Consider the following 57671-nt stretch of genomic DNA (forward strand, 5'->3'; position numbering starts at 1 on the left):
GCCCCTCGTCATGCGGGGCGCTCCCCAGCGCGCGGACCGAGTGGTCTTCCCGCGCGTCCGGCGCCGCCTGGACAGAGGCGGCGCCGAACGGGTCTCATCAGCGGATGGCGGCCTCCTCCTCGTCGCGCTTGCGGCGCGCGATCACGAGGAACGCGCCTCCCGCCAGCAGCGCCAGCACGGCACCGCCGATCGCGAACCCGGCGATCGTGCCACCGGTGGCGTTCAGCCCCGGCTGCGGGGGAACGGCCGGCTGGGCCGGGGTCGACGGCGTCGGCTGACCCGGGTCCGAAGGCACCGGCTGCGCCGGCTCCGTCGGCGTCGGGGTCGGCTGCGCCGGCTCCGTCGGGCTCGGGGTCGGCTGCGCCGGCTCCGTCGGGCTCGGGGTCGGCTGCGCCGGCTCCGTCGGCGTCGGGGTGGGAGTCGGCTCGGGGTCGACCGGCGGGTTCACCGGATTCTCCGTGCACAGCGGGTTCTCCGCGTCGCACTCGGCCGGCGGCTCCACGCCCTCCGGAGCGAGGAAGTTCACCAGGTGGTGGTCTCCCTGCTCCTCGAAGTCGCCGACGATCACCGAGTACGTGACCGTGCCCGTCTCGCCCGGCTGCACCGTGCCCGTGATGGCGAGCACGCCATCCGTCGGACCCGACGCCTCCAGCCCCTCGCTCGCGACGACATCACCCGTCAGGGCTGCGTCATCGAGAACTCCCGTGAGGGTGTCGACGTAGTCGACCGTGGCCGGAGCCGCCCCCACGTTCTCGAACGAGAGAGTGTAGGTCAGCTCGTCGCCGGCCTCCACCGTCGTCCCCGACGCCGGATCGACCGTCTTCGACGGAACGAGGTGCGGCACGGGGTTGTAGGTGCAGTCCGCGTCGCCCGGCTCGCAGTCCCCCGGGTTCTCCGGAGTTTCGGCACCCGGCTCGAGGAGGAAGTTCGCCAGCGCGGCGTCACCGAGCTCGCCCTCCGCCTTCACCGTCACCGTGTACGTCACCGTCACCAGCTGTCCAGGCTCCAGCGAACCCATCACCGAGAACCGACCGTCCTCGATCTCCGACACCGACAGCGCCGGATCGGACGACGTCGGCTGCACCGTGACATCCGCATCATCGAGCACGTGCGTCAGATCATCGACCCGATCCACGACACCCGCCGCCTCGCCCACGTTCTCGAACGTCAGCGTGTACGTCAGCTCCTGACCCGGCACCGCCACCGAACCCGACTCCGGATCCACCGACTTGTGGTCGATGACGTCGGGAACGGGGTTGTAGGTGCAGTCCTCGTCGCCAGGCTCGCAGTCGCCCGGGTTCTCCGGGGTGTCCGTACCGGGATCGAGGAGGAAGTTGGCCAGCGCCCGGTCGCCCAGGCTGCCCGCCTCCTTCACGACGACCGTGTAGGTCACCTGCACGGCCTGGCCGGGGGCGAGCTCACCCGTGATCGAGAATCGCCCGCCCTCGATCGTCGACACCGCGAGAGCGGCGTCCGACGAGGTCGGCTGCACCGTGACATCCGCGTCGTCGAGCACGTGTGTCAGGTCATCGACCCGATCGACGGCCACGGGCGCGGCGCCGGTGTTCTCGAAGCGGAGCGTGTAAGTGAGGGCTTCACCGGGCTCCACCTGCGTTCCCGACTCCGGGTTGACTGTCTTCGAGTCCTCGAGGCGCGGCACCGGATTGGAGGTGCAGTCCTCATCGCCCGGCTCGCAGTCACCCGGGTTCTCCGGGGTGTCCGTACCGGGATCGAGGAGGAAGTTCGCCAGCGCGGCGTCACCGAGCTCGCCTTCCGCGTTCACGGTCACCGTGTACGTGACCGTGACCGTCTGCCCGGGTGCCAGCGTGCCCGTGATCGAGAACCTGCCTTCCTCGACATCCGAGACCGTCAGCGCCGGGTCGGACGACTCGGGCTGCGTGGTGATCTCGGCGTCATCGAGCACGTGGGTGAGGTCATCGACCCGGTCCACGTCGGCCGGCGCCTGGCCGGTGTTCGAGAACGTCAGGGTGTAGACGAGCTCCTGTCCCGGCTCGACGGCCGTACCCGACTCCGGTGCCACCGACTTCGCGTCGACGAGGTTCGGTACGGGGTTCGAGGTGCAGTCCTCATCGCCCGGCTCGCAGTCGCCCGGAGGCGGCGTGTCGGTACCGGGGTCGAGGAGGAAGTTCGCGAGCAGCTTGTCACCCAGATCAGCAGCGTCCTTCACGACGACCGTGTAGGTCACTGTGACCGTCTGTCCGGGAGCGAGCTCGCCGGCGATCGAGAATCGACCGTCCTCGATCTCCGACACCGACAGCGCCGGATCGGACGAAGTCGGCTGCACCGTGACGTCGGCGTCGTCGAGCACGTGGGTCAGGTCATCGACCCGATCCACTGCCACGGGTGCGGCACCCGTGCTCTCGAACGTCAACGTGTAGGTGAGGGCACGGCCCGGCTCGACCGTCGTCCCCGAGTCGGGGTTGACCGTCTTCGAGTCCTCGAGGCGGGGTACCGGGTTGTAGGTGCAGTCCGCGTCGCCAGGCTCGCAGTCCCCCGGGTTCTCCGGAGTTTCGGCACCCGGGTCGAGGAGGAAGTTCGCCAGCGCGGCGTCACCGAGCTCGCCCTCCGCCTTCACCGTCACCGTGTACGTCACCGTCACCAGCTGTCCAGGCTCCAGCGAACCCGTCACCGAGAAACGACCACCCTCGATGTCCGACACCGACAGCGCCGGATCGGACGACGTCGGCTGAACCGTGACATCCGCATCGTCGAGCACGTGCGTCAGGTCATCGACCCGATCCACGACACCCGCCGCCTCGCCCACGTTCTCGAACGTCAGCGTGTACGTCAGCTCCTGACCCGGCACCGCCACCGAACCCGACTCCGGATCCACCGACTTCGCGTCCTGGATGTTCGGAAGAGGTGTGACGGTGCACTGGTCGCTCTCGACGCACTCGGCCGGGGGCTCCTCGCCGGGAGCCACGAGGAAGTTGTCTGCAGAGTTGTTCCCTCGTGCATCCTCGTCGTTGACGGCCACCGTGTAGACCACGGTCGCCGTCTCGCCGGCTGCGAGCTCGCCGCCGATCTGGAAGCGCCCGTCCGCGATCTCCGTCACCGTGACCGATCCCGTGTCCGACACCGGCTGCTCCAGGACCGTGGCGTCATCGAGCACGTCCGTCAGGACGTCCTCACGCGAGACCGGGACCGTCGCCGTTCCCGTGCTCTCGATCGTCACCGTGTACGTCAGCACCGTTCCCGCGCCCACCGGCGTCTCCGACGCCTCGACGCTCTTGCTGTACTCCACGGCCGCGATCGGCGTCGTCGTGCAATCCGGGCGCTCGCTGTCGTCCGTGCACTCCGGTGTCGCCGGGGGCTCCTCCTCGGGAGCGAGCAGGAAGTTCGCCGCGATGTCGTCGCCGCGCTCACCATCGGGCTTCACGGTGAGTGTGTAGGTCACCGTCAGGGTCTCCCCCGCGGGCACCTCTCCGGTGATCGCGATCTCGTCACCCGAGCGCACCGCGGTCAGACCCGCGTCCGCCACCGGCTCCGAGGTCACGTCGGCATCATCGAGCACGTGCACGAGATGGTCGATCTCGCTGACCGTGGCCGCCGCCGTCCCGGTGTTCTCGAAGTGCAGCGTGTAGGTCAGCACCGAACCGGCCACCACGGGGTCGTCCGATGCTGCCACGCTCTTCCACGAGTCCAGACGCGCACCCGGGATGCTCACCGTGTCGCACGGTTCTGCACCCGCCGCGACCTCCGACGCCGGGACGCACGCGAGGTTGTTGAGCTCCGTGTTCCCCGCCGCCGTGTAGGTCACGGTGTACGTGATCGTTGCGGAGTCGTTCGCGTCGAGTGCGCCCGCCCACGACAGCTCGTCGCCATCGACCGTCGCCACGCCCGTCGAGGCGGTGACATTCGCCTCGTCGAGGGTCGCATCGTCGAGAACGTCCGACAGATCGTCTGTGAACGACGCCGGCTCGGCATCCGTGTATGCGCCCGGTCCCGGGTTCGTCACCGTGATCGAGTACGTCACCTGCTCACCCACCGCCGGCAGATCGGTTCGGTCGGCGGACTTCTCGATCACGAGCTTGGGCAGCAGGTACTCGTTCTCCGCGCACGGCTCGCCCGTGGCCGGATCCGTCCCCTCCTCGGACGCAGGATCGCACGCCGGCGTCACCGGGTTCTCCGGGTCCGCTGGGGACCATGCCACGTTGCGCACCTCGCCGTCGCCACCCGCCTTGAGCGTCACCGAGTACTGGATGACGACGACGTCGCCCACCGGCAGCTCGCCCGCCCACGACAGCAGCGGAGAAGCGAACGACGGAGCCGCCCCCTCGGACGCAGTCGCACCGCCGTTGTAGTCCGCATCGTCGAGCACACCCGACAGGTCGTCGAACACCACCGCGGGGTTCTCCGACGTGAAGTCGCCCGTGCCGACGTTCGTCGCCGTGACGGTGTAGTTCACCACATCACCCGGACGGGAGTCCGACGTCGCGTCCGACACCTTGGTGATCTCGAGTTCGGGCGTCGAGTAGAACTCCACCTGCGCCTCACCCGGCGGGTTCAGGCCCACGAGACTCGTGATGTTGTCGGCATTGTTCGTGTAGACCACCGGCGACGGCTCCGCACCCTGCGGGGTGTCCGACGTCACATCGACGGTGATCGTGCACGACACCTCGCCAGCGGCGAGATTGCCGTCGGTGATCACGATGTCGGTCGCGCCCGCGGCCGCCGTCGTCGTCGCATCGCACGACCCGCCGATGTTCGGCGTGTCAGCGACGACGAGGCCGGCAGGAAGGGAGTCTGTGAACGACCATCCCGACTTCGCCGCGAGCTCCGACGTGTTCGTGACCGTGAACGTCAGGGTCGACGACTGGTTGACCGGCACATCCGGGATGCCATTCGGAATCGCGTTGCCACCCGAGAACGACTTGTCCAGCTGCGGGGTCGCGTCGAGGATGCGGATGTTGTCAAACGCGGCGTCGTTTCCGACGCCGGAGCCGTTCGCGTTGCGCATGATCACGCCGAGCGAGGCACCGGAGAAGAGAACGGATCCATCCGACGACTTGCTCGTGACGTTCGCCGCGCCCGCCGGGATCTCGCCGACGGCCGGAGTGAGCACAGGAGTCCCGTCCGTGCAGGCGTTGATCGTGCCGCCGACGGGAATCTCGTTTCCGCCCGCTTCGACGAGGGCGAAGTTGTACAGGGGTGCGGACGCACCGCAGTTCAGCGCAGCCGTGTTCACGCTGAACGTGATGAAGCGGCCTGTCGCTGCGGGCAGCGCGATCGGGCTCTCCGTGGCGAACTCGATCTTGTTCGCACCGGGGTCGTCATTGTGCGTGTACGCGGTCACCGCGTTGTTCGTCTCGGGCGTGGCCTGACCGTTGAACGAGCCGAGCGCGTAGGCGAGCTGACGCATGTTGTTGTAAGCGGTCTGGTTACCGCCCGTACCCGTCACGTACGGCTGGCAGCTGTTCAGCGGTGGGTTCGTGAGGGCGCTGTTGGGACTCAGCGGGGTGAGCACGACGCCGTTGCAGTTGCGCAGCCAGGCCTCGTCGGCCACGTACGTGTTGCCCTCGGTGCTGGTGTAGTCCAGCAGGGAGATCGGGGTGCTGTCCGTGCCGTTGCCGAAGTTCTCGTCGTACAGAACCTCGGGATCCGACGGCGTCCCCGGCTGACCGGCCACCATGGGCGCGATGCCTCCGCCGATGAGCGTATTCGCCGCAGCCGACACGGGGGCCGCGGTCGCGGCTGCCGGCACGGATGCCGCGCCGACGCCCGTGACGAGACCCGCGACGAGGACGAGCGCCGTCGAGGCGGCGATGCCCCTCCCGGGCGTGAGGAGGCGGCGCGGACGTCGGCCATCCTCTCGTGATGCACTCCAGCGCGCGAACGCACCGGAACGTGATGGTCGAGACATGGTCCTCCCCTTGGATCCGTTCAGGTCACTCAGATACTTCTCAGGCCGATATCCCGGCGGGAGCTTTGGCGCTCTTCGCGGGAAGGCCCGTCCCGATCTGCGGTACGGGCTCGCCGCGATCGCCCCCCGCCGGACGGAGACCGGCGAGAGCTGCCGCCGCATCATCGGCTCGCTGCCCCGCCACCGCCTCGCCGAGCGCGTCGACGCCTTCGCCGCGCAGACCCGCTCGCAGGTGATGGCGGATCGTCAGATCGGCATCGCGCCAGAAGGCAAGGATCAGGGGGTTGTCGACGACCGCCGCCGCCTCGGCGACCAGTTGACGGGTGGCGGCAAAGCGGGCCACCTCATCCGCGGCATCGATCATCCGCTGCGCCGCGTCCTCGACGCGCGCCCGCCCGCCCGCGGAGAGCGACGGCATCCCCAGGCGGAGCATCGCGCCGTCGGCGAAAACGGAGAGCTCCGCCGCACGTGAGATCGAGAGCTCCGTCGGAGTCGCCACGACCGACCACCTACTCGGTTCGACATCTACCAGATGAAGCCTCTGGAGCCGCATGAGCGCTTCGCGCACCGGCTGACGCGAGACCCCCAGACGCGCGCTGATGTCGTCGAGGTGGAGCCGAGCACCCGGCGCAGGGTCGCCCCGGAGGATATCGTGCGCGATGCGCGTCAGCGCGGCATCCGCGAGCGTCGACTTGACGAGCGTGACGCGATCGGTGTGCATGGTGGTTCCGTTCCGCGCGACGGACGTCGCGCTCATCGGAGAGACCTCGGGACTTCCGCCGCGTGACGCGACGGTTGCGGTATGGCCGTGACTGCGGCAGAACCCGTCCGTCGTTGCGGGGTGCGAGCGCGCCGCGAGTTCGGCCGTCATATGCCGCAGTCCCCGCCGCAGTGCGTCGTCGCCTCGATGTTGCGGGGATCGTGTGGGTCGATAGCAGAAGGAGGCCGCCATGAGGAGATGGCTGAGTGCGACCTACCGTGCCGATCTCGAGTCGCTGGAAGGGCTCGTGAGCGCCGCCGATCATGCCGAGCTCGTCCGCCGCGCCGAGCAGGTACAGCAGGTGCGCGAATACGCCATCGCGACGGATGAGGAGCTGGATCGCGCGATCCAGCGCTACGTCGATTTCCGCGCGCGGGCTGTGCTCCGAGGTGCGTCGTCCTGATTCGGCACGCGGGTGCCGCGCTCTGCGCCACGTTCCGCCGCGATCGTCGCCGCCTCGTGAGATGTGGCACGAATGTGCGTCTCATCGCTAGAGGCCGCCCGACGAGCCGCCTCAGGGAGGAGCCAATCCGGATGGCCGCAGCACGACAGACCCTCACGATCCCCGCGGATGGCGACCTGCACGTCGCGACATCGGGCGTCGCGGGAAGCACGCTCATCCCGACGATGACAGGCGCCCGAACCGCCGCCGCTCTCACTTCGGACGACGCCGTCTTCGACGGTCGCGGGCGCGCCGTGCGCATCCGCCGCGTGCACGCGGCGGAAGAGGTCGATGGGCTCGAGATCGCCCTGTCGACGGGCGAGGAGATCGTGGTCGCCAGCGGCCAGCGGTGGACGACGGAGACGCTGCGCGACCGAGCGCACTCGCACGAGGGCCAGCCGATCGTGTCGAAGACCGCCCACGCGCGAGTCTGGAAGCCATCGGCGCACGCCCTGGCGCGCACGACCCGCGAGATCGCCGACACGCTCGCCGTGGAGGCGCTCCACAACCACACGATCGCGCTCGCGCCGCCGCTCGTGCTTCCGGACGCCGAAATCGAGGGCACGCCGTACGCGCTCGGTGCGCGCCTGGGGCGGGCCGCGCTCGACGCGCGCGTCGGATCCTCACGTGTGCCGCTCGCCATCCGCCGGGGCAGTGCGCGCCAGCGCGCCCGGCTGCTCGCGGGAGTGCTCGACACGCAGCCGCATTCGCTCGGGCCGGACGGCATGACCATCGCGACGGTCGACAAGACCCTCGCAGGCGACCTGCGCGAGCTCGTGGCCTCGCTCGGGTACCGCTCGACGCTCGAGCGTCGAAGCGTCCGGGGAACGAGGACGCCCGTATGGGCGGTCGCCTTCCTCACCGCCGACGACGTCTACGGCACGGGGGAGACCAGAGAAGCCCACCGTCGCTGGAAACGGGCGACCACGGCCCCCGTCCCGACGCACCGCTACATCGTCGCCGCGCGCCCCATAGGGCGGACGAGCGTCGTCCGTTTCGAGGTCGACGGGCCATCCGACACCGTGCTGCTGGGACGCACGTTCGTGCCCGCGCTCCTCTGACCGGAGTGAGGCGCCGTCCAGCCCGTGTTGGGGTTCGACGACCGGACGGCGCCTCCCGCGCCCCCCTGAAGACGCGGACCGCGAGCATCGCTCGAACGGACGACGCCACGCTAGTGCGACGCAGCCGCGGCACCGCCGGACGAGCGTGATGCGCGGCATGATTCGTCCGGAAGTGCGTCAGTGGCCCCTGTTGCCCGGACCTCCGTCGGCGTCATTCCCACGATCGCCCTGAGCGCGCGGTACGCCGCATCGGCGGAACCGAATCCGCACTCCGCCGCGAGCACCGGGAAGGGCTCGCGCGAACCGCGCAGCTCCGCCGCGAGCGCCGTCGTTCGACGTCGACGGATGCGCTGGGCGATCGTCTCCGGTTCCCCGTCGAACAGGCGCGCGAGGTGCCGCGGACTCACCGGCACACTTCTCGCGATCCCTTCCGCGGTGAGCCGGGGATCGCGATACCGGCGGTCGACGAACCCGCGCGCTCGCGCGCGGATCTCCTCCGCGGGGTCGACGGCCTCACGTCGCCGTCCCGATGCGTGCGCAAGCGCGCGGACGATGCCGACGACGGCGCGCGCGAGGTGCTCCGACTCGACGGTGTTGTCGTCCGGCGCCGTTTGAGCGAGCGCGGTGAGCATCGCCCGGAACATGCCGCCTGCCGCCGACGGCGCGAGCGGATTCGAGGCGGGCAGGATTCCGCCGCATTCCATCTGCAGCAGCCTCGTCGGAACCACCACCGTGAGGTGGCGCGACGGCCCGTCGAAGGCTGCCGCGAACGGCTCCGACATGCGGATCACGACGATCTGCCCCGCCTCGACATCGAGGCGGTGCGTCGCCGTCGACAGTTCGAGCGTGCCTTCGACGATGTACGACACCCGCACGACGTCGACGGGGAAGAGCGCGACGTGACCCGCGGTGCGCTCCACCCGGAACGCCGACGAGGCGCAGATCTCCTCGACGGCGATCTGCTCGAGGGGGACCGACAGCACCCGCGCACGGAAGAGATGCGGCTCAGGAGCATCCGCGGTCGTCGCGATGGACAGCTGGTCCAAGCCCGCCTGGCCGGCGAAGCGGAACACCGTGGGCCGGCCGCGTGCGCCGGCGAAGGTGATGCCGAGGTCATGCAGTGCGTGGACGGGGCGCTTCATGACACGGCCTCCCTCGCACGCGCGACTCTGTCGCAAGGAATTCGGAACCGAGCGCGGGACGGATGGGTCTCCACGTCGTGAGCCATCAGATCGCGTGACGTTGATTCCCCGGAAGCTGCTTCCCTCCGCCCGCGCCTAGCCAGGGAGGCGCCGCAACGCCGACCGCTTGTGCGCGGCTTTGGCGCCCGTGAGCTCGGACTTCACGATGTACGCCGGATCATCCCGCGATGCCCGGAACCGCTGACCGGCGAACGTGAAGTCGCTCACGCGGCGATGCACGACCTCTCCGCGCGTCCTCCCCTGCGAGGTGTCCCAGCTCACGCGATCGCCGGGAGCGAGCTCGTCGGCCACGTCGGTGCTCTCAGGCGTCCGCGGCGAAGGCGAGCGACGTGGCAGCCGCGAGCAGCGCCATCCCCGTCGCCGCGCCGGCCGCGATCAGCGCGCGGGGTGAGCGCCGAGCAGGACGCAGCCCCGTCTCCCCCGATCCCACGGCTTCGACGGCCGCCTTGGCCTCCGTGATGTCGTCGAAGTCGCCGACGTGCGTCGACCACCGGTCGAACGCGAGGTGACGCCCATCCGACGAGGTGTCGATGAATCCGACGAACTCGCCCTTGCGCCCCGCGACGTGGAACCCGCTGTCGACCGTGCTCCAGGTCGTGTGCCCGGGTTCGACCGGCGCCGGCGCGCTCACGCCGCCCTCGCCATCTCGACGCGGCTCTCGGCGATCGCGCGCTCCATGTCGGCGAGCGCCTCGGACGAGAGATCCATGCCGCGATTCGAGTTGGCCGCCTCGACGAGACGCACCAGGATGTCGCGATCGATCGAGCCGGCGTCCGCGTCGTCCAGGACGATCCGCAGCGGGATCGAGGAGTGCACCCAGATCGTCTCGCGAACGGGCTCGCCGTCGTGCTTCCACGAGATGGAGAACGACTCGCCGCGACGCAGCTTCGTCAGCACGACCGACTGCACGTGAGCGAGCAGCCGGTCCTCCATCTCGATGGCCTGCTCGGTCATCCCGTAGAACATCTTGCCCATGAGGTCCTCCTGCTGCCGATCGAAGGCGACCCGAGCGGGCCGTCCCTCACAACTTTACTAGTCAAACTAATCACTTTTCAACCTAGTAATCAGTTTGAGTAGCTTTCGGCTACGATGTGCTCCATGACCGATCCGCGCTCGCACGAGGTGTCGTCGTTCTGGTACGGCACCGGGGTCGACGAGCGCGCCGCCGCGAGCGTGCTGCAAGCGCTTCGCGCGTATCGAGCGGCGGAGATGGAGCTGCGCCGCAGGACCCGGGCGTCCATGGGGATGAGCGACAACGAGATGCTCGTCGTCGGGCTCGCCACGCGCAGGGCGCGGGCGGGTCGGGAGCTGCAACCGCGCGATGTCGCACGCGAGCTCGGACTGACGACCGCCTCGGTCACGGGGCTCCTCGACAAGCTGGAGCGCTCCGGGCACATCCGCCGGGAGCCGCACCCCACAGACCGACGGCGACTCTGCATCCTCCCCACCCCGCTGAGCGACACAGACGTCCGAGCGTCGCTCGGGACCATCCACGAGCGGATGATGAGCGTGGCCCGGACCCTGCCGCCCGCCGACGCCGCGGTCGTGACGGAGTTCCTGCGGCGCATGTCCTCCGCGATCGCCGACGCCTCCCCCTCAGCGGCCTGACAACTCCGGCTGCCACGCGGCGTCGACCTCGTCGACCACCCGGCGGAGGAATCGCGCGACGACCGCCCGCTCGCCATCCGTCAGCGCGCCGGCCGCGCGAGCGACGCCACCCGACACCGGATCGCCCGCTCCGCCCGCGCCGTCGAGGGGGACGACGAACTTCGACCGGCGATCCGCGGGGTTCGCACGGAGAGCGACCTGCCCGCCCGCCTCGAGGCGGCGCAAGAGGGCGGTGACGGATGCGCTGCTCACCTGCAGGCGCTCGGCGAGCTCGGTCGGCGTCAGATCCCGCCGCTCGACCGCCGCTTCCACGACCACACGGATGGCCGCGAGGTCGAGATCGCCGAGCGCCCGAGAGGCTTGACGACGGCGCGACAGCCGCGCCTCAGCCTGCCGCAGATCCTGGATGGCGCGCACGACGTCGTCGGTCATGTCGCCTCCTCCCGGTCCGCCTCCGGCTACCTTACTAGACGAACTTGCTACAAGCCTGTCGAAACACAACCCGATCGGGTCTTTCCTGCGGCCCGGGGATGAGAAGCTAGGAGGACGCTCCTGCGAGAGGAATGACATGTCGGACACCTTCGCCGCCCATCCGGCCGGCTATGTGCTGTATCACGACATGATCCAGCGCCTCTCCGCCAGATTCCCCGAGGTGCCGCTGTGGCGGATCGAAGCCATCGCGTACTCGGAGAACGAGGCTATGACAGGGGGGCTCCTCCACGTCGTACCCGAAGGCGTCGAGCACGGAACGGCAGAACGGCTGGGAGGCCCCGCCTCCCCTGTGCAGGAAGCGAACGCGCATGGCGCCGAAGACTGAATCGACCGCATCCGGCTACTGGTACCCCGACGGCGAAGGCGCCACCACCGTCGACGTGCTGAACCTCCTTCGCCGATACCGCTCCGCCGAGACCGCGATGCGTGCGCGCACGAGGGCGTCGATGCGGATGAACGAGACCGACCTCGTCGCCCTGCGGCATCTGCTGCGCGAGCAGCGTGCGGGCCGTGCCGTGCGCCCCGTCGACCTCGCCCGCGTGCTCGACATCTCGACGGCCTCGGTGACGGCGCTCATCGACCGCCTCGAGCGGGATGGCCATGCGCGCCGCGCTCCGCATCCCACCGACCGGCGTGCGGGAGTCGTCGTGCCGACTGCGGAGAGCGATGCCGAGGTGCGCCAGACCCTCGGCCCCATGCACCAGCGCATGCTCGCGCTCGTCGACGGCCTCACCGAGAAGGAGCGCGCGGTCGTCGCGCGCTTCCTCGCCGGGATGGCCGACGCCGTCGGCGAGGCCGCCGACGGCGACCAGGCGTCGTAGGGCGTCGGGGCGGGGACGTCGTCGCCGCGAATCGCGGCAAGGGCGCCTCGGGTCCGACCGCGAATCGCGGCACGAGCGCTGGCGTCGCCGCGAATCGCGGCAAAAGCGCCTCGCGTCGCCGCGAATCGCGGCAACAGTACCCCGCGTCCCCCGCGGATCGCGTCAGAAGCGAAGGCGCTCCGTGGGGGCGTCGCTCGGGTCCTGCCATGCCGGCTGCTCGAACACGCGCGTCGCGGTGTCGTACTCGCGGGCTGCGGGTGCCTGCTTTCCCGGGAGCGGATGCTGCCGGGCGCGGATGATCTCCGCGTCGCGCTCCCAGATGGCGCGCGCAATGACCCGGCGGTCGCGCGCGTAGATCATCGCCCGCATCGTCATCGCGAGCAGCAGGCCAAGGTATCCCCCGGTCGTGTTCGCGAACACGTCGAGGATGCTGGACACGCGCGATTCGAGGGCTGTGGCCTGCGTGAACTCGATGAAACCGGAGTAGCCCGGCACGAGGAACAGTGCGAGCCACCAGCCGCGGCGCGGGAGGGCCAGGCCGAGGAAGAACCCGAGCGGCACGAACATGCCGATGTTGGCGGTGAATTCGATCTCGTCGAAGCCGAAGCTCTCGGGGATGCCGAAGCGGTGGAGCACCGCGAGCACCCGGTCGGCGATGCCGCCGAACTCAAGGTCGCTCGGCGAGGGCCACAGCGTGACGACGGCGATGAACCCCGCATAGACGGCGAGGAGCAGCGTCGCGACCCACAGGCGGGCACGGCTGCGCGGCGGCTTGCGGCCGAGGACGTCGGTCATGCGGTTCCTCCTTCGAGCGGTGCATCGACCCTAGCCCGCCGACCCTGTGGATCCCCGGATGCCCCCGGCCATCCCGCCCGCCCCGCCGTCCCCACCGGCCCGATGACCGGCACGCACCACCCGCCATCCACCGTGCCGGGAATCGGACCAACGGTGCAGGTGTCGCCTCCCGGGACCGACACGCGCACACCGTCCCCATCGGCCCGAGGTCGACACGCACCGCCATCCACCCGCCCGTGCCGGGATTCGGTCCAGCGGTGCAGGTGCTGCCTCCCGAGGCCGACACGCGCACACTGTCCCCACCGTCCCGCCGGCCGGCACGCGCCGCCAGCCATCCGCCGTGCCGGGATTCGGTCCAGCGGTGCAGGTGCTGCCTCCCGAGGCCGACACGCGCACATCGCCCCCGCCGCTCCGACGACCGACACACCCGCCCCACCGTCCCGCCTGCAGGCACGCACCGCCATCCACCCGCCGTACCCGGAATCGGACCAGCGGCGCGCGTGTCGCCTCCCGAGGCCGACACGCGCACACCCGCCCCACCGGCCCGACGACCGGCACACACAGCGAGCCGACCCAGGGGCTGCCCGGTCGGCATCCCGCCGGCGGCCGCTCCCTAGAACTCCTCGTACTCGGACGGGTCCTGGTCGGCGAGGCGGCCATCCGCGCGCCCGAGCGCGGTGATCGCGCCGATCTCCGACTCATCCAGCTGCACGTCGAGCGCGCCGAGGTTCTCGACCTGGCGCTCGTCGCTCGCGGCCTTCGGGATGGGGATGGCGCCGCGCCCGATGGCCCACGCGAGAACCGTCTGCCCCGGTGTCGCGTCATGCGCCTGCGCGATCTCCGTGATCACAGGGTTCTCGAGCAGGTCGTTGCCGCGCCCGAGCGGGCTCCAGGCCTCCGTGAGGATGCCGTGCTCGGCATCGAAACGCAGCTGATCCTCCTGCGGGAAGTACGGATGCAGCTCGATCTGGTTGACCTCGGGCAGCACGCCGGTCTCGCGCTCGAGCCGCTCGAGGTGCTCCGGCAGGAAGTTGCACACGCCGATCGCGCCGACGAGTCCTCGCTCCTTCGCCTCGATGAGCGCACCCCACGCCTCGACGTAGCGGTCGGTCTTCGGATTCGGCCAGTGGATGAGCAGGAGGTCGATGCGTCCGAGCCGGTAGGCGCTCTCCTCGATGGTCTCGAGCGCCTCGTCCCTGGCGTGGTGCCGGCCGGGGAGCTTCGTGGTGACGACGAGGTCGTCGCGGCGCTCGGCCCTGCGGGCGACCGCCTCTCCGACGGTGCCCTCGTTCTCGTAGTTGAACGCCGAGTCGATGAGCGTGTACCCCTTGTCGACCGCTCGGACGATGGCATCCGCGCCCGCACTCCCCTTCAGCCGGTAGGTGCCGAAGCCGAGCACCGGGAGTTCGAGACCGTCGTGCGCTGTCCAGGTGGGAATCGTCATGCCCCCTTTCCTACGCGCTTCCTCCGACCATCCGCAAAGCCTTGACGGATGGGAGCGGATGGCACCGGACATGCGAAAGCGGGGCCGCCCCGAAGGGCGACCCCGCTTCTCAAGCAGGTTCGGAGAACTTACTTGATGATCTTCGTGACCGTGCCGGCGCCGACGGTGCGGCCACCCTCACGGATCGCGTAGCCGAGGCCCTCTTCCATGGCGATGGGCTGGATGAGCTCCACCGTCATGTCCGTGGTGTCACCGGGCATGACCATCTCGGTGCCCTCGGGCAGCGTGATGACGCCGGTCACGTCCGTGGTGCGGAAGTAGAACTGCGGGCGGTAGTTCGTGTAGAAGGGGTTGTGACGGCCACCCTCGTCCTTGGAGAGGATGTACGCGGTGCCCTCGAAGTTCGTGTGAGGGGTGACCGAGCCCGGCTTCACGACGACCTGGCCGCGCTCGACGTCCTCGCGCTTGAGGCCACGGAGCAGGAGACCGCAGTTCTCGCCGGCCCACGCCTCGTCGAGCTGCTTGTGGAACATCTCGATACCGGTGACCGTGGTCTTCTGCGTCGCGCGGATGCCGACGATCTCGACCTCGGAGTTGATCGCGAGCGTGCCACGCTCGGCGCGGCCCGTGACGACCGTTCCACGACCGGTGATCGTGAACACGTCCTCGATCGGCATGAGGAACGGCTTGTCCTTGTCGCGCACCGGGTCCGGGATGGACTCGTCGACGGCGTCCATGAGCTCGACGATCTTCTCGGTCCACTCGGCGTCGCCCTCGAGAGCCTTGAGGCCCGAGACGCGGACGACGGGCGCGTTGTCGCCGTCGAAGTCCTGCGACGAGAGGAGCTCGCGGACCTCGAGCTCGACGAGCTCCAGGATCTCCTCGTCGTCCACCATGTCGGACTTGTTCAGCGCGACGAGCAGGTAGGGCACGCCGACCTGCTTGGCGAGCAGCACGTGCTCACGCGTCTGAGCCATGGGACCGTCGGTCGCGGCGACCACGAGGATCGCGCCGTCCATCTGGGCGGCACCGGTGATCATGTTCTTGATGTAGTCGGCGTGACCCGGCGCGTCGACGTGAGCGTAGTGACGCTTGGGCGTCTCGTACTCGACGTGCGAGATGTTGATCGTGATGCCGCGCTGGCGCTCCTCAGGAGCCGAGTCGATCGACGAGAAGTCACGCTGCACGTTGGTCGCCGACGGGTACTTGTCGGCGAGCACCTTCGAGATCGCCGCGGTGAGCGTCGTCTTGCCGTGGTCGACGTGACCGATCGTTCCGATGTTCACGTGCGGCTTGGTCCGCTCGAACTTGGCCTTAGCCACTGGGTCCTCCTCAGGACGGTCGTGTAGCGATCACGGGCGCTGGATTGCGACCGGATCTCTACGGGGATGTTTCACAGTCTAGTAGAGACTCGTTATGAAGTTTTGGGGTGCCGGGGCCGGCTGCGCAGCCGGCCCCGGCGAGCCGTCGGGGCTCAGGCGGTGTTACTCGCCCTTGCCCTTCTGGATGATCTCGTCGGCCACGGCCTTGGGGACCTCGGCGTAGCTGTCGAACTCCATGGAGTAGACGGCGCGACCCGACGTCTTCGAGCGCAGGTCGCCGATGTAGCCGAACATGCTCGACAGCGGGACGAGGGCCTTGACGACCTTGACGCCCTGCGCGTCCTCCATCGACTGCACCTGGCCGCGACGCGAGTTCAGGTCGCCGATGACGTCGCCCATGTACTCCTCGGGCGTGCGCACCTCGACCGCCATGAGCGGCTCGAGGATGACGGGGTTCGCCTTGCGGACGGCCTCCTTGAAGCCCATGGAGCCCGCGATCTTGAACGCCATCTCGGACGAGTCGACGTCGTGCGACGCGCCGTCGATGAGGATGGCCTTCACGCCGACCATGGGGTAGCCGGCGACGACGCCCACGTTCATCGCGTCCTGGAAGCCCTGGTTGGTGGGCTCGATGTACTCGCGCGGGATGCGGCCACCGGTGACCTTGTTCTCGAACTCGTACGTCTTGTCCGCCGTGACCTCGAGCGGCTCGAGCGCGAACTGGATCTTCGCGAACTGGCCGGAGCCACCGGTCTGCTTCTTGTGCGTGTAGTCGTGGCGCTCGACCGTCTTGCGGATGGTCTCGCGGTACGCGACCTGGGGCTTGCCCACGTTCGCCTCGACCTTGAACTCGCGCTTCATGCGGTCCACGAGGATGTCGAGGTGCAGCTCGCCCATGCCCTTGACGACGGTCTGACCGGTCTCGGCGTTGTTCTCGACGCGGAACGTCGGGTCCTCTTCCGCGAGCTTCTGGATCGCGAGACCCAGCTTCTCCTGGTCGGCCTTCGTCTTGGGCTCGATCGCGACCTCGATGACGGGCTCGGGGAACGTCATCGACTCGAGCACGACCTGGTTGGCCGGGTCGCTGAGCGTGTCGCCCGTCGTCGTGTCCTTGAGGCCGATGACGGCGTAGATGTGACCGGCGGTGACCGAGTCGACCGGGTTCTCCTTGTTGGCGTGCATCTGGAAGATCTTCCCGATGCGCTCCTTCTTGCCCTTGGTCGAGTTGACGACCTGCGCACCCGAGTCGAGGTGACCCGAGTAGACGCGGATGTAGGTCAGACGGCCGAAGAACGGGTGCGAGACGACCTTGAACGCGAGCGCCGTGAAGGGCTCGTCGCGGTCGGCGTGACGGGGGATGACCGTCTCCTCGTTCTTCGGGTCGTGCGCCTCGATGGCGGGCACGTCGAGCGGCGAGGGGAGGTAGTCGACGACGGCGTCGAGCATGGGCTGCACGCCGCGGTTCTTGAACGCCGAGCCGCAGAGGACGGGGTAGACCTCGCTGGCGATCGTCATCTTGCGGATGGCGCCCTTGATCTCGTCGACCGTGAGCTCCTCACCGCCGAAGAACTTCTCGAGGAGCTCGTCGTCGCTCTCGGCGACGGTCTCGAGGAGCTGCTGGCGGTACTCCGCCGCCTTGTCGGCGAGGTCGGCCGGGATCTCCTGGATCTCGTACTTGGCGCCCATGGTCACGTCGCCCTTGGCGTCGCCGGGCCACACGAGGGCGCGCATCTCGACGAGGTCGATGACGCCGATGAAGTCGTTCTCCGCGCCGATCGGCAGCTGCAGCACGAGCGGCTTGGCCTTCAGGCGGTTGACGATGGTGTCGACCGTGAAGTAGAAGTCGGCGCCGAGCTTGTCCATCTTGTTGACGAAGCAGATGCGCGGGACGTCGTACTTGTCGGCCTGGCGCCACACCGTCTCGGACTGGGGCTCCACGCCCTCCTTGCCGTCGAACACGGCGACCGCGCCGTCGAGGACGCGGAGCGAACGCTCCACCTCGACCGTGAAGTCCACGTGGCCGGGGGTGTCGATGATGTTGATCTGGTTGTTGTCCCAGAAGCACGTCACGGCAGCAGACGTGATCGTGATGCCACGCTCCTGCTCCTGCTCCATCCAGTCGGTCGTCGCAGCACCGTCGTGCGTCTCGCCGATCTTGTGGTTGACGCCCGTGTAGAACAGGATGCGCTCGGTCGTCGTGGTCTTACCGGCATCGATGTGCGCCATGATGCCGATGTTGCGGACCTTCTTGAGGTCGGTGAGCACGTCTTGTGCCACTTGCGTTCTTCCTTACGTGTGGAGAGGGAGTCGAGCAGGAAGCCGGTCCCGGATGCCCGGGGCATCCGGGACCGGCTCGGGGCGCTACTTACCAGCGGTAGTGCGCGAAGGCACGGTTCGACTCGGCCATCTTGTGCGTGTCCTCGCGGCGCTTGACCGCGGCACCGAGGCCGTTCGAGGCGTCGAGGATCTCGTTCATGAGACGCTCGGTCATCGTCTTCTCACGACGACCCTTCGCGTAGCTCACGAGCCAGCGGAGGGCGAGCGTGTTGGCGCGGTGCGGCTTGACCTCGACCGGCACCTGGTAGGTCGAGCCACCGACGCGGCGGCTGCGGACCTCGAGCGTGGGGCGCACGTTGTCGAGCGCCTTCTTCAGCGTGGCGACAGCGTCCTGGCCGTTCTTCGCGGCCACGCCCTCGAGGGCGGTGTAGACGATGTTCTCGGCGATCGACTTCTTGCCGTCGACGAGGATCTTGTTGACCAGCTGCGTGACGATCGGGGCGCCGTAGACCGGGTCGTTGACGACGGGGCGCTTGGGGGCCGGACCCTTACGAGGCATCTAACTCAACCCTTCTTCGCGCCGTAGCGGCTGCGAGCCTGCTTACGGTTCTTGACGGCCTGGGTGTCGAGCGCACCGCGGACGATCTTGTAGCGCACACCGGGGAGGTCCTTCACACGACCGCCGCGGACGAGCACGAGCGAGTGCTCCTGCAGGTTGTGGCCCTCACCGGGGATGTAGGCCGTGACCTCGGTGCCGTTGCGCAGCTTGACACGGGCGACCTTGCGCATGGCCGAGTTCGGCTTCTTGGGCGTGGTCGTGTAGACGCGGGTGCAGACACCCGCCTGCTGCGGGTTCGCCTTCAGAGCGGGAGCCTTGGTCTTCGAGACCTTCGGCGAGCGCCCCTTGCGAACCAACTGCTGAATAGTTGGCACGATTCTCCTTGTTCGTTGCTGCACGGTGACAGCGCGTGATGTTTCACGTGAGCCCGCCCCCGCTCCGATTCGGAGCGGCACTGCGGCGGACATGCCGTGGGGGTGGCCTGTTCGCAGACCCGTCCCATGTGTGGATGCACGCACGCAGGCGCGTGCACGCACACCCGTCCCATGATACGTGCCGTAACACAACCGGTCAAACGCGACCGTCGCCACGCCGCACACGACGACGGGGCGCCCCTCGAGAGGGACGCCCCGTCGTGTCGCGTCAGTGCGCGAGCGGGATCAGCGCTGCGACCTCACCTGGCGCACGCGGGCGAGGACGACCACTCCGCCGGCGAGGAGCACGAAGCCGAAGCCGAGGGCGATCGGCGCCATGCCGCCGAAGTCGGCACCCGTGGGAGCGAGGCTGTCGTCACCCGGGTCGGCCGGCTGCTCGGGGGCACCGGGCGTCGTCGGGGTCGGGCTCGGCGTGGCCGAGGGCGACTCGGCCGGCTGCTCGGGCTGCTCGGGGGCGACGGGAGCCGCCGCGACCGAGATCGCGACCGACGCGTCGTCGCTCGCGACGCCGTCGACCGTCTGACGCGCCGTCAGCTGGTGCGTGCCGACCGGCAGCTGGCCGTCGAGCTGGATGGTCCAGACGCCCGCCTCCACCGTGGCCGTGCCGGCGGACTCGCCGTTCACGAACAGCTCGACCGACGCGCCGTCGATGCCGGAGCCGGTGATCGAGGTGATGGCCTCACCCTCCGTGTAGCTCGCGCCGTCGACCGGGTTGATGAACGCCGGGGCGGCGGGCTTGGGGGCGCCGACCGCGAACGTGATCTCGACCTTGTCGGACGTCTTGCCGTTGACCGTCTGCTGCGCGGCGACCGTGTAGCTCTTCGGCTCGGCGAGCTCGACCTCGTACGACCAGTTGCCGTCCGCGTCGGACTTGACCGCACCGGTCACGTCGCCCGACAGGGTGACCTCGGTGTTCGGGGCCGCCACGCCGGTGATGGCGGTGACGGGCTCGGAGAAGCTCTCGCCGGCCTTCGGCGACACGATCTCGGGAGCGGTCGGGAAGACCTGCACGTCGAACGAGGAGACCTCGGAGACGTTGTAGCCCTCGCCGTTCACGCGGAACCAGATCGTGTAGTCGCCGGGGGTGGCCGGGCCCTGGATGGTCCAGTTGCCCTCGCCGTCGATCGGCGCCGTCGCGCTCTGCGAGAAGTCGACCTCGCCGCCCTGCGGCACGAAGGCGTACTCGAGCTCCTGACCGGCCTGGCCGGTGCCGGAGATCTCGCCGTTCCACGCGATGTTCGCGCCGTTCTCCTGCGAGGTGACCTCGGCGGGGGCGACGAACAGCTTGACGGAGTAGCCGTCGGTGGCCGCGAGACCCGTCTGCAGGTCGTGCGCCCACATGAACTCCTCGACGACGCCGCCGCCGGACTCCGTGATCGTGACCGAGCCGGTCACGACGCCGACGGCCTTCTCGCCGCTGATGACGGTGCCGCCCGAGTCGCCGTGGTCGACCGTGTTGGTGGTCGCGAAGCCCTTGACGAGGTGGCCCTCGATCGAGACGTAGCCGCCGTAGACGATGGCCCCGGCCTCGACGCCGTACTGCGTCTCGGTCGCCTCGCCCGTGCTCACGCCCGTGGTGCGGCCGGAGCGGAGGATCGGGTCGCCGATCTCGGCGGTGCCCACGCTCGTCACGCGCGTCGCGAGCGACGCGGAGAGGTCCTCGGGGGTCGTCCAGTCGGTGACGCCGGGAAGCAGGTCGAGCTCGGTGTTCGTCACGTCGACGACCGCGATGTCGAGTGCGTCGTTCACGTCGCCGGCGGAGTTGCCCGCGCCGCCGAACTGGCCGAACGCGAGCGTGCCGAGCTCGGCGAGCAGCGACGGCTGCGTGCCGCCCGCGGCGTCGTCGTCGGCGGGGGTGGTCAGGTACACGTCGCTGAGCGTCGTGCCGTCGAGGTCGGTGCAGTGGCCGGCCGTGATGATCGCGGGGTCACCCGAGGGGGTGTAGCCCGTGAAGCCGATCGAGCACGTCGCGCCCTGGTCCGAGTTCGGAGCGAACAGGCCGATGCCGGCGCCGCCCACGACGTCGGTCGAGGCGAGCGCCTCGGGCAGCTGGTCCTCGGTCACCGGAACGATCGTGACGTTGCGGAACGTGTCGGCCAGCTCGGCCGCGTCGGTCGAGGCCGAGACGCTGAACGGCTTCGCCGTCGCCTCGGTCTCCGACGCGAGCTGCTGCACGATGATGTTGCCGCTCTCGTCGTAGAGCACCGCCTTGACGGTGTCGTCCTCGAAGAACTGCGACGCGAGCTCGTCGAACGCCGCGCCTTCCGTCGGCGCGACTGCGCCCTCTTCGGCGGCCGCCGACGTGACGGCGACGCCGCCGAATGCGAGCGCCGACGCGACGCCGATCGCACCGAGGCGCGCACCGCGCGTGATTGAAGACTTCACCTGTCCCCCAGATCTCGTAGGTCTTTTTCTCACCGAGGTCGCGCGGGCCTGGTGTGCCCGGGTCTCGGTCGGTCGATGGGCCTCTCGGGAGAGACACAGCGAACCCAGAGTAGCCGCACATCTACGATGGTCCGCAAGTCCACATTCACCGACATGGACGGGGGCACCATGCGAAAAGGACCGATCACGGCCGGAGCGGCCCTGCTCTTGACGGGGCTCGCCCTCACCGGATGCGCGACCTCGGCCGGCTCCTCTGCCAGCGCTGCCGCGCTTGTCGGCACCTGGCAGAGCAGCGAGCAGGCGAAGCCGTATCTGACGTTCGAAGAGGACGGCTCGTTCCGCGGAAACGACGGGTGCAACGGCCTGTCGGGCACCTACGACGTCGATGGCGACACCGTGACGCTGACCGCCGTCGCGAGCACGTTGAAGGGCTGCATCGGCGTCGACACCTGGCTCTCGAAGGCTGTCACCGTGAAGGTCGGGACGGCATCCCTCGAGGTCTTCGACCGTTCGGGCGACGCAATCGGCTCGCTCGCCAAGGACGCCTGAGCAGAGCAGCGCTCCGGGCAGTTCTGCCCACGTCGAGAAGCCGGATGAGGGCCTTCGCGCGCGACGGCTACCCTCCCGGCAGCAGGTCGTCGGGACCGAAAGGCGTGTCGAGCGCCTCGGTGAGCTCCGCGAGCATGGCCTCGACCTGCGGCTCGACATGCCGCGCGACGGCCTCCTGGATGCGGAGCCGATGCGCGAGGAGCAGCGAGCACAGCTCGCGGCCGACGAGGTTCGCGTACTCGTCGGCGAGGGCGATCTCGCGGCGGAGCGCCTCCTTGGCCTCGACGGAGAGCGGAGGGAGGCTCGGCACCTCCTCCTCGCCGGCCATCCCCTCGAGCGTGAACAGGAAGGGCGCCCCCGGCACGGGCTCGGGATCGAGGGGAAGACCCTCGTACTCCGGATCGAGGTTCTCGCGCGGGCGATAGGAGCGCGCACGGTTCCGCGCGGACTGCTGGTCGAGCTCGACCTGCAGCAGCGGAAGATTCCTCTCCGTGTAGGAGGCGACCGCTCGATCGACGATCGACTTCATCCGGGTCGAGAGGCCGTGCTGCACGCCGTGCGGGACATCCGCCCCCACTCCCGCGGCCGACAGCACGGGCGACCCGAGGCACCGCCGGCACGGAGCGCCCCTCCCCTTGTAGGTGGCCGGCGTCCACGTCGGCACCCAGCGCAGCCAGGCGTCGACCGCCTGCGTGACCTGGGTGTCGAGCGAACGCTCCATGGGAAAAGAGTACGGCCGCACGGGGTTTCCGCGAGGTGCGCCACGGAGCCGATATCACGGTCGACGGCGCCATCCTGCACTGCCCGGCCCGTGCCCGAGAGGCGTCCCCGGGCAAGCCCGCGGCGTCGCCGGTTGTTTACATGCTCGTCATCGCATGCCGGAATTCCCGTGCATACGATGGCCGCGTGAATCGGACGGCTACGCGGATCGGCGCAGGAGACGGAGGGGCATGAGACGTGCAATCGCAGGCCGCGCCGGAGCGGCGGCCCTGACCGCCGCCCTCGTCGGCACCGCGATCGCCGGGTGCTCGTCTCCGTCCGACCCGACGATTCCCGTCGACTTCGCCGAGCTCGCCGACGATGCCGGCTCCGGCATCGCGACCGAGAACGACATCGCCTATCGCGAGGTCGAGGGCGACCGCCTCCAGATGAACGCGTGCCTCCCGGCGCAGAGCGAGCAGACTGCGCCCGCCGTGCTCCTCCTCCACGGCGGAGGGTTCACGCAGGGCGCCCGCACCGACGAGAGCGTCGCCGGCCTGTGCGTCTGGCTCGCCGAGAGCGGCTACGCGGCCTTCTCCGCGAGCTACCGCCTCGCACCGGAGCACATCTTCCCGGCGCAGGTCGACGACGTCGCGGCCGCCGTCGCGTTCCTGCGCGACCCCGAGACGGCGGAGCGCTTCGCGATCGATCCCACGGCGATCGGCGTGCTCGGGTCGTCGGCCGGGGCCATCCTCGCCCTCGAGACCGCGACCACGGGAGAGGGGGCTCTCGACGCCGGATCGCGCGTGCGCGCCGCCGTCGCCCTCTCCGGGGTCGCCGACATGAGGCCGCAGGCCGCGTCGCTCGGCGAGCCGACCGAGCAGTCGGCGCAGATCATCCTCGACTACCTCGGCTGCACCGAGCTCGCGTCGTGCGACGGCACGGCCGCGTCCGCCATCGCGTCGGTCGACCCGAGCGACCCCGCGGTCTTCCTCGCGGGATCGACGAGGGAGATCGTGCCGGTCGAGCAGAGCCAGGCGATGGCCGACGCCCTCACGGCGGCCGACGTCCCCAACGAGCTGCACGTCGCGCCCGGCGAGGCGCACGGCGCCGCCCTCATGGACGGCGACATGCGCACCTCCGTGCTGTCCTTCCTCCGTTCCTTCCTCGGCGAGCCGACGACGCCTTCGCCGACCAGTTCCTCCCCCGAGTAGAACGGCCGGTGCCCATGCCCCTGAAGCAGATCCAGCGGATCCTCCGACGCAACCTGTGGATCATCGTCGTCGTCACCCTGCTGGGCGGGGCGGTCGGATACGCGCAGGCGAGCACGCAGCCCGACACCTACACGGCGACGTCGCAGACGCTCTTCACCCCCGTGACGTCGTCTGGCCAGGCCGCCGACATGGTCTCGACGAGCGGGCTCATCGGATCTCAGCTGGCGACGTTCGCGGCGCTCGTGGGCACGCCCCTCATCCTCGACCCCGTCATCGACGACCTCGGACTCGGCGCCGACGCCGCCGAGATCGCCGGAACCGTCACGGCGTCGGTCGCGAACACCAACAACATCCTCATCGTCACGGCGACGTCGACGCAGCCGCAGGCCGCGGCGCGACTGGCCGACGCCGTCTCGCAGAGCATCGTCGACGAGGTGCTCAGCGGCGGCGGCGAGACCGAGATGCTGCTGGGCGCGCAGATCCAGGCGGAGCTCGTCGCACCCGGCGAGACCGCCGTCGTCCCCGCAGGGTCGGTCGTCATCATCACGGTACTCGTCGGCGCGGCCGTCGGCTTCGCGATCGCCCTGCTCGTCAGCGGCCTCCGCGCGCAGACCGACCGCCGCGTGCGCACCCGCGACGACGTCCGCCGCGCCGTCGGCGCGGAGCTGCCCGTCGAGGGCGTCGTCCGCGACGGCAGGCTGCTCGTCCGAGAGGCACCGGACGGCCCCGTCGCCGAGGCGAACCGCCGTCTCGTGTCGGAGATCGTCGCCCGTGCCGATGGCGTTCCGTCGCTGCTCGTGACGAGCCCGCGCCCCACGTCGGGGACACCGGCGTCCGCGGCGAACATCGCCGCGGCCATCGCCGAGTCGGGCTCGCGCGTCGTGCTCGTCGACGCCGATCTGCGCACGGGCGAGACGGGCGCCCTGTTCGGGCTCGAGGCCGCGCGCGGACTCAGCACCGTGCTGCAGGGCGGCACCGCGCTGGACGAGGCCGTCGTCGACGGGCCCATCGCGGGGCTGCGCATCCTGCCATCGGGCCCCGCGGCGTCGAATGCATCGGCCCTCATCTCGTCGGGAGCACTCGACACCGTCATGCGCTCCCTCGACGACGCCGCGGATGTGCTCGTCATCGCCGCGCCCGCCGTGCTCGAGCACGCCGACGCGGCGCGCCTCGCCCGCTATGCCGACGGCTCCGTCGTGGTCGTGACGAGCGGGGACGCCGACCGCGGCGAGCTGGCCGAGGCCGCCGACCTGCTCGCGGAGGCGGGGGCAGCACCCGCCGCCGCCGTCATCGCCGACGTGCCGCGCCGCGGCGTGGACGCGGCCTGGCGCTGAGCGCATGGCCATCGCAGAGGCGACCGGCCGCGGGCGACCGCCGCGCCCGCCATCCGCCCGGCTCGCCCGCCGCGAGCGCAGCCGCCGCCGCAGGGACGACGCGGGATGGGCCATCGCCATCCTCGTCGCGGGCGTCGCGTCGGCCGCGGGCGTCGTCAGCGTCCCCGTCGTCGCGGTGCCCGTCATCGCCGGCGTCCTCGGCATCCTCGTCGCCATCCGGTGGCCCTTCGCCATCGCCTTCACGACCCTCGCCGTTCTCGCGATGTCGTCGATCCTCGAGATCACGCTGGGGGCGGCGGGAAGCGCCGTCGACGACGTGCTCGTGCTCGTCTGCGCCGTCGTCTTCACGGCGCGGCGGATGGTCACGGACCGCGCCGTCGTGTTCCCTCCCGGCATCCCCTGGTTCGCGGGATTCGCGCTCGCGGGGGCGGCGTCGGCCGTGATCCTCGCCGTGCCGGCCTCGATCTGGACGCAGCAGGCGTTCCTCAGCATCAAGGGCGTCATCCTGGCCCTCGCCTTCGCGCAGCTGGAGTGGACGCGTCGTCACCTGCACGGGCTCATCGTGGCGGGTGCGCTGCTCACGGCCTTCCTCGCCCTGTGCGGCTTCCTCAATCTCGTCGCGACCGAGGCGTGGGTCGGCTTCACGAGGATCCGCGCCCCCATCACCGTGTTCGGCATCCCCGCGCTCAACGGCCCCTATGCCCAGCCGGCGGCGTTCGGGCGCATCACGGCCGTCATCGGCGTGGGCGCGCTGTGCCTCATGCTCGTCTCGCGCCGGCGCCTGGCACCGGGCATCGTGTTCGTGCTGGCGTCGACGATGTCGGTGCTCACGGTGACGGTGAAGTCGCTCACGAGCATGATGGCGGTCTACGGCGTGCTGTTCGTGCTGCGCGTGCGCAACATCGCCGCGTTCCTGCTGCTCATCGCGGTCGTCCCCCTCTTCGCCGTCGTGGCGGCTCCCGTCCTCATCGACCTCATCTCGAACGATCTCACGGCGTACTTCTTCAACACCGACACCGAGTCGGCGCGGTCGCTGCTCGCCTCGGGCGCGCTCGAGATCGCGCAGGAGCATTTCCCCCTCGGCGCCGGATTCGGCCGGTACGGCACCTTCATCGCCTCGAGCGAGTACTCGCCCGAGTACCTCGAGCGCGGCTGGGAGTGGCACTACGGCCTCGGCCGCGAGGAGGCGTGGGGGCGCTACCTCACCGACACGCAGTGGCCCGCCATCCTCGGCGAGACCGGATGGCTCGGCGCCATCCTGTTCGCGGGCGGGCTCGCCTCCATGACGCTGTCGATGGTGCGTCCGATCGGCCCCCTCGAGCCGCCCCTGTTCACCTGGATCCGGTGGGCGGGCATCTCGTGGATCGGGCTCATCACGATCGAGTCGATCGCCGCGCCCGTGTACTCCTCGCCGCCCGCCTACGCGTTCGCCTTCCTCGGCTCGGCGATCGTGGCGGCGCTGCGGTACGAGCACCGCCGGCACGGCTCGGTCTTCGCGGTCGACGACTACGTCGAGGCGCCCGACACGCTGCGGGCGGCCGTGCGCGCCGGGCGCTGAGCCCGGGCCGGTCTCCCGCCAGGCCCGGGCCGGTCTCGCGCGGCTGTCCCGACGCACCGCACCGCAGATCGGATGACCGGGGCCGCTGTGCGCGTGCCCGCCCCACCAGGCACCATCCGCCCCACCCATCCGAATCCGGGTACGGCCGCGCACCCGCCGGCTGCACCGCGGCTCAGGCCGTCGGCTGCCAGAGGTCGGACGGGAAGGCGGCGCGCAGCGCGTCGGGCGTCCAGGAGAGCGGGGGCGCGATGTCGTCGAGCGCCTCCTCGTAGCTCGTCGCGAACCGGGGCACCCGGCGCCCCGTGCCCTCGTAGTAGTCCTCGTACTTGAAGATGGATTCGTGCGACGGCAGCACGGGCGAGACGGGCACGCCCAGCACGTCGGCGATGACGATCGCGTGCAGCGACGACGCCACGACGCGGCCGCTGCGGGCGATCGTCTCGATGACGCCGCGATAGCCCGTGCGCGGGTCGACGAGGCCCGGCTTGCCTCGCCACGAGGCGCGCTCGTTGAGGTTGGGCACCGAGGTGATCGGGATGGTCGGACGCGCCCGCTCGATGCCGAGCAGCGAGGGCGCGAGCAGACCGGGGTCACCGAAGACGTCGGGCACCGTCATGCCGCGCCGCCGCAGCACGTCGGCCGTCAGCGGCCCGCGCACAGCGCGCACGTCGAGCTGCCGCACGCGCACGCGATCGCCCTCGTCGAGCTTGCCGTTGACGCCCGTGCCCCAGACGACCTCGCCGTCGCGCGCGAGGTGCAGGATCGATCCGACCGATACGAGCCTCGGGGCGTGCGCGCGCGGCACGGCGTCGGGAGCGCACAGCCGCTCCACGATCATGGGCCCGAGCAGGTCGCCGAAGTTGTTGACGCGCGTCGTGCGCGGCAGCACCCCCGGCGCCAGCGACCGCCTCGGGTTCCAGTGCACGACCTCGACTCCCCGGACGCGTGTCACGTGCCGTCTCCTCTCCCGCGACCCCGCGGCATGTCAGTAGGCCCCCGCCCCGAACACGACGGCCCGCGCGGTCTTCCAGAGGATGAACAGATCGCCCCACATGGTCCAGTTCTCGACGTAGAAGAGGTCGAGGCGCACGGTCTCGTCCCAGTCGAGGTCGCTGCGCCCGCTCACCTGCCAGAGCCCCGTGATCCCCGGCTTCACGAGGAAGCGGCGGTACACGTGCTCGGAGTACTGCGCCACCTCGCGCTCGAGCGGAGGGCGCGGGCCCACGAGCGACATCGAGCCGAGCAGCACGTTGAACAGCTGCGGCAGCTCGTCGATGCTGAAGCGCCGCAGCACGCGCCCGACGGGCGTGACCCGGGGGTCGTCCTTCATCTTGAACATCACGCCGTTGCCGCCCGCCGCGTCCGACCCGACGAGCTCGGCCAGGCGCGCCTCGGCGTCCTCGTACATCGAGCGGAACTTCAGCATGCGGAACGTGCCGCCGCGCAGGCCGACGCGCTCCTGGCGGAACAGCACAGGTCCGGGACTCGACGCCCGCACGAGCACCGTCACGACGGCGAGCAGCGGCGACAGCGCCACGATGAGCAGCCCCGCGCAGACGATGTCGAACGCGCGCTTGGCGTACTGCTTCCACCCCTCGTAGTGCGGCGTCTCGACGTGGATGAGCGGCAGGCCGTTGACGGGGCGGGTGTGCAGGCGCGGCCCACCGATGTCGGTGAGGCTCGGCGCCACGACGAGGTGCTGGCGACCGGGCTCGAGCTGCCAGCTCAGCTCGCGCACGCGCGACGACGAGAACTCGTTCGAGCTCGTCACGATGACGGTGTCGACGCCCGCCTCCTGCAGCACGGCCGGCAGGTTGTCGAGACGGCCGCGCACGGGGATGGTCGTGCCCGGCACGATCTCGCCCTGCGCGCCCCCGGGGATGGCCGCGCCCACGACCCGGAAGCCGGCCGCCGGTGTGCGCTGCACGTCGCGCGCGACCGTCGCGATCGACGCGGGCGAGCCGACGAGCAGCACGGCACGCGACATCCGCCCCTGCCTCCGCTGCGCGATGAGCCAGCGCCTGGCCGACCAGCGTGCGGCGAGCAGCAGGACGACGCCGGCGCCGAAACCGCACCCGAGGAACAGGCGCAGCCCCTCGATGTCGAGGAGGTAGACGCCGAGGGCGACGAGGCCGAAGGTGAGCACGGTGGACTCGACCACGCGCCGGTACTCGGTCGCACCCGTCCCGACGACGCGCGGCGAACGGCTCGCGCTGCCGGCGAGCAGCATCAGCCACAGCACGGCGGTGACGACCGCCACGACGGCCCGGTCGCCGTCGCCCGCGCCGCTCTCCGCCGAGGGGACGAGAGACGCCGCCGTCGTGGAGATCGCGATCGCGACGACATCGACGCACACCAGGATGCGCACGAACCGCGCCGCCCACGATCGGGGCGCCGCGCTCGCGCGCTCGGCCCTCCGTCCCGCCGTCGCGACCGGCTCTCGCGTCGCGATCGTGGGCGGGCTCTGCAGGGCTTCCGTCATGCTGTGCCTCCTTCTGCCGGCGGTTCGTGTCGCGGCGTCGCCGCGCGGGCCCCCGTCCGCCGCGCGCCGCGCGGACGCAGCGCGTCGGAGAGCGGACGGGGCGGGACGTACAGCCACCGCACGCGACTCGTCGCGCGGATGATCCACAGCGACGCGGCGAGCGCGACGGCGGCGAGCACCACCTGCAGCACGGCGCCCGCGGCGCGCGGCGGCCGCCATCCCGATGCCGACAGCACGGCCGCGAGCGCGACGATCGGGAACAGGTGGACGAGGTAGATGGTGAGGCTGCGCCGACCCCAGTCGGCCAGCGGCGCGCTCCCCCGCCACGGCGCGATCGCCCTGGCGAGCACGAGCCCGAATGCGACGGCAGCCAGCTGCCCGATGAGGACGACGCCCGGCACGGCACGCGCGCGCAGCAGGACGAGGGCGGCCACGACGAGCACGACGACGGCCCCCGACGCCGCGAGCTGGCGCCATCCGCTCGCCGCCACGGCCGAGGCGATGCGCCCCGAGAAGTGCAGGCCGACGAGGTAGAGGAAGAGCATGCCCGCGACGCGGTCCCACCCGACGTTGCCGGGGTCGACGATCCCCGCCCCCTGCAGCGCGGCGAGCGCACCCGCCGCGGTCAGCTGGACGACGGGCGGCACCGCGCGCAGAAGCCACCCGACGAGAGTGAACAGCGCGAGCGCCCACAGGAACCAGTAGCTGCTCGACGGCCACACGAGCAGCAGGGCGAGCGTGAGGGGCGACTCGGCGGAGAGGTCGCCGAGGCCGCCGTCGATTCCGGGCACCACGACGTAGAACACCCACCGGATGATCGACCACAGCACGTACAGATAGACGAGCGGCAGGACGCGCCGGCGCAGCAGATCCCGGAACGCGTACGTCGGCGTGCGGTGCTGCGTCATGCCCGCGAGCACGAAGAACGCCGGAATGGGGAACAGCTCGAGCGGCACCTTGAGGAGCGACGGCATGCCCTTCACCCCTGCGCCCTCGACATAGAGGAACGCGTGGAACACCACGACGAAGACGATGGCGGCGCCCTTGGCGACATCCATCCACTCGCCGCGCGCGACGATCCGCTCAGCCATGCGCCGCCTCCGCCTTCTCGAGCCTGCGGACGAGCCGCGCCGGCACCCCCGCATAGACGGCGTCGGGTTCGCAGTCGCCGACGACGACGGCCCCCGCCGCGATCACGGCGCCCGCGCCGATCGAGACGCCGCTCAGCACCGTCACGCCCGCTCCGAGCCAGCATCCGTCGCCGATGCGGATGGGCGCGGCGGCGATGGCGCCCGCGCGCTGCGGGGACGGCCCGAGCTCGTGCGTCGTGGGGAGCAGGGCGCACCGGGGCCCGATCCGCACGCGCTCGCCGACGTCGACGCGCGCGTTGCCGCCCACCAGCAGCTCCGCGTTGAGGAACGAGCCGGCGCCGACCGCGAGATCGCGCGGCGAACCGAGCAGCCGAATGCCGGGGTACACGCGCACGCGGTCGCAGCGCACCCCCGCGGCGCTCAGCAGGCGGCCCCGCATCCGCGGCGACCAGAGGGGCCAGGCCGCGACGGCCGTCGCGAGCGTCATGACGCGCCCCCGCCGGCCCGCGCGGGCAGACCGCGGAAGCCGTCGGCCGCCATCCCGCGGAGCACGGGCACCGCGGCCGCGATGGATGTGCGCGCAGGCGACCCTGCCGGGAGCGCCGCCTCGACGAGCCGCACGACATCGGCGCCGAGGCCGACACGGGGCCGCACGCACATCTCCGGCGTGCCCGCGAGCGCCATGAGCCCCTCGACCTTGCCCTGCGAGGCGAGCACGACGGCGGGGGTCGCGAACGGCAGCGCCATGACGGCGAGGTGCATGCGCCCCGTCACGACGATCTCGGCGCCGTCGACGAGGCCGCGCACCTCGGCGGGAGCGAGCGCCCGCTCCACGACCGCGACCCCCTCGGGCACGGCGCGGCGCAGCGCCTCCGACGCGGCGCGGTCGTCGACCGCCGTGCCGACGACGTGCGGCAGCACGACGACCCGCAGGCCGAGGTCGCGCAGACGCCGCACGACGACGGCGTAGTCGGCGACGAGGTCGGCGCGGCGCGCGATGCCCCCGCTCACGTTCACGACGGCATACGGGCCCGTGAGCCCCAGCTCGTCGCGGGCCGCGCGGTCGACTCCCGTCGCCGCGAAGACGACGTCGGCGACCGTACGGGTCGGCGCGATGCCGTCTGCCCGCAGCCGCTCGGCGCTCACGGGGTCGCGCGGCAGGATCTGCACGCCCGCCCGCCGGGCGGCGCGCAGGCTGCTGCGCGCCGCGCCGCGCGGCTCCTCCGACCAGCTGAACCCGAGGATGCGGCTGCTCGCCCCCGCGCGCACCGCCGCCTCGGCGACGACGGCGCGCATGACGGAGGCGCGCGGCTGATAGTGCCCGTCCATCGTGTCGGCGCCCAGCACGACGACCCACCGCGCGTCGGCCAGCAGCCGCGCGAACCGGGCCAGGTCGCGACGGCGGTCGTCGACGGTGCCGTAGAGCAGGCCGGGGAGCACGACGACGTCGGCCTGCTCGGCGTGCGCGCCGGCGAACGAGAACGCGCGCTCCGAGGAGGCGACGACGGTGACGTCGCCTCCGACGTTGTCGAGGAACGCCTCGACCATCGCCTGATCACCGATGTTCCCGCCGCCGGGAGGGGCGACGAGCACCACGCGCGTGCGCTGCTCGAACGGCACGGCGTCGCCGAACCCGGCGAGCGCGCCCGCGATGCGCCGCAGAGCGGATCGCCGTGTGGCACCGGACCTCAGGAGCGCGTCGCGCGCCATCCGCCGGGCCGACGAGGCCAGCGACGAGCGACGGGCGTCCGGGGTGCGGTCAGCCGACTCGAACATCCGCTTCCTCCTCGATCCTCTCGCCGCGCGCCCGTCGGTACGCCCGCGCGTGCAGGGCGCCGATGCGGGCCGCATCGCGCGCCGCGATGTCGGGACCCTCCGTGCAGAGCAGTCCCTCCGCCGCGACGGCCTCGAGATGAGCCGCGAGCACATCCGGAGTGAGCGCGCCGCGGTACATACGCACCCACCCGTGCCCGAGCTCGTCGGCGAGCAGGGCGTTGGCGCCCGAGTGCGGCACGAGCACGGGCCGCCCGAGCGAGGCCGCCACGAGCAGCGCCCCCGAATTGTGCATCTCGCGGTACGGCAGCACGACGAGGCTCGCTTCTCGTACCTCGCGCACGAGATCGGCGTCGTCGAGGTAGCGCAGCGAGAGCCCGATCCGCGGGTCGTCGCCCGCCGCCGCGCGCACGCGCTCCTCCTGGCCCGGATGCGCCCTGCCCGCGATGCGCAGGCTCAGGGCCGCGTCGTCGAGGCCCCGGAACGCCGCGATGAGCTCCTCGACGTTCTTGTACGGGCGGATGATGCCGAAGAACGCCACCCGCCCCGGAACCGCGGCGGGCTGCGGGAACGACGCGAACGCCTCGGCGTAGTGGCCGTGCGGGATGAGGACGACGTCGACGTCGCCTTCGGGTCGCGTCGTGTCGTTCAGCGCGATCCACAGGCGGGTCGCCGCGTCGATGCGGTCGAGCGCGCGGGCCTCCGCGGCGTCGCCCCGCTCGTGCGGCCGCGGATTGTGGAAGGTCCGCACGAGGGGGATGCCCCGCACCCGCAGCACGAGGAGCAGCGCGTCCATGAGGCGGCGCCGGAGGAAGGCGCGCGCCCGGCCCCTGCTGTCGCGCACCAGCAGCTCCGGCCAATGCACGTGCAGCACGTCGTAGCGCCCGCGCAGCGCTTCCGGCCAGCTGAAGTAGCGGTACTCGACGTCGTCGGGCGCTCCCTTCTCCAGGAGGTCGGAGAACTCCCCGACGCCCGGCGAGCGCCGCATCGACAGCATCACGATCATCCGTCGGCCTCCGTGTTCCATGCGTCCGTCCCCTCCTCGGCTGCCGCCCGCCGCCGGCGGGACCCGATCACCTGGCGTCCGATCCCGACCGTCTCGCGCACCTGCGCGCGGAAGCCGGGCAGCACGAGCGCCGTCGCCGCGGGCACCGCGAGCGCGATGCCCGTCGCGACGGCCAGCCCGCCGGTCGTGCCGCCGGGCAGCCAGGCCGCGCACACCGCGGCCGCCGCTCCCGCCGACACCGCGACGACCGTCATCCCGCGCAGCCCGTTGCGGAGCATGGCGCCCACGGGCGCGTCGGAGCAGCGGGCGAGCCACGCGAGGCTGGCCGGCCAGTACAGTGCGAGCGCCGCCGTGTAGGCCCAGGCCACCCCCGTCGCCCCCCACTGCGAGCCGACCACGACGACGACGATGCCGACGGGCCGCGTCGCGAGCGCGTAGAGCAGCTGCTGGCGGCCGAGCCCGAGGGCCACGAAGACCCACGAGCTGGCCTGCGTGGCCGCCTGGAACACCCCGCCGACGGCGAGCGCCTGGAAGAGGGGGGCGACGTCGCCCCATCCCCCGCCCAGCGCGACGCGCACGACCGCCTCGGGCTGCGAGATCGACACGGCCGAGACGACGCCGACGACGAGCAGGAGTGCGAACTGCCCCGCGAGGATGTAGCGCGCGAACCGGCGCGGATCGTCCTGCAGGCGGGCGAGCACGGGCACGGCGACGCGCGACGTCGGGATCTGCAGCTGATTCAGCGGCGCCGTCATGAGCTGGAAGGCCCGGTTGTACGAGCCGAGATCGACGGCGCCGAAGCGCAGGCCGATGACGACCGCGTCGACGTTGCGGCTCGCGTAGTTGAGCAGGTTCGCACCCGCGAGCGCCGCGCCGAAGCGGACGAGCGGGCGCACGGGCGTCGCCCTGCGATACGGGCCGGGCAGCCATCCGGTGAGCGCGACGCCGAGGACCAGCACGACCGCGGCCTGCACGACGACCTGCCACGCGAGCGCCCAGACGCCCGCGTCCGCGGCGGCGAGCGCGATCGCGGCGGCGAGCCCCGCGACCTGCCCCGTCGTCTCGGCGACGGCGAGGCGGCCGAACCGCAGCGACCGCGACAGGTCGGCCGAGAACTGCACCGACATGCCCCGCAGCAGCAGCGTCGCCGAGAACAGGACGACGACGGGCTGCAGCGCCGGCTCCCCGTAGAGCGCCGCCACGCCCCACGACGATGCCATGGCCGCGACGCACAGGAACGCCCCGATGAGCGTGTTGAGCCAGAACAGATTCGCGCGTTCGGCTGACCCGAGGGTGCGGGCCTGCACGGCCGCCTGCCCGAGGCCCAGATCGCGGACGACGTCGGCGATGCCCACCAGGGCGACGACCATCGCCATGAGGCCGTACTCGTGCGGCGTGAGCAGGCGCGCGAGCACGACGACGCCGGCGAGCTGGATGACGATGCGCGCGCCCTGCGCGGACAGCGTCACGACCGCCGCCCGCGATGCCGCCCCCGCCAGCGTCTGCGTCGTCATGCGCCGCCCCTCACTCCGCCGTCCGGGGCCGGCGTCGTGCGAGCGCACGGGCGATCGGCGCCGCGGCGGCGGCGAGCGCCCTGCGGTTCTCGTCGCCCGCGATCGGGAGCAGCAGCGCGACGTACAGCGCGCCGCCCACGACGGCCGCCGGCACGGCGAACGTCCAGAACGCGCCGGCCGACTGCGCCCACGGCGTCGGCTGCAGGAGCATCACGGCGGCAGCGACCGGGATGACCGCCACGAGGCAGCGCGCCACCTGCCCGACGTAGCGCCACACCGGCAGGTCGATGTACCGCCGCAGCAGCCACAGCCGCACGGGCCACAGCACCACGCGCGCCCAGCGCGACAGCGCGACCCCGAGCAGGCCGAGCGGCACGAGCGCGAAGACGAGCGCGATGCTCGCGACGCTCTGTGCGAGGGCGAGCCAGAAGGCGGTCTGCGCGTGCCCCGTCGCGACCATGACCGAGCGGTCGAAGTACATGGCCGTGCCGAGCGCCCATCCCGGGGCGAGCACCCAGAGGATCGGGACGGCCTGCTCCCATCCGCCGCCGAAGACGAACGGCACGACTTGGTCGGCCAGCGCCGCGACGAGGAAGAAGATCGGGAAGCTCACGGCCGAGGCGGCGAACGTCATCTGCCGGAAGATGCGGTTCAGGCGAGGCAGGTCGTCCTGCACCTTCGAGAACGTCGTCAACGAGACGCGCGCGATGACGGAGGTCACAAGCTCGACGAGGATCGTGCCGAGCCGCTGCGCGACGTAGTAGTAGCCGAGCTCTGTAGCCGAGAAGAACGCGCCGACGACGATCTTGTCGACGTTCGCTTGCACGGCGTCGAGCAGCTCCATGCCGAGCACGCTGACGCCGACCGTCCACAGACCGCGCAGCGACGCGACGGAGTACTCGAAGCGCGGACGCCACGTCGTCGAGGTCCACAGCACGACGACCGCGACGGCCGCCGTGCCGAGCGACTGCGCGACGAGCGCCCAGACGCCGCCGCCTAGCAGCGCCACCGGCAGGGCGACGGCCGCGCCCGCGATCGTGCCGATGGACTGCCGGATGGAGAGCGTCTTGAAGCCGAGCTCGCGCTCGAGCAGCGCGGCCGGCGTCTGCGACAGCGCCGTGATCGGCAGCGCGAGGGCGAGCACGGGCAGGACGTCGGCGAGGCCCGGCTCGTCGAAGGCCTCCGCGAGCGCGGGGGCCGCCAGCACGACGATGAGCGACAGCACGCCCGACATCCCGAGCGACGTCCAGAAGGCCGTCGAGGCGTCGACCGCCTCGACGCGGTCGCGCTGGATGAGCGCCTTGCTGAAGCCCGAGTCGACGAACACCTGCATGATCGCCATGAAGGCGCTCGCGAGCGAGATGAGGCCGAAGGCGTCGGGGGGAAGGAGCCGCGTGAGCACCGCGAAAACGCCCAGCATGAGCAGGCGCGACGACCAGCGCTCGGCGACGATCCAGCCGATCGAGCGCGTCGCCCGGCGGCCGAGTCCCTCGTCCCCGTCGTCGAGGATCATGCGCGGACGAGGACCCTCCTGGCGAACCGCGCGGCGCGGCGGCGGTTGCGGTACGTGGAGTCCGACACGCTCTGCGCGATCGCGGCGGGGCGCAGAGCCGACCACCACGTCGCGCCGGCACCGAGCGAGGCGTCGATCGCGAAATCGCGGCGGAGGGCGCGGCCGTACGGGCGCGCGACGCCCGTCATGGCCTTGCCGGAGTGGTTCTCTCCCGTGTCGACGTGGTAGACGGCGGCCCGGAACGGGATCGCGTGGAGCGTGCGTCCGCGCGCGGCATGCCACTCGACGGCGCCGTGGTGCGCGCCGAGCATGGCCTCGAGCCGCTCGCCGAACGCCTCGGCGACCTGCTCCTGGGTCGACGTCACGGTGAGGTCGTCGGGTATGCCGTACGCGGAATACGGCAGGATGTGGCACGTCCCGCAGATGCGGTTGAAGGCGTTCTGGGCGCGGTAGGCGTTGCGGGCTCGCGAGTACATCCAGCCGCGGTCGACGACCCAGCCCCGATCGTCCTTGCGGCCGGACAAGAAGGCCGCGAGGTCGCGGTGCACGAAGTCGTCGGCGTCGAAGATCATGACGTGATCGGGGGAATGCTCGCGCGCGGCTGCGAGCCCGATGCCGATCTTCGTGCCCTTGTCCCACACGAACGGCGCCCTGTCGGTGCGCGGGCCCGTGGCAGGCGCTGGCGCGGGGAAGTCGACGGGCACGAAGTGCACGCGCGGCGGTAGCTCGAACGACGGCCGCACGTTGCCGACGACGATGACGACGTAGTCGTCGCTCGTCTGGTTCGCCGTGGACGCCAGCGTGAGCCGCAGCAGCTCCTCGACGCGTCGGTAGTCCGCGGAGTTCTGCGGATGGCGGAGCGAGGTGATGAAGGCGAGCATCAGGTCGAGACCAGTCCTTCCACGAGGGAGCGGGCGTCGTCGACGCCGCTCGCGTACACGGCCGTCGAGAAGCCGCCCGTGTAGGCGTCGAAGACCGACCCGATCTTGCGGTAGCTGTTGTCGAGCACGATGTTCTCGATGCCGAGCAGGCACGCGAGCACGTGCGCGTGCAGACGGTCGACGACGACGAGGCGCGACCCCGCGTACAGGGCGACGGCGGCCCGGATGTTCTGCTCGTTGATGCGGGCGACGGCGTGCTCCGCGAGGCGGTGCACGATGCGCAGGCGCGGCGTGCCCCATCGCCGACTCGCCTGCACGAGGCGGCGGTCGAGGGCCGTCACGGCGCGGGCGATGCGCCAGCGCACGCCGGCCCATCCGCCGATCGCGCCCCAGTCGGTGACGCGCACGGGTCCGTCGCCGAGCCATCCGCGGCCGACGGCCGCGAGGCCCGATGCGCTCTCGTGGTCGGAGCGCGCGATGACGAGCACGTCGCCGTCGCGGCGGGGGCCCGCGTCGGCCGGCGCGTCCCACCCCAGCGCCATGTCGGCGCAGAAGCGCACCTGGGCCGACGGCAGCTGCACGCGCGCCCGCTCGATCGACTCGTCGTCGCGCAGCAGGACGAGGGCGTCGGGGTGAGCCGCGAGCGCCGCATCGGCGCGGGCGGCGCTCTCGTCCGACGAGAACAGGATCGACTGCGGCAGCTGGACGATGCGGTAGTCCGGCAGCTCCGCGAGGATGCGCTCCCGATGCGCCTGGTGCCCCGGCCAGAGGTCGCCGAAGTTGCCGCCGCCGTGCAGCAGCACGACGCCGCGCGGCATCGCGGCGCGCACGTCCTCGACGCGGTAGCCCCCGATGTCGGACGTGTACGCGACGCGGATGCCGATGTCGCGCAGGTAGGCGATCTCACCCGCCCAGATGAGCGAGTCTCCGACGTTGCGCTGGTTCGGCATGTCGAGGAGCGCGACGTCGCGCACATCTCCGATCGCCTCGAGCAGCGTCTGCCGTGTGCGCGCTCTCAGCGCCTCGAGCCGGCTCCGATCGCGGCCTGTCAGCATGTGCTCTCGTTTCTCCGGTGGGGCGGGATCCGATGGGCGCGTCGCGGGACGCGAAGTGCCGCATCGCGCCCGTCGATCCCCGACCATACACACACCCCGCAACCGGGCAACGGCCGAAACGGTCGAACTACCCATGCAGGGACCTCCCCATGATTCCCCGATCAGAGATCCTTTTCCAGCCTCTGCGAATTCCGATATCCGGGCATCTACCCTGCGCAGTTCTGCCGTTACGTGTTCGTTAACCAATGGAAAATCTCGTCGCGGACCGGGGTCGCGTCGGGCTACGGTGCCAACCACACGGGGGTGTCGCCAACGACGTGCCGGGCCCCACGGGATCGCAGCCGGATCATCCGGCTCGGAATGCCGAGGAGGAAGAGCACGATGAACACGCATGCCGCGACAGCACCGGACGGAGCAGGGCGGGCGTCCCTGCGGACATCGCCCAGGGCGACCGTCGTCGTGCCCTGCTTCAACGGCGAGGAGTTCGTCGCGTCCGCCGTCGAACGGCTGCTGCGCCAGTCCGCTCCGGCGCGGATCGTCGTCGTCGACGACGGATCGTCGGACGGCTCGGCCGACGTCGCCCGCGCCCTGGCCGACGTCCACGACAGCGTCGAGGCGATCGTGCTCCCCCGCAACGGCGGAGTCGCTGCGGCCCGCGAGGCCGCCGTCGCCGCCGCGTCGGGAGAGTTCGTCTGGTTCATCGACATCGACGACGAGTGGCCCGACGACGCCCTCGAGCGGATGATCGGCGCCGCCGACCGCTACGACGCCGACATCGTCTGCGCCGCCGCCGCCGTCGTCGCCCCGGGGCGAGCCACCCGGATGCTGCAGTCGAGCGCCAGCCCCCGCGTCCTCGCCGCTCGAGCGGCCCTCGCCGAGCTGCTGACGGGCGAGCTCACGGGGCACCTCTGGAACAAGCTCTTCCGGCGCGAGCTGGTCGCCCGCGTGCCGTTCACGCGGATCGCCCAGCACTCCGATCAGGCGATCGTCGCCCAGGCGCTCGCCGAGGCGACGCGCGTGGCGGTCGTGCCGGGGACGGTCTACACCTACCGCCTGCGGGAGGGGTCGATCATCCGCTCGAACCCGCGGCGGGCCGAGGCTCTGCGCGTGCTCGGCGACGTCGTCGGCGACGCGGCCGGGCGCGTGGGCCTCCGCGGCGGCGTGGAGCACCGCTACTACGAGGCGCGGTACCTGCATCTCTCCGGGTTCAAGGACGCGACGTCCGGCGCCTATCCCGCCGCCGACGCCCGCGTCCTCCTCGCCGACGTCCGATCGCGCATGAGCGCGGCCCATGCGCGTTCGCTCCTCCGCAAGGGCGACGCGCGGCGCGCGGCGCTCTACACGGCCGGATGGGCGTGGCCCGCCCTGCTGCAGCGCCTCCTCGACCGACCAGGCGCCCGCCTCTAGACCCGAACCCGACTCGACGACCCGAACTCGACGACCCGATCCATGCCCCCGCACACCGATCCGCGAGACGACAAGGAGACCGATCACGATGGCTGGTCTGAGAGTCCCCCTCCCCCCGCTCACCGAGGAGAGGCCGCGCAAGCTGATGCTCGCGGCCTCGACGGGCGGGCACATCGCGCAGCTCGTCCGCCTGGCGCGCGGCCTCGGCGCCGAGGACGACTCCCTCTGGGTGAGCTTCGACTCCCCGCAGACGCGGTCGCTGCTGGCGGGTCGGCGCACGCTCATGGTGCCGTACATCCGACCGCGCGACTGGCAGTCGACGCTGCTCGCGCACCTCGTGGTGCGGCACGCCCTCGCCGACGAGAGCTTCGACGCCGCCGTCAGCACGGGCGCCGCCCTCGCGCTCGCCGCGCTCCCCGCCGCGCGTATGAAGGGCATCCCCTCGCTCTACATCGAGAGCGTGTCGCGCGTCGACGGGCCGTCGATGACAGGGCGGATGCTGCACGCGTCGCACGCCTTCGACGTCCGTTCGCAGCACCGCACGTGGGCACGCGGCCGCTGGGGCGTGCACCCCAGCGTGCTCGAGACGTACACGACCGTGCCGCGGCTCTACTCGCCGTCGCACCCGCTGCGCGTGTTCGTCACGCTCGGCACCATCAAGGGCTACCGGTTCGACTCGCTCGTCGACGCCGTGCTCGCCTCCGGCATCGCGGGCGACCAGACGACGTGGCAGCTCGGCTACACGCCCCGCGACGATCTGCCCGGCCGCGTCCACACGCATATGGCCAGTGAGGACTTCGACCGCGCGGCCCGCGAGGCGGATGTCGTCATCACGCACGCGGGCGTCGGCACGATCATGGGGCTGCTCGAGATGGGCATCTACCCCGTCGCCGCCGTGCGCAGGCAGGCCCGCGGCGAGCACGTCGACGACCACCAGGCGCAGATCGCCCGGCTCATGAACGAGGCGGGCATCGGCGTCGCCGTCGAGACGGACGAGCTCGACGCCGCCGTGTTCGAGCGCGCCGCGGCGCTGCGGGTGATCTCCGGCACCGCCGACACCGCCGACCTGCCCCGATTCGCCGGCTGAGAGGACACCGTGATCGAGATCTACGTCCCCGCGATCGGCCAATACGACAACATCGGCGACGTCATCCTGCGACGCCGTCTGATCCGCTGGCTCCAGCCGCTCGGCCGGCTGCACGTCTTCGTGGGCGACTCCCCCGCGGGCTACGCCGAGGCGCTCGGGCTCGCCGACGACGACATCGTGTACCGCAGCTTCGCCGCGTTCTACCGCGACGCGGTGCGCGACGCGCTGCGCGGCCGCGCCTCGTACGTCTTCAAGCCGGGGGAGATCCAGATCACACTGGCCGGCCTCAAGGAGCATGTGAGCCTCGTGCCCCTGCAGCTCCTCGTCCGGGCGCGCGGCGGCGCCGTCATCCGCGTCGGCGCGGGCTCGAGGGGGTTCCGCCCCCTCGCCCGCGCGCTCATGCTGCCGTCGCTCTCGCTGACGGACCTCACCGTGTGGCGCGACCACCGCACGGCCCGGTTCCTCGGGACGGGGGGCGTCGGCCCCGACCTCGCCTTCGCCGAGGGCTCCGACCATCCGCGCGGCGACGAGGAGCGGACGCTGCTCGTCGTGTCGATGCGCGGCGACCGCCCTGTGCCGCCCGACGCGTGGTTCGACGGCGTGCGCGCGGTCGCAGAGCGGCGCGGGCTCGAGGTCGTCGCGATCGTGCAGGTGGAGCGCGATCGGCTGCACTCCGCGCTGCTCGCCGAGCGCCTCGGCGGACGGGTGCATCCCTGGCCGGACGCCGACCACGGCGGGCACGAGCTCGCCCTGCGGGAGCTCTATCGTCACGCAGCCGTCGTCGTGAGCGACCGATTGCACGTGCTCATCGCGGCGGTGACCGAGGGCGCTCCCGCCGCAGCCGCGCTCGTCGATGCGTCCGACAAGATCGACCGGCACTTCCGTGCGGCGTCGCTGCCCGACGTCAGCCTGCCGATCGCCTCGCGGCCGGCAGACGATGTCGACCGCTTCGTCGACGCGGCCGTCGACGACTGGCCGCGCTTCGCACGGGGACTCGAGACCGCGCGCGCAGAGCTCGAGGGCATCCGCGCGTCGGTGGAGCGCGTCCTCGCCCAGCCGCCGTCGCGTCGGCGCACCGTGTGGCACCTCGGCCGGCGCGGGGACGTCGCCGGAGGGATGACGCAGGTCGTCAACGCGTTCATCGCCTGGCCGTTCGAGGCGTCGCGCGTGCGGCTGCTCACGACGCGCGACGGCACCACGGGGCCGAAGGCCGTCCTGCTCTACCTGGGCGCCCTCGCGCGGCTGCCCTTCCTCGGCGCCCGGCGGAGCACCGTCGTCGCCGTGCACCTCTCGCAGGGAGGATCGTTCGTGCGCGAGGGGAGCCTGGAGCGCTTCGCGGCACTCCTCGGCTACCGGACCGTCGTGCATCTGCACGGCAGCAGCTTCGTCGACTACGCCGAGCGTCATCCCGCCCGCGTCGCCGGAGTGCTGTCGCGCGCCGACGCGATCGTCGCGCTGAGCGCCGAGACGCGCGACGCCGTGCTGCGCCTCGTTCCGACGGCGCGGGTCGAGATCGTCCCCAACGCCGTGCCCACCGGCACGACCCGCGGCAAGGAGCGGATGGTCGTCTTCGGCGGCTCCGTCGGCCGCCGCAAGGGCGTCGACGTGCTCGTCGAGGCCTGGCGGCTGCTCGGTCCCGTCGACGGATGGACGCTGCACATCGCGGGGCCGCTCGCCGAGCCCGACGTCGTCGTCGATGCGCCGGAGGGCGTCGTCGTGCACGGGGCGCTCCCCCACGACGCGCTGCTCGCCCTGCTCGAGCGCTCGGCGATCGCGGTGCTGCCCTCGCGCGACGAGGCGATGCCCATGTTCGTGCTGGAGGCTCTCGCGCGGCGCAACGCCGTCATCGCGAGCGAAGTGGGCGGCGTGCCATCGCTGCTCGACGGGGGCGCGGGAGCCCTCGTCCCTCCCGGCGACATCGCCGCCCTCGCCGCGGCGCTGCGCCGCATCGTCGACGACGACGCCGCGCGCGCGGCCCTCGCCGATGCGGGGTACGCGCGGTTCGACGAGCAGTTCTCCGCCCGCTCCGTGTACCCGCGCGTCGAGGGCCTCTGGCTCAGCGTCCTCTCCTGATCCCCTCCCCCTCCGAAGGAGCGCAATGCGACTTTCCGTCACCGGCTGCGGCTATCTCGGCGCCGTGCACGCCGCGGCCATGGCATCGATCGGGCACGAGGTCGTCGGCATCGACGTCGACGCGCGCAAGATCGACGCCCTCTCGCGGGGCGATGCTCCGTTCTTCGAGCCCGATCTGCCCGAGCTGCTGCGCGCGGGGGTGGATGGCGGCACGCTGCGGTTCTCGACCGACGCGGCGGAGGCACGCGGCGCGGCCGTGCACTTCATCGCGGTCGGCACACCGCAGCGGAAGGACGGCCATGCCGCCGACATGACGTACATCGATGCGGCGGTCGACGCCCTGCTGCCGCACCTGCAGCCCGGCGACATCGTCGCGGGCAAGTCGACGGTGCCGGTCGGCACCGCCGCCCGGCTCGCCGAGCTCATCGCGCCCGCGGGCGCCGTGCTGGTATGGAACCCCGAGTTCCTGCGGGAGGGGTGGGCCGTGGTCGACACGATCTCGCCCGACCGGCTCGTCGTGGGGGTGCCCGCAGGGCCCGAGGGCGAGCGGGCGGCCGACGTGCTGCGCGAGGTCTACCGGCCGGCGGTCGAGCGCGAGACGCCCTTCCTCGTCTCCGACTACGCCACGGCCGAGCTCGTGAAGATCTCCGCCAATGCCTTCCTCGCGACGAAGATCAGCTTCATCAACGCGATGGCCGAGATCGCCGAGGTCACGGGCGCCGACGTCACGCAGCTGGCGGATGCCATCGGGCACGACGCGCGCATCGGCCGGCGGTTCCTGTCGGCGGGGATCGGATTCGGCGGCGGCTGCCTGCCGAAGGACATCCGGGCATTCGCGGCGCGGGCGGAGGAGCTCGGACGGGGCGAGTCGGTCGCCTTCCTGCGCGAGGTCGACGCCATTAACCTGCGACGGCGCGAGCGGGCCGTCACCCTCACGCGCGAGGCGCTCGGCGGCGATGTCGTCGGCAAGCGGGTCGCCGTTCTCGGCGCCGCGTTCAAGCCGCACAGCGACGACATCCGCGACTCGCCCGCCCTCGATGTCGCCGTGCGGCTCAAGGGGCTCGGCGCCGACGTCGTCGTCACCGACCCTGCCGCCGTCGACAACGCACGCCGTGCCCATCCGCAGCTCGCGTACGCCGACGCGCGCGACGATGCGCTGCGGGGCGCCGAGGCGGTCGTGGTCGTCACCGAGTGGGACGAGTACCGCCGGGAGCTCGATCCCGTCCACGCCTCGTCGCTCGCGGCGGGCCGCGTCGTCGTCGACGGGCGCAACTGCCTCGACGCCGACGCCTGGCGTGCAGCGGGATGGGACTACCGCGGACTGGGGAGGCCCTGACGTGTCGGGCGCGACGCTCGAGCCGCTGTCGGCCGTGCCAGGGACCCGCCGGCGCGCGCCCTCCGATCCCGTGCCGTCCGCGGGCGGTCCGCCCGACCCCGGTTCACCGCGGGGTGCGGCATCCGGGTCGCGCCGTCGGCGTCCGCGACGTCGTCTGACGCCGCGACGGCTTCTCGCGCGCATCGTCGGATGGGCCGCCGCGGCGGGTCTCGTCGTCGTGCTCGCCGGGCTGCCGCTCTACGTCTTCCCACCCGTCGACGAGATGCCCGCCGAGACCGACCTCGTGTACGTCATCGGCCCGCCGACCGTGCAGCGCACCTCGGCAGAGCGGGCGCTGCACCTGGAGGGCGTCTCCGACCTCGCGCTCTACTCCACGTCCGACCACGGCGGGTGGAGCGCCGAGGCGCTGCCCGTGTGCGAGGAGGAGGGTGTGGTATGCGCGCACCCCGAGCCGTACACGACGAAGGGCGAGGCGATGTTCCTCACGGACTTCGCCGCCGAGCACGGCGTCGCGTCGACGGTCGTCCTCACCTTCACGCCGCACGTCGCACGCACGCGGTACATCTTCGACCGCTGCTACGGGGGCGACGTCACCGTCGTCGCCGTCGACCAGAAGCTCAACGTGCTCGAGTGGATGTACCAGTACGCCTACCAGACGGCGGCGTTCGTCAAGGCGATCGCGACACCGTGCGACGCGCTCGACGAATGAGCGCTCACTCCTCGCCGTCGCGTTCCCACGGCCAGTGCGGCGGGCGCGCCTGCGTGCGCCGGACCGCGATGCCGGCCCACGCCGCGATCGCCGCGGCCAGCGCGATCGCGAGCACGGGCCATCCGATCACGACCGCCCCGACGGCGGCGGTCGCCGCCGCGAGGTCGGCGCCGAACACGAGGGCGAGCAGCCACAGCGCGGCGGCGTAGCCGACCACGACGGCGAGCACGACGCCGACGGTCGCGGGGTAGCGCGGGCGGGCGGACCGGAGGACCGGGAAGAGGGCGCCGCCGAAGACCGCCACGCTCGCGACGACGGCGAGCACCCCCGGCACGATCTCGATGCCCGGCGTGGCGATGACGTCGGACGAGGTCAGGAGGCTGCCGAATCCGAGCAGGCACACGACGAGCGCCCCATACCCGGAGACGGCGAAGGCGAGGAGCATCCCCGCGGGGAACCCCTCGCCTTCGCGACGCGGCCCGGTCACGCCGACAGCTGCGGCCCGGCCTCGAGCGTGCGCTCGTACTCCTCCTGCGCCTCGGCGTTCTGCGCGGCGACCTTCGCGCCGCGGCGAGCGGCCCAGGCGCCGAACCAGATCGTGATCTCGCGCGCGATGACGAACGCCGCGATCGCGACAGGAGACACGAGCGCCGTCACGACGAGAGCCTGGCCCTGGTCGGGGCTGAGCATCCAGAACGGCGCGGCGAAGAGCTGACCGAGCAGGTGGCCGCCGTACGCGATCACGCCGACGAAGAAGCCGAGCGTCACCCAGGTGCCCCAGCGCGCGCGGTTGACGAGCGCGCCGAGCAGCCAGAATCCGAGCCAGAACACGACGACGGGCACCCACAGCGAGGCGCTCGTCGCGAGCTGGACCGCCACGGTGCCGATCGTCGACAGGTCGACCTGGCCGAGCACGGCCAGCCAGCCGATCGTCGCGGCGGCGTACAGGACGGCGAACACGAGGGCCGCGACGAGGCCGATGAGGCCGGCCGCCCCGCGGTTGCCGCGCACCTTGGGCGGCTCCGGCGCCTGCACGAAGATCGGCTGCGGCGCGGCGGGGGCGACGGCGGCCGCCGGCACGACCGGCTCGCTCGCGGTCACGGCCGGCTCCGGATCGGCCACGGGCTCCGACGTCGAGAACGTCTTCGTCTCCGCGGGCTCGAACCACGGGTCGCGGCGCGGCGCGGCCTCGACGTCGGCGGGCTCCGGTGCCGTGAGCGGCGTGCCGGTCGCCGCGGCGTGCCGGCGCTCGAACTCCTCCAGCTCAGCGGCGAGGGCGGCGTAGTCGGGCTCGCCGTCGCCGTCGTTGTCGACGGGGGTCGCGGAGGTGCCGGCGGGCGTGGCGGTGGCGGAGCTCGCCGGGGTGGCGGGCGCTGCGGCGGCCTCCGGCTCGGCGGCCGCGGCGGCGGTCTCGGGCTCGCGGGACGCCGTCGACGGGGGCACCTCGTCGGCCGTGTCAGCCGCCGCCGACCGCTGCTCGGGCTCCGAAGGGGAGGCGTCCGACGCGTCCGCGTGGTGGACGTCGTGCGCGTCTGCCGCGGTCGCGGACTCCACGGCGTCGGCCGAGTCGACGTCCGCCGACTCCTCGATGGGATCGCCGGTGCGCGGGTCGCGTGCCGAACCCTGGGCGTCGCTCATCAGAAGCACTCCTCACAGCGGGGACTCTCCCCTGCCGTGAGGATATCCGGCGGTTCCGGCGCGTCGACGGAGCCTCGCCGCGGAATGTCGCGGATGTCAGGCCGGCTCGGGGGTGATCGAGCGCAGCCAGTCGAAGAAGTACTGCACGGCCCCGGCGATCCAGTCGCCGACGAGATGGAGGGAGGGGAGGGCGATCCACACGATGCCCGCGATCACGGCGAGCACGATCATCCCCACGATCCATGTCGCCGCCGTGCTCCGTCCCCCGATCGCCATGGGTCCAGGGTAGGACCGTCCGCACCCGCCGCGCCGTCCGACGCCCCGTCAGGTCGGGCATCACCCGTACCGCGAATCGGACCCGTGCGCCAGGAGTCGTCTGGAGTGACCGACACGCGCACACCCGCCCCGGCCATCCGAGTGTCAGCCGCGCCCGCCGCAGCGACGCCGCCCCTGCCGCGCGACCCGGCGATCCGCCCGCAGACGCCGAGAGGCCCCGGGGCGGAACCCCGGGGCCTCTCGCGACTGCGCGTCAGGTCAGTTGTAGCTGCCCGGCGTGAAGTCGTCGGTCGTGAACGCGTCGAAGTCGACGAACGAGTAGTCGCCCTCCGCGTACGCGCCGTCGGACGCGAAGATGCGGTTGGGGTACCGCTCCGTCTTCGCCTCCTCCGTCGCCTCGACCACGACGTCCCGGTACTTCGAGAGCCCGGTGCCGGCGGGGATGAGCTTTCCGATGATGACGTTCTCCTTGAGACCGATCAGCGGATCGCGCTTGCCCTGCATGGCCGCCTCGGTGAGGACGCGCGTCGTCTCCTGGAACGACGCGGCCGACAGCCACGACTCCGTCGCGAGCGACGCCTTCGTGATGCCCATCAGCTCCGGACGACCAGACGCGGGGCGCTTGCCCTCGGCGATCGCCGCGCGGTTGATGTCCTGGTAACGGCGCATGTCGACCATCTCGCCGGGCAGCAGGTCGGTCTCGCCGTGGTCGACCACGGTGACCTTCCGCAGCATCTGGCGCACGATGACCTCGATGTGCTTGTCGTGGATCGGCACACCCTGCGAGCGGTACACGCCCTGCACGCCGCTCACGAGGTACTTCTGCACCTCGCGGGCGCCCTGCACGCGCATGATCTCCTTCGGGTCGCGCGTGCCGACCTGGATGGAGTCGCCCACCGTGACGTGCTGGCCGTCCTCGACGAGGAGGGTCGCACGCTTCAGGACGGGGTACACGACCGGCTCATCGCCGTTGTCGGGCGTGAGGATGACCTTCTTCTGCTTCTCGGTCTCCTCGATCGTGATGCGGCCGTCCGCCTCCGCGATGGGCGAGGCGCCCTTCGGGGTGCGGGCCTCGAACAGCTCCTGCACGCGGGGAAGACCCTGCGTGATGTCGTCCGCCGACGCCGAGCCACCGGTGTGGAACGTGCGCATCGTGAGCTGCGTGCCGGGCTCGCCGATCGACTGGGCCGCGATGATGCCGACGGCCTCGCCGATGTCGACGAGGTTGCCCGTCGCGAGCGAACGACCGTAGCAGCGTGCGCAGACGCCGACGGCCGAGTCGCAGGTGAGCACCGAGCGCACCTTGATCGAGCTGACGCCGGCCTCGACGAGGGCGTCGATGAGCACGTCGCCGACGTCCTGTCCGGCCTGGGCGAGGACGGTACCGTCCTCGGCGACCACGTCGACCGCGAGGCTGCGGGCGAACACCGAGTTCTCGACGTTCGCGTCGCGCACCAGCTCGCCCGAGGCGTCCGCCGCGGCGATCGGGTACTCGAGGCCCTTCGACGTGCCGCAGTCCTCCTCGCGGATGATGACATCCTGCGAGACGTCGACGAGACGACGCGTGAGGTAGCCCGAGTCGGCCGTACGGAGGGCCGTGTCGGCCAGACCCTTTCGGGCACCGTGCGTGGCGATGAAGTACTCCGCCACCGACAGCCCCTCGCGGTACGAGGAGATGATCGGGCGCGGGATGATCTCGCCCTTCGGGTTGTTCACGAGACCGCGGATACCCGCGATGTTGCGGATCTGCAGCCAGTTACCACGTGCACCCGACGACACCATGCGGTTGATGGTGTTGTCCTCGGGGAAGTTGGCGCGCATCTCCTTCTGGATCTCGTCGGTCGCCTCGGTCCAGATGCGGACGAGCTCCGTGCGGCGCTCCTCGTCGGTCGTGAGGCCCTTCTCGTACTGAGCCGTGACCTTGGCGGCCTGCTGCTCGTACTTCGCGACGATCTCGCCCTTGTTGGGGGGCGTGAGGATGTCGCTCAGCGCGACCGTGACACCCGAGCGGGTGGCCCAGTAGAAGCCGGCGTCCTTGATCTTGTCGAGCGTCTCGGCGACGACGACCTTCGGGTACTCCTCGGCCAGCTTGTTGACGATCTGCGAGAGCTTGCCCTTGTCGGCCTGCTCGCGCACGAAGGGGTAGCCCTTCGGCAGCTGGTCGTTGAAGATCGCCTGGCCGAGCGAGGTGTCCACGAGGCCGCGGGCCTCGTAGTCCTCGGGCGCCTGGCCCTCGAGGAAGGTCAGGCCGGGGACCTTGATGCGGACCTTCGCCTGGAGGTCGAGCGTGCCCTCCTCCTTGGCGAGCTGCGCCTCCCACACGGAGCCGAACACGCGGCCCTCGCCGACCGCGCCGTTCTTCAGCGTGGTCAGGTGGTGCAGGCCGATGATCATGTCCTGCGAGGGCAGGGTCACCGGACGGCCGTCCGAGGGCTTCAGGATGTTGTTCGAGGCGAGCATGAGGATGCGCGCCTCGGCCTGGGCCTCGACCGACAGGGGAAGGTGCACGGCCATCTGGTCGCCGTCGAAGTCGGCGTTGAACGCCGCGCAGACGAGCGGGTGGAGCTGGATGGCCTTGCCCTCGACGAGCTGCGGCTCGAACGCCTGGATGCCCAGACGGTGCAGCGTGGGCGCGCGGTTGAGGAGCACGGGGCGCTCGCGGATGATCTCCTCGAGCACGTCCCACACCTCGGGACGCGTGCGCTCGACGGCGCGCTTGGCGGCCTTGATGTTCTGCGAGTGGCCGAGGTCGATGAGGCGCTTGATCACGAACGGCTTGAACAGCTCGAGCGCCATCTGCTTGGGCAGACCGCACTGGTGGAGCTTGAGCTGCGGGCCGACGACGATGACCGAACGGCCAGAGTAGTCCACGCGCTTGCCGAGCAGGTTCTGGCGGAAGCGACCCTGCTTTCCCTTGAGCATGTCGCTCAGGGACTTCAGGGCGCGGTTGCCGGTTCCCGTGACGGGGCGGCCGCGGCGGCCGTTGTCGAACAGCGCGTCGACGGCCTCCTGCAGCATGCGCTTCTCGTTGTTCACGATGATCTCGGGCGCGCCGAGGTCGAGGAGGCGCCGCAGACGGTTGTTGCGGTTGATCACGCGGCGGTAGAGGTCGTTCAGGTCGCTCGTCGCGAAGCGGCCGCCGTCGAGCTGCACCATGGGGCGCAGCTCCGGCGGGATCACCGGGACGACGTCGAGCACCATCGCGGCCGGCGACATGCCGGTCGCGAGGAACGACGACACGACCTTGAGGCGCTTGATCGCGCGGATCTTGCGCTGGCCCTTGCCCTCGGCGATCTGGTTGCGCAGCGACTCGGCCTCCGCGGCCAGGTCGAACTCGGCGAGACGGCGCTGGATGGCCTCGGCGCCCATGTGGGCGTCGAAGTACTGGCCGAAGCGGTCCTGCAGCTCCTGGAAGACGTCGTCCTCCGCCTTGAGCTCGCCGACCTTGAGGGAGCGGAACTCCTCCCACATGCGCTCGAGCTTCGCGACCGACTCGTCCGCGCGCTTGCGGATGAGGGCCATCTCCTTCTCGGCCGCGTCGCGGACCTTCTTCTTCTGGTCGGCCTTGGCGTCCTCGGCCTCGAGCGCGGCGAGCTCCTCCTCCAGCTTCTGGAGGCGGGCGGCGATGCGGGCATCGCGGCGGTCGCCGAGGTTCTTGATCTCGAGACGCAGGTTGTTCTCGTGAGTCGGCATGTCGCGGTGACGCGCCTCCTCGTCGACCGAGATCACCATGTACGCGGCGAAGTAGATGACCTTCTCGAGGTCCTTCGGCGCCATGTCGAGGAGGTAGCCGAGGCGCGAGGGCACGCCCTTGAAGTACCAGATGTGCGTGACGGGCGCGGCGAGCTCGATGTGGCCCATCCGCTCGCGGCGCACGGAGCTCTTGGTGACCTCCACGCCGCAGCGCTCGCAGACGATGCCCTTGAAGCGCACGCGCTTGTACTTGCCGCAGGCGCACTCCCAGTCGCGGCTGGGGCCGAAGATCTGCTCTCCGAAGAGGCCGTCCTTCTCGGGCTTCAGCGTGCGGTAGTTGATGGTCTCGGGCTTCTTGACCTCGCCGAAGGACCAGCGACGGATGTCGTCGGCGGTGGCCAGGCCGATGCGAAGCTCATCGAAAGTTGTTGCGTCGAGCAATTGATTCTCCTGTTTGGAAATCTCTGTGTCGGCTGACCGGGTCAGATCTCGTCGATCGAGGCGGACTCGAAGCGGCTCGAGATGTTGATGCCGAGCTCCTCCGCTGCGCGGAAGGCCTCGTCATCGGTGTCGCGGAGGTTGATCGCCTGGCCGTCCGCCGAGAGGACCTCGACGTTCAGGCAGAGCGACTGCATCTCCTTCATGAGCACCTTGAACGACTCGGGGATGCCGGGCTCGGGGATGTTCTCGCCCTTGACGATGGCCTCGTACACCTTCACGCGGCCGAGGATGTCGTCCGACTTGACGGTGAGGAGCTCCTGCAGCGCGTACGCGGCACCGTAGGCCTCGAGGGCCCACACCTCCATCTCGCCGAAGCGCTGGCCGCCGAACTGCGCCTTCCCACCCAGCGGCTGCTGCGTGATCATCGAGTAGGGGCCCGTGGAGCGCGCGTGGATCTTGTCGTCCACGAGGTGGTGCAGCTTCAGGATGTACATGTAGCCGACCGAGATGGGAGCCGGGTAGGGCTCGCCCGTGCGGCCGTCGAACAGCTGCGCCTTGCCGGAGCTGCCGATGAGGCGGTCGCCGTCGCGCGTGACGTTCGTCGAGTCGAGTAGACCCGCGATCTCCGCCTCGTGCGCACCGTCGAACACGGGCGTCGCCACCTTCGTGCCGGGGGCGACCTCGCGGGCCTCCTCGGGCAGGTGGATGGCCCACTCGGGCTCGCCCTCGATCTTCCAGCCCTGCTTGGCGATCCATCCGAGGTGCGTCTCGAGCACCTGGCCGAAGTTCATTCGACCGGGGATGCCCATCGGGTTCAGCACGACGTCGAGCGGCGTGCCGTCCGCGAGGAACGGCATGTCCTCGACGGGGAGGATCTTCGCGATGACGCCCTTGTTGCCGTGACGGCCGGCGAGCTTGTCGCCCTCCGTGATCTTGCGCTTCTGGGCGATGTAGACGACGACGCGGCGGTTGACGCCCGAGCCGAGCTCGTCGTCGCCCTCCTCGGCGTTGAACTCCTTGACCGCGATGATCGTGCCCTGCTCGCCGTGGGGCACCTTGAGCGACGTGTCGCGGACCTCGCGGCTCTTCTCGTTGAAGATCGCACGGAGCAGGCGCTCCTCGGCCGAGAGCTCGGTCTCGCCCTTGGGCGTGACCTTGCCGACGAGGATGTCGCCGGGGCGGACCTCGGCGCCGATGCGGATGATGCCGCGCTCGTCGAGGTCCTTGAGGAGCTCGGGGCTGACGTTGGGGAGATCGCGCGTGATCTCCTCCTTGCCGAGCTTGGTGTCGCGGGCGTCGACCTCGTACTCCTCGATGTGGATCGAGGTGAGGGTGTCGTCCTTCACCAGGTTCTGGCTGAGGATGATGGCGTCCTCGAAGTTGTGGCCCTCCCACGACATGAACCCGACGAGGAGGTTCTTGCCGAGCGCGAGCTCGCCGTTCTCCGTCGCGGGGCCGTCCGCGATGACCTCGCCGACCTCGACGCGCTCGCCGACGTTGACGATGGCGCGCTGGTTGTAGCAGTTGCCCTGGTTCGAGCGGTCGAACTTGCGCAGGAAGTAGTCGCGGCGTCCGCCCTCGTCCAGCTGGACGGAGACGTAGTCGCTCGTGACATCCGACACGACGCCCGCCTGGTCGGCGATGATCGAGTCGCCCGCGTCGACGGCCGCGTAGCCCTCCATGCCCGTGCCGACGAGCGGCGACTCGGCGACGAGGAGCGGGACGGCCTGACGCTGCATGTTCGCGCCCATGAGGGCGCGGTTCGCGTCGTCGTGCTCGAGGAACGGGATGAGCGAGGTGCCGACCGACACCATCTGGCGCGGCGAGACGTCCATGTAGTCGATCTCGGCAGCCGTGATGAGGTCGACCTCGCCCGAGCCGCCGCGCTGACGCGCGAGCACGCGCTCGTCGGCGAAGGTGCCGTCCTGCGCGAGCACGGCGTTCGCCTGGGCGACGTTGAAGCGCGTCTCCTCGGCGGCCGTCAGGTAGTCGATGTCGGTCGTGACGCGGCCGTCGACGACGCGGCGGTACGGCGTCTCGATGAAGCCGAACGCGTTGATGCGCGCGAACGACGCGAGCGAGCCGATGAGGCCGATGTTCGGGCCTTCCGGCGTCTCGATGGGGCACATGCGGCCGTAGTGCGAGGGGTGCACGTCGCGGACCTCGACGCCCGCGCGGTCGCGCGAGAGGCCGCCGGGGCCGAGCGCCGACAGGCGGCGCTTGTGGGTCAGACCCGCGAGCGGGTTGTTCTGGTCCATGAACTGCGACAGCTGCGAGGTTCCGAAGAACTCCTTGATCGCGGCGACGACGGGGCGCACGTTGATCAGGGTCTGCGGCGTGATCGCCTCGATGTCCTGGGTGGTCATGCGCTCGCGGACGACGCGCTCCATGCGCGACAGACCCGTGCGGACCTGGTTCTGGATGAGCTCGCCGACGGCGCGGATGCGGCGGTTGCCGAAGTTGTCGATGTCGTCGACCTCGATGCGCAGGTCGACGATCTCGCCGCCCTTGCGGACGCCCTCGAACGTCTCGTCGCCGCGGTGCAGGCGGACGAGGTACTTGATCGTCGCGACGATGTCCTCGACCGTGAGCACCGAGTCGCCGAGCGGCTTGTCGATGCCGAGCTTCTGGTTCAGCTTGTAGCGGCCGACCTTCGCGAGGTCGTAGCGCTTGGGGTTGAAGTAGAAGTTGTCGAGCAGCGAGCGCGCGGCCTCTGCCGCCACCTGCTCGCCCGGACGCAGCTTGCGGTAGATGTCGCGGAGCGCCTCCTCCTGCGTGAGGATGGTGTCCTTCGCGAGGGTCTCCTCGATCGAGGCGATGCCGGCGAACTCCTCGAGGATGTCGTCGCTCGAGAGGCCGAGGGCCTTGAGGAACACCGTGACCGACTGCTTGCGCTTGCGGTCGATGCGCACGCCGACCTGGTCGCGCTTGTCGATCTCGAACTCGAGCCAGGCGCCGCGGCTGGGGATGATGCGCGACGAGACGATGTCCTTGTCGGAGGTCTTGTCGGGCGTCTTGTCGAAGTACACGCCGGGCGAGCGGACGAGCTGGGACACGACGACACGCTCGGTGCCGTTGATGATGAACGTGCCCTTGTCGGTCTGCAGCGGGAAGTCGCCCATGAAGACCGTCTGCGTCTTGATCTCACCGGTCTGGTGGTTCATGAACTCGGCCTCGACGTAGAGCGGGGCCGCGTAGGTCTTGCCGCGGTCCTTGCACTCCTCGATCGTGTACTTCTCGGGCTCGAGGTAGGGGTTCGTGAACGAGAGCTGCATCGTCTCGCTCAGGTCCTCGATGGGCGAGATCTCCTCGAAGATCTCGTCGAGGCCGCTCCGCTCGGGCACGTCCGTGCGGCCGGCGGCCTTGGCCTCGGCGACGCGCGCCTTCCAGGCCTCGTTGCCGACGAGCCAGTCGAACGACTCGGTCTGCAGCGCCAGCAGGTCGGGGACCGTGAGCGTGTCGGAGATCTTGGCGAACGAGAGGCGGGATGCTCCGCGTCCGTTCTTCGGTGTGGTGGTGGATGCGTTGCGCGCAGCAGCCAAGGGGAAAACCTCCATGAGCCCCGCTCGCGGGGCCGCTAGATTCCTTGTCGACAGGTGAGGTGCGCCGACGGTCTATCCTGTGAATCGCACGCCGCTATCTGCGGGGAGTCACGGGATCCAGCCGACCACCATATGAAGGCATGGAAAACCCATCGGAGCGCAAATATCGACTATAGCCGCTCTGACGCGCCACGGCAAGCCGAATCCTTGACCTCGGCACGCCCCTCCGGTATAACCGCGCGCGGCCGGCATCCGGCGGCGCTGTTCGCGCCGTGCCCCGCCCCTCACGCTTCGCGCTTCGCCCCTCGCCAGGCGCGCTTCGCCAGGCGCGCTTCGCCAGTGCGGATGTCGGGCCCGCGCCGCTTCGCCAGTGCGGAAGTCGGGCAAAAGGCCCCGAATGACGCACATCCGCACTGGCGAATCTGCGACCGACGCACATCCGCACTGACGAACAACGTGCCGCGCACCCACCACCGCCCACGCGCCGCAACGCACCCACGCAGCGTCCGGGCGTCATCGGCGGATGGCGAGGGTCGCGTGGACGACGATGCCGGCGGCGAGCGCCCAGAACGCCGCGCCGATCCCGAATGCCGACACCCCGCTCGCAGCGACGAGGAACGTGACGACGGCGGACTCCCTGTCGCCGCGCTCCGCGCTCGCAACCGCGCCCGTGAGCGAGGCGCCGAGCGTCGGGACGAGCGCGAGCCCCGCGACCGCGGCGAGAACGGAGGGCGCCGCACCCGTGAGCGTCGTGAGCGCCGTCGCGATCGCGGCGAGTCCGAGGTACACGACCGCGGCGACGCGCACCGCGCGCCAGCGCTGCCCGGCGTCCGGATGGGCATCGGGAGACGCGGCGAGCGCGGCCGTGATGGCGGCGAGGTTGATGGCGTGGCCCCCGAACGGCGCGCCCACGATCGTGCCGATGCCCGTGACCGCCATCGACTCGCGCCAGGGCGCGCGGTAGCCGAACGACGAGAGCACGGCGACGCCCGGGACGTTCTGGGAGGCCATCGTCACGACGTAGAGCGGCAGCGCGATGCCGACGACGGCGCTCGCCGACAACGTCGGCGCGGTGAGGTCGAGGACGGGCAGGATGGGCCCCTGCACTCCCCCGCCGAGGACGGCGTGCACGCCCAGCACGGCGAGGCCGACCGCGAAGGCGGCCGGAGACGCCCCGCGCGGCGCGATGCGCAGCAGCACGAGCCAGACGACGACGATCGGGAGCACCGAGAGCGGGTCGTCGACCACCCCGCGGACGGGTGCGAGGCACAGCGGCACGAGCACGCCGGCGAGCATCGCCTGCGCGATCGGCGCGGGGATGGCCGCGACGAGGCGCGCGAGGCGCGGCCAGAGCCCCGTGAGGACGATGAGCGCGCCCGCGACGGCGAAGGCGCCGACGGCGGCCGGCCATCCGCCCTCCGGCACGGCGCCCGCCGCGAGAAGCGCCGCGCCCGGCGTCGACCATGCGAGCACGACGGGGAGGCGCGTGCGCTGAGCGAGCCACAGCATGCCGAGCGCCTGCGTCAGACACAGCGCGACGAGGCCGCTCGCGGCCTGCACGGGCGTCGCGCCCACCGCCTGGAGGCCCGCGAGCACGACCGCCGATGAGCTCGCGAACCCGACGAGCGCGGTGGTGACTCCCGCGAGCACGACGCGGCCGCGATCATCCGTCATGCCGCCAGCGTAGGGGCGCGCGGTGTCGCGGATGTTTCGATGTCGGCGGCCGGCCGTAGCCTGGCGCCGTGATGGGGATGGCCGAGCCGTGCGCCTTCTGCGGCGAACCCGACCGCGTGCGCGCCGGCGGGCGCGCGGCGTGTGCCGCGTGCGGATGGGTCGTGGGCGACGTGCCCGACCACGACCTGCCGCCGCCGCGCGTCGAGGTCGTCTACTACGTCCGCTACGCCGACCGCATCAAGATCGGGACGACCGCCGATCCACGGCGGCGGCTGAGGGTCATCCGGCACGACGAGCTGCTCGCGTTCGAGCGCGGCGGGCGGCCGGTCGAGCAGGCACGGCACGCGCGCTTCGCCCACCTCCGCGAGGGCGGCGAATGGTTCACGGCGGCGCCGGACCTGCTCGCGCACATCGCGACGCTCGGCGGGGAGCCGTGGCGGCGGCACGCCCGTTGGCTCGCGGCAGCCTACCGGCGGTGACAGGCGCCGCGCCCCGGTGACAGGCGCCGCGCGCCCGGGCCGGGCCAGCGCGACGCGAGCCAGCGCGACGCAAGCCGGCGCGACCCAAGCCAGCGCGACGCGAGCCGCGCGGCGCGCGACGCGAGAGGATGGGCGCATGGGACGGCAGCGACGCGACGCGCACGACGAACCGCAGGCGAGGCTGTCGGATGGCGCGATCGCCCGCATCGCGCCGGGCGAGTTCGGCGGCGGCTGGGAGCTGATCGTCGACGGCACGCCGCAGTCGCACGTCGATCTCGACGACCCCTCCCACCTCCACTTCGAGTACGTGGCGCGCATGGGAGCCGTCATCGACCAGCTGCCCTCCGGGCCCCTCACGGCCGTGCACCTCGGCGGGGGAGGGCTGACCATCCCGCGCTACATCGCCCACACGCGACCCGGCTCCCGCCAGCAGGTGGTCGAGCTCGAGCAGGCGCTCGTCGACCTCGTGCGCGAGCACCTCCCCCTGCCGCGCGGAGCGGCCATCCGCGTGCGCATCGGCGACGCTCGCGCCGGCGTCGCACGCCTCCCCGACAGCATGACGGGGTCGGTCGATCTGCTCGTCTCCGACGTGTACTCGGGCGCGCAGACGCCCGCGCACCTCACGACGATCGAGTTCTACCGCGAGGCGGCGGCCCTCCTCGCTCCCGCCGGCGTCCTCCTCGTCAACGTCGCGGACGGCGCGGAGCTCGCCTTCGCACGTCGTCAGGTGGCGACCATCCGCGAGGTGCTGCCGCACGTCGTCGTGCTCGCCGAGGTGCAGGTGCTGAAGGGCCGCCGGTTCGGCAACCTCGTCGTCGCGGCGTCCGCCGCTCCGCTCCCCACCGAGTGGCTGCCCCGTCTCATGGCAGCGGGCCCGCACCCCGCGAAGGTGGCCGAGGGGCGCGAGATCGACGCCTTCGTGCGCGACGCCGTGCCCGCGACCGATGCCGATGCGACCGCGTCGCCCAAGCCCTCGGCGACGCTCTTCGAGCGGTAGGTGCCGATCCCGACGTGCCCGGTGTGCCGGGCGGGATGATCGCGCGACGGCATGCACACTGGATGGGCGACCGCGCGGAAGGGACCAGGGAATTGAGCTTCATCCACGGATACGACCCCGAGACCCTTCGAGAGATCGTCGACCCGGCGGAGTGCCGAGAGCGC

Annotated in this window: 48 protein-coding genes (1 of these 48 running past the window's edge); 17 read left to right on the forward strand and 31 right to left on the reverse strand. The window is 71.2% G+C overall.

Annotation, left to right across the window (positions count from 1 at the left end):
- Positions 1 to 97: 97 nt before the first annotated feature.
- Entirely contained in the window at positions 98 to 5884 is a 5787-nt protein-coding gene (locus ACWGPF_RS08715) for a DUF7927 domain-containing protein (protein ID WP_452332452.1), read from the reverse strand.
- A gap of 40 nt (positions 5885 to 5924) precedes the next feature.
- Entirely contained in the window at positions 5925 to 6755 is an 831-nt protein-coding gene (locus ACWGPF_RS08720; protein ID WP_452332453.1) for a GntR family transcriptional regulator, read from the reverse strand.
- Between the two features lie 79 nt (positions 6756 to 6834).
- Between ACWGPF_RS08720 and ACWGPF_RS08725 the strand changes: the two genes are divergently transcribed.
- Entirely contained in the window at positions 6835 to 7047 is a 213-nt protein-coding gene (locus ACWGPF_RS08725; RefSeq protein WP_452332454.1) for a hypothetical protein, read from the forward strand.
- A gap of 131 nt (positions 7048 to 7178) precedes the next feature.
- Positions 7179 to 8147 carry a hypothetical protein gene (locus ACWGPF_RS08730; protein WP_452332455.1) on the forward strand — a complete coding sequence of 323 codons (969 nt, stop codon included), beginning with the start codon at positions 7179 to 7181 and terminating at the stop codon, positions 8145 to 8147.
- 110 nt (positions 8148 to 8257) lie between these two features.
- Here ACWGPF_RS08730 and ACWGPF_RS08735 read toward each other — a convergent pair whose 3' ends face one another.
- From ACWGPF_RS08735 to ACWGPF_RS08750, 4 genes are all read right to left on the reverse strand, one after another.
- Positions 8258 to 9289, reverse strand: coding sequence for an AraC-like ligand-binding domain-containing protein (locus ACWGPF_RS08735; protein WP_452332456.1), 1032 nt, complete (start codon positions 9287 to 9289; stop codon positions 8258 to 8260).
- Between the two features lie 135 nt (positions 9290 to 9424).
- Positions 9425 to 9640, reverse strand: a complete 216-nt coding sequence (locus ACWGPF_RS08740) for a DUF2945 domain-containing protein (RefSeq protein WP_452332457.1) — start codon at positions 9638 to 9640, stop codon at positions 9425 to 9427.
- A gap of 10 nt (positions 9641 to 9650) precedes the next feature.
- Positions 9651 to 9980: a hypothetical protein gene (locus ACWGPF_RS08745; protein ID WP_452332458.1), complete on the reverse strand. Its 330-nt coding sequence runs from the start codon at positions 9978 to 9980 to the stop codon at positions 9651 to 9653.
- A complete protein-coding gene (locus ACWGPF_RS08750; protein WP_452332459.1) occupies positions 9977 to 10324 on the reverse strand; it encodes a DUF7882 family protein in 348 nt (115 codons plus the stop codon). The genes ACWGPF_RS08745 and ACWGPF_RS08750 overlap by 4 nt, the downstream gene beginning before the upstream one ends.
- 123 nt (positions 10325 to 10447) lie before the next feature.
- Here ACWGPF_RS08750 and ACWGPF_RS08755 point away from each other — a divergent pair, with 123 nt between their 5' ends.
- Positions 10448 to 10957 carry a MarR family winged helix-turn-helix transcriptional regulator gene (locus ACWGPF_RS08755; RefSeq protein WP_452332460.1) on the forward strand — a complete coding sequence of 170 codons (510 nt, stop codon included), beginning with the start codon at positions 10448 to 10450 and terminating at the stop codon, positions 10955 to 10957.
- On the opposite strand, the gene ACWGPF_RS08760 is transcribed toward ACWGPF_RS08755, so the two are convergent.
- On the reverse strand, positions 10946 to 11389 hold the full coding sequence (locus ACWGPF_RS08760; RefSeq protein ID WP_452332461.1) for a MarR family winged helix-turn-helix transcriptional regulator: 444 nt from the start codon (positions 11387 to 11389) through the stop codon (positions 10946 to 10948). The two genes, ACWGPF_RS08755 and ACWGPF_RS08760, sit on opposite strands and share 12 nt — an antisense overlap.
- A gap of 136 nt (positions 11390 to 11525) precedes the next feature.
- Between ACWGPF_RS08760 and ACWGPF_RS08765 the strand changes: the two genes are divergently transcribed.
- Positions 11526 to 11774, forward strand: a complete 249-nt coding sequence (locus ACWGPF_RS08765) for a hypothetical protein (RefSeq protein ID WP_452332462.1) — start codon at positions 11526 to 11528, stop codon at positions 11772 to 11774.
- Positions 11758 to 12270 carry a MarR family winged helix-turn-helix transcriptional regulator gene (locus ACWGPF_RS08770; RefSeq protein WP_452332463.1) on the forward strand — a complete coding sequence of 171 codons (513 nt, stop codon included), beginning with the start codon at positions 11758 to 11760 and terminating at the stop codon, positions 12268 to 12270. Before ACWGPF_RS08765 ends, ACWGPF_RS08770 begins: the two co-directional genes overlap by 17 nt.
- Positions 12271 to 12432: 162 nt before the next feature.
- Here the strand turns inward: ACWGPF_RS08770 and ACWGPF_RS08775 are convergent, their stop codons facing one another.
- The 7 genes from ACWGPF_RS08775 to ACWGPF_RS08805 all read right to left on the reverse strand — a co-directional run bounded on the left by ACWGPF_RS08775 (position 12433) and on the right by ACWGPF_RS08805 (position 21486).
- Positions 12433 to 13065 carry a VanZ family protein gene (locus ACWGPF_RS08775; protein WP_452332464.1) on the reverse strand — a complete coding sequence of 211 codons (633 nt, stop codon included), beginning with the start codon at positions 13063 to 13065 and terminating at the stop codon, positions 12433 to 12435.
- 613 nt (positions 13066 to 13678) lie between these two features.
- Positions 13679 to 14509 carry an aldo/keto reductase gene (locus tag ACWGPF_RS08780; protein ID WP_452332465.1) on the reverse strand — a complete coding sequence of 277 codons (831 nt, stop codon included), beginning with the start codon at positions 14507 to 14509 and terminating at the stop codon, positions 13679 to 13681.
- Between the two features lie 128 nt (positions 14510 to 14637).
- Positions 14638 to 15831, reverse strand: coding sequence for an elongation factor Tu (tuf, locus tag ACWGPF_RS08785; RefSeq protein ID WP_345439059.1), 1194 nt, complete (start codon positions 15829 to 15831; stop codon positions 14638 to 14640).
- 162 nt (positions 15832 to 15993) lie between these two features.
- Complete coding sequence (gene fusA, locus ACWGPF_RS08790; protein WP_345439057.1) at positions 15994 to 18108, reverse strand: elongation factor G; 2115 nt, start codon at positions 18106 to 18108, stop codon at positions 15994 to 15996.
- An 88-nt stretch (positions 18109 to 18196) separates the two neighbouring features.
- Positions 18197 to 18667, reverse strand: coding sequence for a 30S ribosomal protein S7 (gene rpsG, locus ACWGPF_RS08795; protein WP_156242096.1), 471 nt, complete (start codon positions 18665 to 18667; stop codon positions 18197 to 18199).
- A 5-nt stretch (positions 18668 to 18672) separates the two neighbouring features.
- On the reverse strand, positions 18673 to 19041 hold the full coding sequence (rpsL, locus tag ACWGPF_RS08800; protein ID WP_018171438.1) for a 30S ribosomal protein S12: 369 nt from the start codon (positions 19039 to 19041) through the stop codon (positions 18673 to 18675).
- A gap of 285 nt (positions 19042 to 19326) precedes the next feature.
- Positions 19327 to 21486 (reverse strand): hypothetical protein, encoded by a 2160-nt coding sequence (locus tag ACWGPF_RS08805; protein ID WP_452332466.1) that lies wholly within the window; start codon positions 21484 to 21486, stop codon positions 19327 to 19329.
- 153 nt (positions 21487 to 21639) lie between these two features.
- Here ACWGPF_RS08805 and ACWGPF_RS08810 point away from each other — a divergent pair, with 153 nt between their 5' ends.
- Complete coding sequence (locus ACWGPF_RS08810) at positions 21640 to 22035, forward strand: META domain-containing protein (RefSeq protein ID WP_452332467.1); 396 nt, start codon at positions 21640 to 21642, stop codon at positions 22033 to 22035.
- Between the two features lie 67 nt (positions 22036 to 22102).
- Here the strand turns inward: ACWGPF_RS08810 and ACWGPF_RS08815 are convergent, their stop codons facing one another.
- The gene (locus ACWGPF_RS08815) at positions 22103 to 22756 is read right to left on the reverse strand and encodes a spermidine/putrescine ABC transporter substrate-binding protein (RefSeq protein WP_452332468.1); all 654 of its coding nucleotides are present in this window, start codon (positions 22754 to 22756) and stop codon (positions 22103 to 22105) included.
- Between the two features lie 229 nt (positions 22757 to 22985).
- Between ACWGPF_RS08815 and ACWGPF_RS08820 the strand changes: the two genes are divergently transcribed.
- From ACWGPF_RS08820 to ACWGPF_RS08830, 3 genes are read left to right on the forward strand one after another with little or no spacing between them, the layout of a single operon-like run.
- Complete coding sequence (locus ACWGPF_RS08820) at positions 22986 to 23948, forward strand: alpha/beta hydrolase (RefSeq protein ID WP_452332469.1); 963 nt, start codon at positions 22986 to 22988, stop codon at positions 23946 to 23948.
- A gap of 14 nt (positions 23949 to 23962) precedes the next feature.
- Positions 23963 to 25282: a Wzz/FepE/Etk N-terminal domain-containing protein gene (locus ACWGPF_RS08825; RefSeq protein ID WP_452332470.1), complete on the forward strand. Its 1320-nt coding sequence runs from the start codon at positions 23963 to 23965 to the stop codon at positions 25280 to 25282.
- Between the two features lie 4 nt (positions 25283 to 25286).
- Entirely contained in the window at positions 25287 to 26840 is a 1554-nt protein-coding gene (locus tag ACWGPF_RS08830) for a hypothetical protein (RefSeq protein WP_452332471.1), read from the forward strand.
- A 172-nt stretch (positions 26841 to 27012) separates the two neighbouring features.
- Here ACWGPF_RS08830 and ACWGPF_RS08835 read toward each other — a convergent pair whose 3' ends face one another.
- The 10 genes from ACWGPF_RS08835 to ACWGPF_RS08880 are packed head-to-tail and all read right to left on the reverse strand — an operon-like array spanning position 27013 to position 38155.
- Entirely contained in the window at positions 27013 to 27792 is a 780-nt protein-coding gene (locus ACWGPF_RS08835; protein WP_452332472.1) for a polysaccharide pyruvyl transferase family protein, read from the reverse strand.
- A gap of 33 nt (positions 27793 to 27825) precedes the next feature.
- The gene (locus ACWGPF_RS08840; protein ID WP_452332473.1) at positions 27826 to 29322 is read right to left on the reverse strand and encodes a sugar transferase; all 1497 of its coding nucleotides are present in this window, start codon (positions 29320 to 29322) and stop codon (positions 27826 to 27828) included.
- Positions 29319 to 30413 (reverse strand): acyltransferase family protein, encoded by a 1095-nt coding sequence (locus ACWGPF_RS08845; RefSeq protein WP_452332474.1) that lies wholly within the window; start codon positions 30411 to 30413, stop codon positions 29319 to 29321. Before ACWGPF_RS08845 ends, ACWGPF_RS08840 begins: the two co-directional genes overlap by 4 nt.
- Complete coding sequence (locus ACWGPF_RS08850; RefSeq protein WP_452332475.1) at positions 30406 to 30900, reverse strand: acyltransferase; 495 nt, start codon at positions 30898 to 30900, stop codon at positions 30406 to 30408. Before ACWGPF_RS08850 ends, ACWGPF_RS08845 begins: the two co-directional genes overlap by 8 nt.
- Positions 30897 to 32189: a polysaccharide pyruvyl transferase family protein gene (locus ACWGPF_RS08855; protein WP_452332476.1), complete on the reverse strand. Its 1293-nt coding sequence runs from the start codon at positions 32187 to 32189 to the stop codon at positions 30897 to 30899. The genes ACWGPF_RS08850 and ACWGPF_RS08855 overlap by 4 nt, the downstream gene beginning before the upstream one ends.
- Positions 32173 to 33213 carry a glycosyltransferase gene (locus ACWGPF_RS08860; RefSeq protein ID WP_452332477.1) on the reverse strand — a complete coding sequence of 347 codons (1041 nt, stop codon included), beginning with the start codon at positions 33211 to 33213 and terminating at the stop codon, positions 32173 to 32175. Before ACWGPF_RS08860 ends, ACWGPF_RS08855 begins: the two co-directional genes overlap by 17 nt.
- Entirely contained in the window at positions 33189 to 34706 is a 1518-nt protein-coding gene (locus ACWGPF_RS08865; protein WP_452332478.1) for a lipopolysaccharide biosynthesis protein, read from the reverse strand. The genes ACWGPF_RS08860 and ACWGPF_RS08865 overlap by 25 nt, the downstream gene beginning before the upstream one ends.
- Positions 34707 to 34716: 10 nt before the next feature.
- Positions 34717 to 36219: a lipopolysaccharide biosynthesis protein gene (locus ACWGPF_RS08870; protein WP_452332479.1), complete on the reverse strand. Its 1503-nt coding sequence runs from the start codon at positions 36217 to 36219 to the stop codon at positions 34717 to 34719.
- Positions 36216 to 37100 carry a glycosyltransferase family A protein gene (locus tag ACWGPF_RS08875; protein WP_452332480.1) on the reverse strand — a complete coding sequence of 295 codons (885 nt, stop codon included), beginning with the start codon at positions 37098 to 37100 and terminating at the stop codon, positions 36216 to 36218. Before ACWGPF_RS08875 ends, ACWGPF_RS08870 begins: the two co-directional genes overlap by 4 nt.
- On the reverse strand, positions 37100 to 38155 hold the full coding sequence (locus tag ACWGPF_RS08880; RefSeq protein WP_452332481.1) for a polysaccharide pyruvyl transferase family protein: 1056 nt from the start codon (positions 38153 to 38155) through the stop codon (positions 37100 to 37102). Before ACWGPF_RS08880 ends, ACWGPF_RS08875 begins: the two co-directional genes overlap by 1 nt.
- A gap of 381 nt (positions 38156 to 38536) precedes the next feature.
- On the opposite strand from ACWGPF_RS08880, the gene ACWGPF_RS08885 reads away from it, so the two are divergent.
- The 5 genes from ACWGPF_RS08885 (at position 38537) to ACWGPF_RS08905 (ending at position 44767) form a co-directional block, all read left to right on the forward strand.
- Positions 38537 to 39562 carry a glycosyltransferase family 2 protein gene (locus ACWGPF_RS08885; RefSeq protein ID WP_452332482.1) on the forward strand — a complete coding sequence of 342 codons (1026 nt, stop codon included), beginning with the start codon at positions 38537 to 38539 and terminating at the stop codon, positions 39560 to 39562.
- Between the two features lie 88 nt (positions 39563 to 39650).
- On the forward strand, positions 39651 to 40649 hold the full coding sequence (locus ACWGPF_RS08890) for a glycosyltransferase (protein ID WP_345439021.1): 999 nt from the start codon (positions 39651 to 39653) through the stop codon (positions 40647 to 40649).
- Positions 40650 to 40658: 9 nt separating this feature from the next.
- Positions 40659 to 42722, forward strand: coding sequence for a glycosyltransferase (locus tag ACWGPF_RS08895; protein ID WP_452332483.1), 2064 nt, complete (start codon positions 40659 to 40661; stop codon positions 42720 to 42722).
- Positions 42723 to 42747: 25 nt separating this feature from the next.
- Positions 42748 to 44058: a UDP-glucose dehydrogenase family protein gene (locus tag ACWGPF_RS08900; RefSeq protein ID WP_452332484.1), complete on the forward strand. Its 1311-nt coding sequence runs from the start codon at positions 42748 to 42750 to the stop codon at positions 44056 to 44058.
- 1 nt (position 44059) lies between these two features.
- Positions 44060 to 44767, forward strand: a complete 708-nt coding sequence (locus ACWGPF_RS08905; protein ID WP_452332485.1) for a YdcF family protein — start codon at positions 44060 to 44062, stop codon at positions 44765 to 44767.
- A 4-nt stretch (positions 44768 to 44771) separates the two neighbouring features.
- Here ACWGPF_RS08905 and ACWGPF_RS08910 read toward each other — a convergent pair whose 3' ends face one another.
- From ACWGPF_RS08910 to ACWGPF_RS08935, 6 genes are all read right to left on the reverse strand, one after another.
- Positions 44772 to 45254, reverse strand: a complete 483-nt coding sequence (locus ACWGPF_RS08910) for a hypothetical protein (protein WP_452332486.1) — start codon at positions 45252 to 45254, stop codon at positions 44772 to 44774.
- On the reverse strand, positions 45251 to 46405 hold the full coding sequence (locus ACWGPF_RS08915) for an ABC transporter (RefSeq protein ID WP_452332487.1): 1155 nt from the start codon (positions 46403 to 46405) through the stop codon (positions 45251 to 45253). Before ACWGPF_RS08915 ends, ACWGPF_RS08910 begins: the two co-directional genes overlap by 4 nt.
- 96 nt (positions 46406 to 46501) lie before the next feature.
- Positions 46502 to 46681, reverse strand: coding sequence for a hypothetical protein (locus tag ACWGPF_RS08920; protein WP_345439009.1), 180 nt, complete (start codon positions 46679 to 46681; stop codon positions 46502 to 46504).
- Between the two features lie 258 nt (positions 46682 to 46939).
- A complete protein-coding gene (gene rpoC / locus ACWGPF_RS08925; protein WP_345439007.1) occupies positions 46940 to 50815 on the reverse strand; it encodes a DNA-directed RNA polymerase subunit beta' in 3876 nt (1291 codons plus the stop codon).
- Between the two features lie 41 nt (positions 50816 to 50856).
- Positions 50857 to 54357: a DNA-directed RNA polymerase subunit beta gene (rpoB, locus tag ACWGPF_RS08930; RefSeq protein WP_345439005.1), complete on the reverse strand. Its 3501-nt coding sequence runs from the start codon at positions 54355 to 54357 to the stop codon at positions 50857 to 50859.
- A 513-nt stretch (positions 54358 to 54870) separates the two neighbouring features.
- Positions 54871 to 56031 carry a benzoate/H(+) symporter BenE family transporter gene (locus tag ACWGPF_RS08935; RefSeq protein ID WP_452332488.1) on the reverse strand — a complete coding sequence of 387 codons (1161 nt, stop codon included), beginning with the start codon at positions 56029 to 56031 and terminating at the stop codon, positions 54871 to 54873.
- A gap of 71 nt (positions 56032 to 56102) precedes the next feature.
- Between ACWGPF_RS08935 and ACWGPF_RS08940 the strand changes: the two genes are divergently transcribed.
- The 3 genes from ACWGPF_RS08940 to ACWGPF_RS08950 form a co-directional block, all read left to right on the forward strand.
- Positions 56103 to 56510, forward strand: coding sequence for a GIY-YIG nuclease family protein (locus ACWGPF_RS08940; RefSeq protein WP_452332499.1), 408 nt, complete (start codon positions 56103 to 56105; stop codon positions 56508 to 56510).
- A gap of 136 nt (positions 56511 to 56646) precedes the next feature.
- The gene (locus ACWGPF_RS08945) at positions 56647 to 57507 is read left to right on the forward strand and encodes a spermidine synthase (protein WP_452332489.1); all 861 of its coding nucleotides are present in this window, start codon (positions 56647 to 56649) and stop codon (positions 57505 to 57507) included.
- Between the two features lie 92 nt (positions 57508 to 57599).
- On the forward strand, positions 57600 to 57671 hold the 5' portion of the coding sequence (locus ACWGPF_RS08950) for a hypothetical protein (protein WP_452332500.1). It continues 456 nt past the right edge of the window; 72 of the gene's 528 nt are visible here — the first part of the coding sequence; the start codon lies at positions 57600 to 57602; its stop codon lies beyond the right edge, outside the window.

It is taken from the genome of Microbacterium sp. NPDC055683 (genome assembly GCF_053617895.1).

What these genes read in the sequence shown, in the direction of transcription:
- ACWGPF_RS08820 (WP_452332469.1), top strand. Translation starts at nt 22,986, where the DNA reads ATGAGACGTGCAATCGCAGGCCGCGCCGGAGCGGCGGCCCTGACCGCC.
- ACWGPF_RS08765 (WP_452332462.1), top strand. Translation starts at nt 11,526, where the DNA reads ATGTCGGACACCTTCGCCGCCCATCCGGCCGGCTATGTGCTGTATCAC.
- ACWGPF_RS08810 (WP_452332467.1), top strand. Translation starts at nt 21,640, where the DNA reads ATGGACGGGGGCACCATGCGAAAAGGACCGATCACGGCCGGAGCGGCC.
- ACWGPF_RS08880 (WP_452332481.1), bottom strand. Translation starts at nt 38,155, where the DNA reads ATGCTGACAGGCCGCGATCGGAGCCGGCTCGAGGCGCTGAGAGCGCGC.
- ACWGPF_RS08815 (WP_452332468.1), bottom strand. Translation starts at nt 22,756, where the DNA reads ATGGAGCGTTCGCTCGACACCCAGGTCACGCAGGCGGTCGACGCCTGG.
- ACWGPF_RS08755 (WP_452332460.1), top strand. Translation starts at nt 10,448, where the DNA reads ATGACCGATCCGCGCTCGCACGAGGTGTCGTCGTTCTGGTACGGCACC.
- ACWGPF_RS08735 (WP_452332456.1), bottom strand. Translation starts at nt 9,289, where the DNA reads ATGAAGCGCCCCGTCCACGCACTGCATGACCTCGGCATCACCTTCGCC.
- ACWGPF_RS08750 (WP_452332459.1), bottom strand. Translation starts at nt 10,324, where the DNA reads ATGGGCAAGATGTTCTACGGGATGACCGAGCAGGCCATCGAGATGGAG.
- ACWGPF_RS08830 (WP_452332471.1), top strand. Translation starts at nt 25,287, where the DNA reads ATGGCCATCGCAGAGGCGACCGGCCGCGGGCGACCGCCGCGCCCGCCA.
- ACWGPF_RS08860 (WP_452332477.1), bottom strand. Translation starts at nt 33,213, where the DNA reads ATGGAACACGGAGGCCGACGGATGATCGTGATGCTGTCGATGCGGCGC.
- ACWGPF_RS08865 (WP_452332478.1), bottom strand. Translation starts at nt 34,706, where the DNA reads ATGACGACGCAGACGCTGGCGGGGGCGGCATCGCGGGCGGCGGTCGTG.
- ACWGPF_RS08780 (WP_452332465.1), bottom strand. Translation starts at nt 14,509, where the DNA reads ATGACGATTCCCACCTGGACAGCGCACGACGGTCTCGAACTCCCGGTG.
- ACWGPF_RS08725 (WP_452332454.1), top strand. Translation starts at nt 6,835, where the DNA reads ATGAGGAGATGGCTGAGTGCGACCTACCGTGCCGATCTCGAGTCGCTG.
- ACWGPF_RS08935 (WP_452332488.1), bottom strand. Translation starts at nt 56,031, where the DNA reads ATGACGGATGATCGCGGCCGCGTCGTGCTCGCGGGAGTCACCACCGCG.
- ACWGPF_RS08760 (WP_452332461.1), bottom strand. Translation starts at nt 11,389, where the DNA reads ATGACCGACGACGTCGTGCGCGCCATCCAGGATCTGCGGCAGGCTGAG.
- ACWGPF_RS08770 (WP_452332463.1), top strand. Translation starts at nt 11,758, where the DNA reads ATGGCGCCGAAGACTGAATCGACCGCATCCGGCTACTGGTACCCCGAC.
- ACWGPF_RS08920 (WP_345439009.1), bottom strand. Translation starts at nt 46,681, where the DNA reads ATGGCGATCGGGGGACGGAGCACGGCGGCGACATGGATCGTGGGGATG.
- ACWGPF_RS08870 (WP_452332479.1), bottom strand. Translation starts at nt 36,219, where the DNA reads ATGATCCTCGACGACGGGGACGAGGGACTCGGCCGCCGGGCGACGCGC.
- rpsG (WP_156242096.1), bottom strand. Translation starts at nt 18,667, where the DNA reads ATGCCTCGTAAGGGTCCGGCCCCCAAGCGCCCCGTCGTCAACGACCCG.
- ACWGPF_RS08900 (WP_452332484.1), top strand. Translation starts at nt 42,748, where the DNA reads ATGCGACTTTCCGTCACCGGCTGCGGCTATCTCGGCGCCGTGCACGCC.
- ACWGPF_RS08845 (WP_452332474.1), bottom strand. Translation starts at nt 30,413, where the DNA reads ATGGCTGAGCGGATCGTCGCGCGCGGCGAGTGGATGGATGTCGCCAAG.
- ACWGPF_RS08720 (WP_452332453.1), bottom strand. Translation starts at nt 6,755, where the DNA reads ATGACGGCCGAACTCGCGGCGCGCTCGCACCCCGCAACGACGGACGGG.
- ACWGPF_RS08940 (WP_452332499.1), top strand. Translation starts at nt 56,103, where the DNA reads ATGGGGATGGCCGAGCCGTGCGCCTTCTGCGGCGAACCCGACCGCGTG.
- ACWGPF_RS08840 (WP_452332473.1), bottom strand. Translation starts at nt 29,322, where the DNA reads ATGACGGAAGCCCTGCAGAGCCCGCCCACGATCGCGACGCGAGAGCCG.
- ACWGPF_RS08825 (WP_452332470.1), top strand. Translation starts at nt 23,963, where the DNA reads ATGCCCCTGAAGCAGATCCAGCGGATCCTCCGACGCAACCTGTGGATC.
- ACWGPF_RS08715 (WP_452332452.1), bottom strand. Translation starts at nt 5,884, where the DNA reads ATGTCTCGACCATCACGTTCCGGTGCGTTCGCGCGCTGGAGTGCATCA.
- ACWGPF_RS08730 (WP_452332455.1), top strand. Translation starts at nt 7,179, where the DNA reads ATGGCCGCAGCACGACAGACCCTCACGATCCCCGCGGATGGCGACCTG.
- ACWGPF_RS08855 (WP_452332476.1), bottom strand. Translation starts at nt 32,189, where the DNA reads ATGTTCGAGTCGGCTGACCGCACCCCGGACGCCCGTCGCTCGTCGCTG.
- ACWGPF_RS08875 (WP_452332480.1), bottom strand. Translation starts at nt 37,100, where the DNA reads ATGCTCGCCTTCATCACCTCGCTCCGCCATCCGCAGAACTCCGCGGAC.
- ACWGPF_RS08890 (WP_345439021.1), top strand. Translation starts at nt 39,651, where the DNA reads ATGGCTGGTCTGAGAGTCCCCCTCCCCCCGCTCACCGAGGAGAGGCCG.
- ACWGPF_RS08945 (WP_452332489.1), top strand. Translation starts at nt 56,647, where the DNA reads ATGGGACGGCAGCGACGCGACGCGCACGACGAACCGCAGGCGAGGCTG.
- ACWGPF_RS08775 (WP_452332464.1), bottom strand. Translation starts at nt 13,065, where the DNA reads ATGACCGACGTCCTCGGCCGCAAGCCGCCGCGCAGCCGTGCCCGCCTG.
- ACWGPF_RS08885 (WP_452332482.1), top strand. Translation starts at nt 38,537, where the DNA reads ATGAACACGCATGCCGCGACAGCACCGGACGGAGCAGGGCGGGCGTCC.
- ACWGPF_RS08915 (WP_452332487.1), bottom strand. Translation starts at nt 46,405, where the DNA reads ATGAGCGACGCCCAGGGTTCGGCACGCGACCCGCGCACCGGCGATCCC.
- ACWGPF_RS08850 (WP_452332475.1), bottom strand. Translation starts at nt 30,900, where the DNA reads ATGACGCTCGCGACGGCCGTCGCGGCCTGGCCCCTCTGGTCGCCGCGG.